The sequence below is a fragment of the Candidatus Pantoea bituminis genome (assembly GCF_018842675.1).
GTDB classification, from domain to species: domain Bacteria; phylum Pseudomonadota; class Gammaproteobacteria; order Enterobacterales; family Enterobacteriaceae; genus Pantoea; species Pantoea phytostimulans.
Genome location: NZ_JAGTWO010000004.1, coordinates 2,707,181 through 2,764,851, shown reverse-complemented (window position 1 = coordinate 2,764,851; position 57,671 = coordinate 2,707,181). Strand labels below are relative to the sequence as shown.

The 57,671-nt window shown below is 50.4% G+C and carries 49 protein-coding genes, 1 tRNA gene and 11 pseudogenes (2 of these 61 running past the window's edge); 26 read left to right on the top strand and 35 right to left on the bottom strand.

What is annotated here, in order from left to right:
- Together lpxH and ppiB are read right to left on the bottom strand one after the other, a co-directional pair.
- Positions 1-640: pseudogene (lpxH, locus tag KQP84_RS16865) on the bottom strand (UDP-2,3-diacylglucosamine diphosphatase) (it extends 76 nt beyond the left edge of the window).
- Entirely contained in the window at positions 640-1,134 is a 495-nt protein-coding gene (gene ppiB, locus KQP84_RS16860; RefSeq protein ID WP_215847394.1) for a peptidylprolyl isomerase B, read from the bottom strand. Before ppiB ends, lpxH begins: the two are co-directional and overlap by 1 nt.
- 217 nt (positions 1,135-1,351) lie before the next feature.
- Between ppiB and cysS the strand changes: the two genes are divergently transcribed.
- Together cysS and KQP84_RS16850 are read left to right on the top strand one after the other, a co-directional pair.
- On the top strand, positions 1,352-2,737 hold the full coding sequence (gene cysS, locus KQP84_RS16855; protein WP_215847393.1) for a cysteine--tRNA ligase: 1,386 nt from the start codon (positions 1,352-1,354) through the stop codon (positions 2,735-2,737).
- A gap of 49 nt (positions 2,738-2,786) precedes the next feature.
- The gene (locus tag KQP84_RS16850; protein WP_215847392.1) at positions 2,787-3,893 is read left to right on the top strand and encodes an AAA family ATPase; all 1,107 of its coding nucleotides are present in this window, start codon (positions 2,787-2,789) and stop codon (positions 3,891-3,893) included.
- A 26-nt stretch (positions 3,894-3,919) separates the two neighbouring features.
- Here KQP84_RS16850 and ybcJ read toward each other — a convergent pair whose 3' ends face one another.
- Both ybcJ and folD read right to left on the bottom strand, forming a co-directional pair.
- Entirely contained in the window at positions 3,920-4,132 is a 213-nt protein-coding gene (gene ybcJ / locus KQP84_RS16845) for a ribosome-associated protein YbcJ (RefSeq protein WP_215847391.1), read from the bottom strand.
- Positions 4,132-4,998, bottom strand: coding sequence for a bifunctional methylenetetrahydrofolate dehydrogenase/methenyltetrahydrofolate cyclohydrolase FolD (gene folD / locus KQP84_RS16840; RefSeq protein ID WP_215847390.1), 867 nt, complete (start codon positions 4,996-4,998; stop codon positions 4,132-4,134). Before folD ends, ybcJ begins: the two co-directional genes overlap by 1 nt.
- A gap of 180 nt (positions 4,999-5,178) precedes the next feature.
- On the opposite strand from folD, the gene KQP84_RS16835 reads away from it, so the two are divergent.
- Positions 5,179-5,255: transfer RNA gene (locus KQP84_RS16835), tRNA-Arg, on the top strand.
- A 15-nt stretch (positions 5,256-5,270) separates the two neighbouring features.
- Here KQP84_RS16835 and KQP84_RS16830 read toward each other — a convergent pair.
- A pseudogene (locus KQP84_RS16830) lies at positions 5,271-5,594 on the bottom strand (site-specific integrase); the annotation flags it as partial.
- Here KQP84_RS16830 and KQP84_RS16825 point away from each other — a divergent pair.
- A pseudogene (locus KQP84_RS16825) lies at positions 5,594-5,854 on the top strand (IS3 family transposase); the annotation flags it as partial. The pseudogenes KQP84_RS16830 and KQP84_RS16825 overlap by 1 nt on opposite strands.
- Before the next feature lie 266 nt (positions 5,855-6,120).
- Here the strand turns inward: KQP84_RS16825 and KQP84_RS16820 are convergent.
- Together KQP84_RS16820 and KQP84_RS25475 are read right to left on the bottom strand one after the other, a co-directional pair.
- Positions 6,121-7,044, bottom strand: a complete 924-nt coding sequence (locus KQP84_RS16820; protein ID WP_252515454.1) for an amidase family protein — start codon at positions 7,042-7,044, stop codon at positions 6,121-6,123.
- Entirely contained in the window at positions 7,029-7,430 is a 402-nt protein-coding gene (locus tag KQP84_RS25475; protein WP_252515299.1) for an amidase family protein, read from the bottom strand. Before KQP84_RS25475 ends, KQP84_RS16820 begins: the two co-directional genes overlap by 16 nt.
- A 526-nt stretch (positions 7,431-7,956) precedes the next feature.
- Here KQP84_RS25475 and KQP84_RS16815 point away from each other — a divergent pair.
- The 5 genes from KQP84_RS16815 (at position 7,957) to KQP84_RS16795 (ending at position 11,249) form a co-directional block, all read left to right on the top strand.
- On the top strand, positions 7,957-8,298 hold the full coding sequence (locus KQP84_RS16815) for an STY1065/STY2022 family phage-derived protein (RefSeq protein WP_215847389.1): 342 nt from the start codon (positions 7,957-7,959) through the stop codon (positions 8,296-8,298).
- A 1,393-nt stretch (positions 8,299-9,691) separates the two neighbouring features.
- Positions 9,692-9,967, top strand: coding sequence for a cupin domain-containing protein (locus KQP84_RS16810; protein WP_215847388.1), 276 nt, complete (start codon positions 9,692-9,694; stop codon positions 9,965-9,967).
- A gap of 108 nt (positions 9,968-10,075) precedes the next feature.
- Positions 10,076-10,237 (top strand): hypothetical protein, encoded by a 162-nt coding sequence (locus KQP84_RS16805; RefSeq protein ID WP_215847387.1) that lies wholly within the window; start codon positions 10,076-10,078, stop codon positions 10,235-10,237.
- A gap of 132 nt (positions 10,238-10,369) precedes the next feature.
- Positions 10,370-10,792, top strand: a complete 423-nt coding sequence (locus KQP84_RS16800) for a DUF4186 domain-containing protein (protein ID WP_215847386.1) — start codon at positions 10,370-10,372, stop codon at positions 10,790-10,792.
- A gap of 139 nt (positions 10,793-10,931) precedes the next feature.
- Positions 10,932-11,249, top strand: a complete 318-nt coding sequence (locus tag KQP84_RS16795; RefSeq protein WP_215847385.1) for a KPN_00521 family repetitive protein — start codon at positions 10,932-10,934, stop codon at positions 11,247-11,249.
- 82 nt (positions 11,250-11,331) lie between these two features.
- On the opposite strand, the gene KQP84_RS16790 is transcribed toward KQP84_RS16795, so the two are convergent.
- On the bottom strand, positions 11,332-12,486 hold the full coding sequence (locus KQP84_RS16790) for an AI-2E family transporter (protein ID WP_215847384.1): 1,155 nt from the start codon (positions 12,484-12,486) through the stop codon (positions 11,332-11,334).
- A gap of 363 nt (positions 12,487-12,849) precedes the next feature.
- Here KQP84_RS16790 and KQP84_RS16785 point away from each other — a divergent pair, with 363 nt between their 5' ends.
- A complete protein-coding gene (locus KQP84_RS16785; RefSeq protein WP_215848323.1) occupies positions 12,850-13,173 on the top strand; it encodes a hypothetical protein in 324 nt (107 codons plus the stop codon).
- A gap of 63 nt (positions 13,174-13,236) precedes the next feature.
- Here the strand turns inward: KQP84_RS16785 and KQP84_RS16780 are convergent.
- Positions 13,237-17,001 (bottom strand): annotated as a pseudogene (locus KQP84_RS16780) (glycosyltransferase).
- 595 nt (positions 17,002-17,596) lie between these two features.
- Between KQP84_RS16780 and KQP84_RS16775 the strand changes: the two are divergent.
- Positions 17,597-18,289, top strand: coding sequence for a YetF domain-containing protein (locus KQP84_RS16775; RefSeq protein WP_215847383.1), 693 nt, complete (start codon positions 17,597-17,599; stop codon positions 18,287-18,289).
- A gap of 23 nt (positions 18,290-18,312) precedes the next feature.
- Here the strand turns inward: KQP84_RS16775 and KQP84_RS16770 are convergent, their stop codons facing one another.
- The 3 genes from KQP84_RS16770 to KQP84_RS16760 all read right to left on the bottom strand — a co-directional run bounded on the left by KQP84_RS16770 (position 18,313) and on the right by KQP84_RS16760 (position 21,118).
- Positions 18,313-19,005, bottom strand: a complete 693-nt coding sequence (locus KQP84_RS16770; RefSeq protein ID WP_215847382.1) for a GNAT family N-acetyltransferase — start codon at positions 19,003-19,005, stop codon at positions 18,313-18,315.
- 141 nt (positions 19,006-19,146) lie between these two features.
- Complete coding sequence (locus tag KQP84_RS16765; RefSeq protein ID WP_215847381.1) at positions 19,147-20,340, bottom strand: zinc-dependent alcohol dehydrogenase; 1,194 nt, start codon at positions 20,338-20,340, stop codon at positions 19,147-19,149.
- 181 nt (positions 20,341-20,521) lie between these two features.
- Positions 20,522-21,118, bottom strand: a complete 597-nt coding sequence (locus KQP84_RS16760; RefSeq protein ID WP_215847380.1) for a hypothetical protein — start codon at positions 21,116-21,118, stop codon at positions 20,522-20,524.
- Between the two features lie 573 nt (positions 21,119-21,691).
- Between KQP84_RS16760 and KQP84_RS16755 the strand changes: the two are divergent.
- Positions 21,692-22,980 (top strand): annotated as a pseudogene (locus tag KQP84_RS16755) (HAAAP family serine/threonine permease).
- A gap of 53 nt (positions 22,981-23,033) precedes the next feature.
- On the opposite strand, the gene KQP84_RS16750 reads toward KQP84_RS16755, so the two are convergent.
- Positions 23,034-23,570, bottom strand: coding sequence for a 2-thiouracil desulfurase family protein (locus KQP84_RS16750; RefSeq protein WP_309140181.1), 537 nt, complete (start codon positions 23,568-23,570; stop codon positions 23,034-23,036).
- 850 nt (positions 23,571-24,420) lie between these two features.
- Here KQP84_RS16750 and KQP84_RS16745 point away from each other — a divergent pair.
- Positions 24,421-24,894, top strand: coding sequence for an RcnB family protein (locus tag KQP84_RS16745; RefSeq protein ID WP_215847379.1), 474 nt, complete (start codon positions 24,421-24,423; stop codon positions 24,892-24,894).
- 102 nt (positions 24,895-24,996) lie between these two features.
- Positions 24,997-25,835 (top strand): annotated as a pseudogene (locus tag KQP84_RS16740) (Cof-type HAD-IIB family hydrolase).
- A 283-nt stretch (positions 25,836-26,118) separates the two neighbouring features.
- Here the strand turns inward: KQP84_RS16740 and KQP84_RS16735 are convergent.
- Positions 26,119-27,264 (bottom strand): iron-containing alcohol dehydrogenase, encoded by a 1,146-nt coding sequence (locus KQP84_RS16735; RefSeq protein WP_215847378.1) that lies wholly within the window; start codon positions 27,262-27,264, stop codon positions 26,119-26,121.
- Between the two features lie 294 nt (positions 27,265-27,558).
- On the opposite strand from KQP84_RS16735, the gene gntT reads away from it, so the two are divergent.
- Positions 27,559-28,875: a gluconate transporter gene (gntT, locus tag KQP84_RS16730; protein ID WP_215847377.1), complete on the top strand. Its 1,317-nt coding sequence runs from the start codon at positions 27,559-27,561 to the stop codon at positions 28,873-28,875.
- 39 nt (positions 28,876-28,914) lie between these two features.
- On the opposite strand, the gene KQP84_RS16725 is transcribed toward gntT, so the two are convergent.
- Together KQP84_RS16725 and KQP84_RS16720 are read right to left on the bottom strand one after the other, a co-directional pair.
- On the bottom strand, positions 28,915-29,997 hold the full coding sequence (locus tag KQP84_RS16725) for a malate/lactate/ureidoglycolate dehydrogenase (protein ID WP_215847376.1): 1,083 nt from the start codon (positions 29,995-29,997) through the stop codon (positions 28,915-28,917).
- Between the two features lie 125 nt (positions 29,998-30,122).
- On the bottom strand, positions 30,123-30,368 hold the full coding sequence (locus KQP84_RS16720; RefSeq protein WP_215847375.1) for a hypothetical protein: 246 nt from the start codon (positions 30,366-30,368) through the stop codon (positions 30,123-30,125).
- Positions 30,369-30,626: 258 nt separating this feature from the next.
- Here KQP84_RS16720 and KQP84_RS26410 point away from each other — a divergent pair, with 258 nt between their 5' ends.
- The 4 genes from KQP84_RS26410 to KQP84_RS16705 all read left to right on the top strand — a co-directional run bounded on the left by KQP84_RS26410 (position 30,627) and on the right by KQP84_RS16705 (position 33,064).
- Positions 30,627-30,710, top strand: coding sequence for a small membrane protein YohP (locus KQP84_RS26410; RefSeq protein WP_085982494.1), 84 nt, complete (start codon positions 30,627-30,629; stop codon positions 30,708-30,710).
- A gap of 660 nt (positions 30,711-31,370) precedes the next feature.
- Positions 31,371-31,943: a lipid IV(A) palmitoyltransferase PagP gene (gene pagP / locus KQP84_RS16715; RefSeq protein ID WP_309140156.1), complete on the top strand. Its 573-nt coding sequence runs from the start codon at positions 31,371-31,373 to the stop codon at positions 31,941-31,943.
- Positions 31,944-32,094: 151 nt separating this feature from the next.
- The gene (gene cspE / locus KQP84_RS16710) at positions 32,095-32,304 is read left to right on the top strand and encodes a transcription antiterminator/RNA stability regulator CspE (RefSeq protein WP_006118399.1); all 210 of its coding nucleotides are present in this window, start codon (positions 32,095-32,097) and stop codon (positions 32,302-32,304) included.
- A 328-nt stretch (positions 32,305-32,632) separates the two neighbouring features.
- Positions 32,633-33,064, top strand: coding sequence for a GNAT family N-acetyltransferase (locus tag KQP84_RS16705; protein ID WP_215847374.1), 432 nt, complete (start codon positions 32,633-32,635; stop codon positions 33,062-33,064).
- Here KQP84_RS16705 and KQP84_RS16700 read toward each other — a convergent pair.
- Complete coding sequence (locus tag KQP84_RS16700) at positions 33,042-34,397, bottom strand: aminotransferase-like domain-containing protein (RefSeq protein ID WP_215847373.1); 1,356 nt, start codon at positions 34,395-34,397, stop codon at positions 33,042-33,044. The genes KQP84_RS16705 and KQP84_RS16700 overlap by 23 nt on opposite strands.
- A gap of 130 nt (positions 34,398-34,527) precedes the next feature.
- On the opposite strand from KQP84_RS16700, the pseudogene KQP84_RS16695 reads away from it, so the two are divergent.
- From KQP84_RS16695 to tatE, 6 genes and pseudogenes are all read left to right on the top strand, one after another.
- Positions 34,528-35,524: pseudogene (locus KQP84_RS16695) on the top strand (substrate-binding domain-containing protein).
- Complete coding sequence (locus tag KQP84_RS16690) at positions 35,493-36,287, top strand: deaminated glutathione amidase (RefSeq protein WP_215848320.1); 795 nt, start codon at positions 35,493-35,495, stop codon at positions 36,285-36,287. The pseudogene KQP84_RS16695 and the gene KQP84_RS16690 overlap by 32 nt, the downstream one beginning before the upstream one ends.
- 17 nt (positions 36,288-36,304) lie before the next feature.
- Positions 36,305-37,192, top strand: coding sequence for an ABC transporter substrate-binding protein (locus KQP84_RS16685; RefSeq protein ID WP_215847372.1), 888 nt, complete (start codon positions 36,305-36,307; stop codon positions 37,190-37,192).
- Complete coding sequence (locus KQP84_RS16680; protein WP_215847371.1) at positions 37,189-38,142, top strand: amino acid ABC transporter permease; 954 nt, start codon at positions 37,189-37,191, stop codon at positions 38,140-38,142. Before KQP84_RS16685 ends, KQP84_RS16680 begins: the two co-directional genes overlap by 4 nt.
- A complete protein-coding gene (locus tag KQP84_RS16675) occupies positions 38,139-38,909 on the top strand; it encodes an amino acid ABC transporter ATP-binding protein (RefSeq protein ID WP_215847370.1) in 771 nt (256 codons plus the stop codon). Before KQP84_RS16680 ends, KQP84_RS16675 begins: the two co-directional genes overlap by 4 nt.
- A 134-nt stretch (positions 38,910-39,043) precedes the next feature.
- A complete protein-coding gene (gene tatE, locus KQP84_RS16670) occupies positions 39,044-39,247 on the top strand; it encodes a twin-arginine translocase subunit TatE (RefSeq protein ID WP_215847369.1) in 204 nt (67 codons plus the stop codon).
- A gap of 84 nt (positions 39,248-39,331) precedes the next feature.
- Here tatE and KQP84_RS16665 read toward each other — a convergent pair whose 3' ends face one another.
- The 14 genes and pseudogenes from KQP84_RS16665 to leuS form a co-directional block, all read right to left on the bottom strand.
- A complete protein-coding gene (locus KQP84_RS16665) occupies positions 39,332-40,336 on the bottom strand; it encodes a hypothetical protein (RefSeq protein ID WP_215847368.1) in 1,005 nt (334 codons plus the stop codon).
- 137 nt (positions 40,337-40,473) lie between these two features.
- Positions 40,474-41,439 (bottom strand): lipoyl synthase, encoded by a 966-nt coding sequence (gene lipA / locus KQP84_RS16660; protein ID WP_215847367.1) that lies wholly within the window; start codon positions 41,437-41,439, stop codon positions 40,474-40,476.
- Between the two features lie 168 nt (positions 41,440-41,607).
- Positions 41,608-42,267, bottom strand: coding sequence for a lipoyl(octanoyl) transferase LipB (lipB, locus tag KQP84_RS16655; protein ID WP_215847366.1), 660 nt, complete (start codon positions 42,265-42,267; stop codon positions 41,608-41,610).
- Positions 42,268-42,348: 81 nt separating this feature from the next.
- A complete protein-coding gene (gene ybeD, locus KQP84_RS16650; protein ID WP_215847365.1) occupies positions 42,349-42,612 on the bottom strand; it encodes a DUF493 family protein YbeD in 264 nt (87 codons plus the stop codon).
- A gap of 97 nt (positions 42,613-42,709) precedes the next feature.
- Positions 42,710-43,920 (bottom strand): annotated as a pseudogene (gene dacA / locus KQP84_RS16645) (D-alanyl-D-alanine carboxypeptidase DacA).
- Positions 43,921-44,047: 127 nt separating this feature from the next.
- A complete protein-coding gene (gene rlpA, locus KQP84_RS16640; protein ID WP_215847364.1) occupies positions 44,048-45,136 on the bottom strand; it encodes an endolytic peptidoglycan transglycosylase RlpA in 1,089 nt (362 codons plus the stop codon).
- A gap of 10 nt (positions 45,137-45,146) precedes the next feature.
- Complete coding sequence (gene mrdB, locus KQP84_RS16635) at positions 45,147-46,259, bottom strand: peptidoglycan glycosyltransferase MrdB (protein ID WP_215848319.1); 1,113 nt, start codon at positions 46,257-46,259, stop codon at positions 45,147-45,149.
- 8 nt (positions 46,260-46,267) lie between these two features.
- Positions 46,268-48,171, bottom strand: a pseudogene (gene mrdA / locus KQP84_RS16630) (peptidoglycan DD-transpeptidase MrdA).
- A 34-nt stretch (positions 48,172-48,205) separates the two neighbouring features.
- Complete coding sequence (rlmH, locus tag KQP84_RS16625) at positions 48,206-48,676, bottom strand: 23S rRNA (pseudouridine(1915)-N(3))-methyltransferase RlmH (protein ID WP_215847363.1); 471 nt, start codon at positions 48,674-48,676, stop codon at positions 48,206-48,208.
- A gap of 3 nt (positions 48,677-48,679) precedes the next feature.
- A complete protein-coding gene (gene rsfS / locus KQP84_RS16620) occupies positions 48,680-48,997 on the bottom strand; it encodes a ribosome silencing factor (protein ID WP_215847362.1) in 318 nt (105 codons plus the stop codon).
- A 134-nt stretch (positions 48,998-49,131) separates the two neighbouring features.
- Positions 49,132-49,776: a nicotinate-nucleotide adenylyltransferase gene (gene nadD / locus KQP84_RS16615; protein ID WP_215847361.1), complete on the bottom strand. Its 645-nt coding sequence runs from the start codon at positions 49,774-49,776 to the stop codon at positions 49,132-49,134.
- The gene (gene holA, locus KQP84_RS16610; protein WP_215847360.1) at positions 49,769-50,800 is read right to left on the bottom strand and encodes a DNA polymerase III subunit delta; all 1,032 of its coding nucleotides are present in this window, start codon (positions 50,798-50,800) and stop codon (positions 49,769-49,771) included. The genes nadD and holA overlap by 8 nt, the downstream gene beginning before the upstream one ends.
- Positions 50,797-51,396, bottom strand: coding sequence for an LPS assembly lipoprotein LptE (gene lptE, locus KQP84_RS16605; RefSeq protein ID WP_215847359.1), 600 nt, complete (start codon positions 51,394-51,396; stop codon positions 50,797-50,799). Before lptE ends, holA begins: the two co-directional genes overlap by 4 nt.
- A gap of 14 nt (positions 51,397-51,410) precedes the next feature.
- Positions 51,411-53,992: pseudogene (gene leuS / locus KQP84_RS16600) on the bottom strand (leucine--tRNA ligase).
- A gap of 222 nt (positions 53,993-54,214) precedes the next feature.
- On the opposite strand from leuS, the gene KQP84_RS16595 reads away from it, so the two are divergent.
- Complete coding sequence (locus KQP84_RS16595) at positions 54,215-54,697, top strand: zinc ribbon-containing protein (protein ID WP_215847358.1); 483 nt, start codon at positions 54,215-54,217, stop codon at positions 54,695-54,697.
- Positions 54,698-54,743: 46 nt separating this feature from the next.
- Here KQP84_RS16595 and KQP84_RS16590 read toward each other — a convergent pair whose 3' ends face one another.
- The 4 genes and pseudogenes from KQP84_RS16590 to KQP84_RS16575 form a co-directional block, all read right to left on the bottom strand.
- A complete protein-coding gene (locus KQP84_RS16590; protein ID WP_215847357.1) occupies positions 54,744-55,469 on the bottom strand; it encodes an amino acid ABC transporter ATP-binding protein in 726 nt (241 codons plus the stop codon).
- The gene (gltK, locus tag KQP84_RS16585; protein ID WP_215847356.1) at positions 55,470-56,147 is read right to left on the bottom strand and encodes a glutamate/aspartate ABC transporter permease GltK; all 678 of its coding nucleotides are present in this window, start codon (positions 56,145-56,147) and stop codon (positions 55,470-55,472) included. It lies immediately after the preceding gene.
- Positions 56,147-56,886 (bottom strand): annotated as a pseudogene (locus tag KQP84_RS16580) (amino acid ABC transporter permease). Before KQP84_RS16580 ends, gltK begins: the two are co-directional and overlap by 1 nt.
- 155 nt (positions 56,887-57,041) lie before the next feature.
- Positions 57,042-57,671, bottom strand: the 3' portion of a protein-coding gene (locus tag KQP84_RS16575; protein ID WP_215847355.1) for an amino acid ABC transporter substrate-binding protein. Its footprint extends 267 nt past the window's final position; the window shows 630 of its 897 coding nt (coding positions 268-897); its start codon lies off the right edge, out of view — the gene reads right to left on this strand; the stop codon is at positions 57,042-57,044.

The following is a 57,671-nucleotide window of genomic DNA, read 5'->3' as shown; positions in this document are numbered from 1 at the left end:
AAAACGGCACGCTCAGCAGCTTTGCCTTGCAGCGTCAGGGCGTGAATAGCGGGGCGATGTGTATGTCCATGAATCAGCAGACGTACCTGCTGGCGTTGCATCGCGGCTTCAACAGCCTGCTGATTAACATCCATGATGGTCAACGACTTATGCTGATTAGCTTGTTTGCTGTCGGCACGCATGCGCGTTGCGATGCGTTTACGAATAAACAGTGGCAGCGCGAGAAACAGCGTCTGAATCCAGCGTTGATGCACCTTAGCGCGAAAGCGTTGATAGCCTTGATCGTCAGTACATAATGTATCGCCATGCATGATCAGTAATCGATGACCGTACAGTTCAAGAACCTGCTCTTCTGGGAGTAGCGTCATGCCGCTGGCGCGCGCAAAGCGTCGGCCAATCAGGAAATCGCGGTTACCATGAATAAAGTAAACCGGTACGGGTAGGGCGCGCAGTGCATTCGCGATTTTTTGATGCAGCGGATTGGGGTCGTCATCGCCAATCCAGGCTTCAAACAGATCGCCAAGGATATACAACGCGTCGCAATGCGGCGCTTCGCGCTGTAAAAATGCAGAAAACCGGCGGTAATCGCCGGTTCTTCCTGACACAGATGTAAATCTGCAATAAATAACGTGCGCGACATTACTCGCTAACGGTCACTTTCTGGATGACAACGTCATCTTTTGGTACATCCTGGTGCATGCCGCTGCGGCCCGTTGCTACCGCTTTGATTTTCTCAACCACGTCCATGCCTTCAACCACTTCAGCGAACACGCAGTAACCCCAGCCTTGCAGGCTTTCGTCACGGAAGTTCAGGAAGTCGTTATCAGCGACGTTAATGAAGAACTGGGCAGTCGCGGAGTGTGGAGCAGAAGTACGCGCCATCGCCAGAGTACCGCGGGTGTTCTTCAGGCCGTTGTTGGCTTCGTTACGAATCTCTTCTTTCGTCGCTTTCTGCTTCATGCCCGGCTCAAAACCGCCGCCCTGAACCATGAAACCGTTAATTACGCGATGGAAAATGGTGTTGTCGTAGAAACCTTCACGGCAATAATCCAGAAAGTTCTGTACGGTTGCCGGCGCTTTGTCATCGAAGGTTTTGATCACGATATCGCCATGGTTCGTCTGGAAAGTTACCATTTTTGTTGTCCTGTAAAGGTTGTCGTCAGTCACTCAGGCCGCATCATAGAATGGCGTGCCCATTTTTCTCGACGGTTCTTATATCATAATTTGCAATGACGCGTCAGCAGGGCGGCGCAGTTGGCTTGCTTTGCATCGCACGAGCGTTAAAAATACGGCACAATGTCTGAATACCCAAAATAAGTGCCAACCGCACACGTTAATACGGAAACGTTCAATGCTTAAGATCTATAACACCCTGAGTCGACAGAAAGAGGAATTCAAACCCATCCATGCCGGTAAGATCGGTATGTATGTATGCGGCATCACGGTGTACGACCTCTGTCACATTGGTCATGGTCGGACGTTTGTGGCATTTGACGTGGTAGCGCGCTATTTACGTTATACCGGTTATGATCTGAACTATGTGCGCAACATCACCGATATTGATGACAAGATCATCAAACGTGCTAACGAAAACGGTGAGAGTATTGAAACCCTGACCAACCGCATGATTGCAGAGATGCATAAGGATTTTGCGGCGTTGGGTATTCTTCCGCCCGATCAAGAACCACGCGCCACGCGTCATATTGCGGAAATTATTGAGCTGGTTGAGAAGCTGATTGCACGCGATCATGCCTACGTCGCGGACAACGGCGACGTGATGTTTGATGTCATGAGCGACACCGATTACGGCGCGCTTTCGCGACAGGATCTGGATCAACTGCAAGCCGGTGCGCGTGTTGAAGTGGCAGAAGTGAAACGTAATCCCATGGATTTCGTGTTGTGGAAAATGTCGAAAGCGGACGAACCGGCGTGGTCCTCGCCGTGGGGAAATGGTCGTCCGGGCTGGCACATTGAGTGTTCGGCCATGAACTGCAAGCAACTGGGCGAGCATTTTGATATCCACGGCGGCGGTTCTGATTTGATGTTCCCGCACCATGAAAATGAAATTGCTCAGTCAACCTGCGCGCATGACGGGCCTTACGTCAATTACTGGATGCATTCCGGTATGGTGATGGTAGACCGCGAAAAGATGTCCAAATCGCTGGGTAATTTCTTCACCGTGCGGGACGTGTTGCAGCATTACGATGCAGAAACGGTGCGTTACTTCCTGATGTCTGGCCACTACCGTAGTCAGCTTAATTACGGTGAAGATAACTTGAATCAGGCGCGTGCCGCCTTAGAGCGTCTTTATACTGCGCTGCGCCACACGGATAACAGCGTGGCGGCGAGCGGTGGCAATGATTTCGAGGCCCGTTTCCGTGCCGCGATGGATGATGATTTTAATACCCCTGAAGCTTATTCAGTGCTGTTCGACATGGCGCGTGAAGTGAATCGCCTGAAAGGTGAAGATGCAGCATCGGCGAATGGATTGGCGGCAAAACTGCGTGAAATTGCCAACGTTCTTGGCATTCTGCAGCAGGATCCTGAGCAATTCCTGCAAAGTGGCGCGCAGGTGAACGATGAAGAAGTGGCGGAAATTGAGCATTGGGTGAAAACCCGCGCCGAAGCCCGAGCGGCTAAAGATTGGGCGCAAGCCGATGTGGCGCGCGACAAGCTGATCGAACTCGGCGTAATAGTTGAAGACGGCCCGCAGGGATCAACCTGGCGACGCAAGTAAACTAAAGAGGGCGAGAAATCGCCCTTTTTTATTATGCGGATTTTTTATTATGTCGATTGAGCAGCTTCAGATTCGCGGCTTCCGTTCGGTAAGGGATTTGACCCTGCCATTACAGCAGTTAAACGTGGTGAGCGGCCCAAACGGGTGCGGCAAATCCAACCTCTATAAAGCGGTACGCCTGCTGCATGAAGCTGCCTGCGGGCAACTGGCCTTGGCATTAGCGGAAGAGGGTGGCATCCAAAAAGCGATGTGGGCCGGAGGTTTGCGGCAAGGCGATCGCCGGCACGATGCCAAACGGCTTTCTCTCGCGGTGCAAATGGATGATATGGATTATCAGCTGGAGGTTGGCTTTCCTGAGCCGCTTGCAACGAGCTTGTTTAACCTTGATCCACTGGTGAAGGAAGAACATCTGTGGATGAGTGGTCATCAACGGCGTCCTTCAGCCTGCCTTATGCAGCGTAAAAATCAGACTGCTTTTTTGCATAATATTGACGGTGAGCGCATCGCTTATCCGGCGGTGTTGCACCCGGAAGAGTCGCTGTTCGGGCAGCTAGGTGAACCGCATCGCTATCCTGAACTGTCACAACTGCGTGAGCGACTGCGCCAATGGCGTTTCTATCACGAGTTTGCTGTCTGGCCCGGTTCGCCTATTCGCGCACCACAAATTGGCGTGCGTGCGCCGGTGCTGGCGCATGATGGCAGCAATCTTGCAGCGGCATGGGCCACTATTGTTGAGCGTGGTCATCACGAATTGTTGTTTGAGGTGGTGGGTGAAGCGTTTCCCGACAGCGAGTTCCACGTCGATGTGCAGAATGGTCGGTTTCAAATGCTGATGTCGCGCAAAGGTATTTTGCGGCCGTTGGAGAGCGCTGAGTTTTCAGATGGCACACTGCGTTTTCTCTGTTTAGTCGTGGCGCTGCTGAGTCCGCGACCCCCTCAATTTATGGCGCTGAATGAGCCTGAAAACAGTTTGCATGAAGATTTATTACCCGCTCTGGCGCGGTTAATTGCTGAGGCCAGCCAGTTCAGTCAATTGTGGATTACCAGCCACTCGCCCAAACTGGCCACATTGATTCGTCAGCATACGGCGTTGAATCATATTGAGCTGGAGCAAATAGAGGGCGAGACGCGCGTGGTGGGAGAAGCGTGGATTTAAGGCGTCCCCGCAGGGACGCCAGAACATCATGCGGTCACGGTGATACGTTGACCTGCATATTCAACCGTTTGACCAGAAACGATTTTACAACGCTTACGGGTTTCAATCGCGCCGTCGACCCGCACTTCACCATCAGCAATCACGACCTTGGCCTTTGCGCCACTTTCAACCCAGCCTTCCAGCTTGAGCAAATCACAAAGATCAACGTGCGGGAATTTTCCCAGAGAAAAGTTCGCCATTATTTCACCTCATTGTCGTGAAATTCTTCACACGCCTGCAGCGTATTCTGAATCAACGTTGCTACTGTCATCGGGCCTACGCCGCCCGGTACTGGCGTGATATACGCTGCGCGCTCAGAAGCCGCTTCAAAATCAACATCGCCTACTACTTTCCCGCTTTCTAAACGGTTAATGCCGACATCAATAACAATCGCGCCCGGCTTGATCCAGTCGCCTGGAATGAAGCCCGGTTTTCCGACCGCCACCACCAGCAGATCGGCGTGCTCAACGTGATGACGCAAATCTTTGGTAAAACGATGGGTAACGGTGGTGGTACATCCCGCCAGCAGCAGTTCCATGCTCATCGGGCGACCAACAATATTTGATGCGCCAACGACCACGGCATTGAGGCCGTAAGTGTCAATGTTATAACGCTCAAGCAACGTGACGATGCCGCGCGGCGTACAAGGGCGCAGTTTTGGCGAACGCTGGCACAGACGACCGACGTTGTAAGGATGGAAACCATCAACGTCTTTGTCCGGTGTGATACTTTCCAGCACCTTGACGTTATCAATGCCCGCTGGCAGCGGCAGCTGTACCAAAATGCCATCGATTTCTGGGTCATTGTTGAGATCGTCAATCAGCTGCAGCAACCTGGCTTCGCTGGTGGTAGCGGGCAAATCGTAAGAGCGGGAGATGAATCCCACTTCCTCGCAGGCGCGGCGTTTGCTGCCGACATAAATCTGCGATGCAGGATTTTCACCTACCAGAACGACTGCCAAACCCGGTGCACGTTTTCCGGCTGCCAGACGTTGCTTCACTTTTTCCGCAACCTCAAGACGCACCTGCTGCGCAATCGTTTTACCGTCAATAATTTTTGCTGCCATCAGAGAGGAAATCCACTGTGTTGTGTTAAATCGGGGGAAGGTGCCTATTTTGTCAGAAGCGCGACGCGCTGTCAGGTTTTGAATTGCTGACATTGTCTTAAACTTCAGCAACCATGCTGATTGATAAGTCAAAAGCGTTGACTCATTCGGGTCGGCCCGTATAATCCTCGCCATCTCCATGCGCCCTTAGCTCAGTTGGATAGAGCACCGGCCTTCTAAGCCGTAGGTCACAGGTTCGAATCCTGTAGGGCGTACCAATACCTTTCAAGCACTTACGCAAGCTTCAATCCTACCTGATTTCTTCCTTGTGTCGTATTTGTGTCGTGATCACCTAAAAGTGAGTCAATTTTGCGCGCATGCTCCGTTAAATGGTTCAGTGCAAGGTGAGCATAACGACGCACCATTTCTATACTTTCCCAGCCACCCATCTCCTGCAATGCCGATAACGGAACGCCAGCCTGAATCAACCAGCTTGCCCATGTGTGCCGAAGGTCGTGAAAGCGGAAGTCATCAATGCCTGCCCGTTTTAATGCTGCCCGCCATGCGGTATTGGAATCTACGCGCATCTTTTTGACGCTTGCTGTTGTGGTTCCGTCATTGCCACGACAATGCGGTTGCGGAAAGCTTTTTCCCGCTACTGAAACGCGAACGGATAAAGAGAAAGATCTACGGAACGCGGGAAGAAGCCCGCAGTGATGTTTTTGATTACATCGAAATGTTTTATAACTGTAGACGTCGGCATGGTTCGAGTAATCAGATGCCACTTTCTGAATACGAAAACCAATATTATCAACGACATCAGAAATGTCTTGATGATCCGTGGCGATTCAAGAGAAACAAATATGCATTGCGTTAATCCTGATATCGGTTTCGATCAGGCATTATGGTTGGTGATGTATTCAGACTGAGCAGGTTAGCTACGCGTTAGAGCAGTCGCAGACCATTTACTGGTCATATTTGATGCGATTGAAAATCAACTGGCGATACCATGATAGCGCCATCCGGCTCACCAACGACCAACATATATTCATGGCACAAAATCGCCTTTTAATCACGGGGCCAATGAACAGATAACAGCTACGGACCACATTACTTTTAACGTGATGTCTGTTTTGTCCATACCTATATTTCATTGCTCAGGAGGACGCATTCACACCCCAACGCCAGAGAGAGCAAAGAAAATTCATCCGACTCCTTCCCCAGAATTTCCATTCCTACCGGCAGCCCCTTTTGCGTTCTGCCACACGGCATTGTTATGGCGGGCAAACCGCTGATGGCGGCCAGTTCAGGCGCACAGCCAGGGGGCATTTTATTGAGGCTTTCTGGCAGTCGGCGAACCGTGGGATAAAGAAAACCCTCGATACGATTCTGTTCTACAGCCAGCCCGAGTGCATGGGTTAATCGTCGCTGAAAGCGGCGTCCACTCAACCACAACGGGTTTTTCAGGCTTTGACATTCCAGCATTTTTTCAAGCAGCGGGATAAACTCAGCCAGACACTCACCGGAATCCACAATTTCCCGCAGCGTTGTCGGCACGGCTGTTTGTGCCGCCAGCCAGCTGTTTATGGCGACCGGGAATTCATACATGCTCAGGCAAGACTGTGATTCAACCTCCGCCAGAATGGGCAGAGCGATCTCTACGATGACTGCGCCTGCCTGGCGTAATCTCTCCAGCGCCTTGTTCCAGACTGTTCGCTCATCGCTATTTTCTGACTCCAGCGCGCGAATCACGCCTAATCGCACGCCTTTCAGCGATGTTGGCGATAATTCAGCAACCTCTTCACCGTGCAGAATGCCATGTAACAGCGCTGCATCCCGGACACTGTGGACCATGGGGCCAACGGTATCCTTGCTCACGGACAGCGGCGCAACGCCCGCGAGCTGCTGTCTCCGGAAAGCGGGACGCAGTCCGACCAACCCGGTGTAGCTGCATGGAATGCGAATCGAACCACCGGTATCAGTTCCCAGCGCACCATCTGCCATTCCGGCAATCACAGAAGCAGCACTGCCTCCGCTGGATCCGCCTGCGGTTAACGCCGGGCACAGTGGGTTACGGACATCGCCCCCAGAGAACTCCGGGAGCGAACATCAAAAGCAAACTCTGACATATTCGCCCTTGCCAGAATAATCGCCCCTGCTTTACGCAGACGCTGGATCACTAACGCATCCTTAGCCGCGATGACCGATTCCAGCGCCTTACACCCCAGCGTTAGCGGCAAAGATGCACAGGCAATATTATCTTTTACAATGAGGGGGATGCCATGCAGGGGCCCCAAGCTTTTCTTTTCGCGGCGTAATTGCTGACACTTTTCTGCTTGAGAAATGGCCTCCGGGTTTACCCCGAGAATCGCGTTAAGGTGCAGGTTCTGCTCGACTATCTCCAGTCGTCGGGCGATCTCTTCCCGGCAGTCAGACGGTGGTACAAGACGCATAGTTCGCATTGAGTGATGACCTATTTCAACTTAAACCTGCGGGCAAATTTCATGGCTGTTCTGCTCCCAGCCAGGTCCCGCAGGATACCTGTTCTTTCTACACTCTCATGGTTGCATACGTATGCAATCTAAAAAATCCTTTACCTCACAAAAACAAAATAATTATTTTAAAACCAAAACACCAATTACTCATTACCGGCACCATCCCCCAGCCAGACGGCTATATGTTTCATTGTCGACACTGGCTGGAAACAGGCTTATGTTATTAATTCTCAAAGAGACCAATAGCCTGCATCAATCAAAATCCCTTCATGAAGAAGATTATGGCTGAAACGATTTCAATGCGGCTTACAAAGTTCATTGTCTTTAGTTATTTGTTTCCCATTGCATCAGTTTCCCTTTGGCATTTATCCTGCTACATGTTTATGAGAACAAGTAAGTGAGCAAATTAAGCATCGAGGCTTTTTACGATACGGTTGTCAGATTTATTTACCTGCATTGAAAATTCAACGGAGTTTTGTTGGTCATGATTAAAAAAATAATCTGTTTAATTTCTTTAATGATGTTCACTGCTTCCGCCTTCTCGGCAACGCAATGTGGCCCTTTCTATTTAAAGGCTAATAAAAGTGGTTGGATTTATGTCAATGGTGAACGGTCAGAGACGCAGAAAATTACCTTTCTGAAAGAGAAAGATGACTATGACAACGTTAAGTTACAGTGGCGGGTAAAAAACGCTAAAGCGCCAGGTATGCTGGGAATGGAACAAATATATCGAGATGGCAAAGCGATTTTGAATGTAGAGGTGATTCGTACTCACCAAAGCCAGATACGTATACATGGCACATACGATTGCGAAAAAGTCGACTAAAACAAATATTTATAGAACCCGCTTCGGCGGGTTTTTTATTGGAGTCAATATGCCATTTCAGGTCAATTACAGGCTGGGACACCTTGTGAAAATCGACATGTTGATTTTTCTGATGTGTATCTGCTGTGTTCAGTAAGAGCCAATCCTGAAAAGTTGGCTGGGCATTACGAATCATTGCTGTTGAATTGTAACTCGGCGGCCATGGAAGTGAACCGGCAGACGTAACGCGGGTGGTTCTGTTATGTCTTGTCATTCTTACCCAACACGTTCATTAGCGAAACGGCAAAAAATTAGTGCCGACATAATAAAAAGTGCATTAGTAATACAATATAAGATTTTGCCCTCATGCCTATCTACCATTCAAGTGTTAGGCTGCATTGTTGCTGCTAATCCTCCTAAGCGGCAGGATGTAAATGGTCATCACGGTGAATACTGTGGGTAATCGAACATGAGCCGGTTTGGCCATTCAATGGCTTACCGGGAGGCACCCGGAGCAGCAGCTTTATCTCAGCCACATCCTCTGAATTCTTTTAAGTGAAGGAGAATTTACGGTGTGGTTGTTTTAATGTAATTCTGGCGTTAGCCCTTATGCTATTACCCACATATCGAACGCGCTTAATTCCCCTGACACAGCGAAATATTACGGTTTCAGTAGGATGATTTTTCGCCTCTGTAAAGTTACATTCCATTTGCATCTTATTGACGAGTTGTTAGAATAAGTCTTAAGAAAAGCGGTTGGTGCTGAAATCCACATTACGCATTCTGCTTTTACTTTAGAAATAGCCACCGGACAGGGTGGCTTTTTTTATGGCCTAAAAGACAGCGCTGTAAGCGCATTCTGGCGAGGTGAGAAAACGCTCAACGCGTTGTTAAAAAGTCGGAATTTAACCCACGATTTCGCCATCCGCGTTAATGTAATGCGGTTGTACTCATGCTCTAAACGTGCGCCAGCGGTCCTGCGTACCACGTCGTAAAGCAGGGAGATCATTTGCTACCAATGCGCGACTTCAGGACTATAAACATCAAGTCATCCGTCATCGGTGCTGCATTTTTTCACTGTCATGCCGCCGCCCATCAAAGCGTCCGTTGCCAACGGGAATGTGGACGGTTTTGATCTGAACTTCTTTTATTCTCTTTATTTGATTGGATCTAAATTGGCGACTCTGTCGCAGCAGCAGAAAGGCGGCGAACGCCTCTCGAGCAATGCCCAATGTTTTTTGGATTCAGCCGTTAAGTTGTGTACCAACTCGGTCAGAATGCCCGGCGTAGGGAGCAAAATCGTTAGGCGTGCTCAGCGGCAACAGAGCCAGCGGCAGCCCATTCTTCACCCCAGCGCAGTAGAGCAAAAGCATCATTGTCTATGCTTAAAGCAGGCCAATACTCAGGAGGCGAGATGACCGAGCAAGAATTCCGAAAATTATTAGCGGATAAAGGGTTTGATGAACCGGTTTGGGTTGAGCGAGCTCCCGAAACACAACTCGATAACCATGTGCATTCTTTTGAGGCGATGGCGCTGATTACTCATGGCGACATCACCATTTTTACGGAACACAGCGAAAAGACTTATCACGCAGGAGAGATTTTTCATCTGCAACCCAACGTGCCGCATCGCGAGGAATTTGGCGAGCAGGGCGTACGTTATCTGTCGGGAAGGAAAGAGAGTGATTAATCACTGCAGATAACGCGCTATTCTCACGCTTTCGTGAAGTGCCGCACGCCTTGCTGGGGTGGGAGGACTACAGTTAACAGACCAACCACAGCAATCACGGAGGTCACCATGTCTGAACGTCCCGATTATGAAGAACCGGTTCCTGATGATGCCGAATATCCGGCATATGAAGATGACGATGAAGAGTTACCTGAAGGCTCAGATGAAGGGATTGATCCGCTGGAAGATGAAGATGGAAATGACTTTCCCGATCCTGCTAAAAACATCTAAAAACTCAAAACCGCCTCCAGGCGGTTTTTTTAATTCGGACATCACTCGATTCTGCAGCCACTCAAAAACGTGAATAAAATCCAGTATACTTTTCACCGCTATTTTGCCTTTCCATTCGTTCACTGAGGTTTTATGACGCCACTCGACGATCTTTTTCAGCGTCTGTCGCGCTCTCCATTCAGGCAGCGCTTTGCATTGGGTAAAATTGAATATGATTATTGCCTAAATAAAGGCGAAGTTCAGGTACGCGAACATGCGGCTGACTTCATCAAACAAAGGTTGGCAGCAGCCGAACCAACTAATGACGGCAAGCAAACGCCGATGCGCGGTCATCCGGTATTTATTGCTCAACATGCTACCGGCACCTGCTGTCGCGGCTGTTTGCGCAAGTGGCACGCGATTCCTCAGCATCAGGCATTGACGACTGAGCAACAGGCGTATGCCGTTGAAGTCATCCTGCACTGGATTCATCAGCAAATGCAGAAGCCTGCGCCTGTAGCAAAAACACGCAAAGTGAAAAAACAGGACACCAACCCACAGCTCGATCTGCTTTAACGGTGAATTATGCTGTTTTTTGGTTGAATTTTCGGCGCTCAAGCCACTTTCTTCATTCCTGGTTTATTCTTAAATCTTTCTACAACCTCATATGCCAGGATAATGACCTGACACGGCACTTTTTATAAAAGAGGGAATTATGAAGAAAACAATGATTGCACTGTCTGCACTTTTACTGGCGTCCCCTGTTTTCGCCGCAACGACTACCGATAACACGGTTGCTGAAGCGCACAAAGGCGCCGATACAGCGAAAGAAAAACTGCATCAATCTCAGCACCAGGGCGAAGAGCTGAAACTCAAATCTAAAAATGCAGCGGAAGGCAAAAGCAACGCCACCAGCAGCAAGATTGAGGAAGGCGCGCAGAAAAACTGGAATAAGACCAAAGAAGGCACTGAGAAAGGCTGGGATAAAACCAAGCAGGGTGCAGAAGATTTGAAAAACAAAGCAACTAACTAATTGATTTAGTAAGTTGTTTAAAAGAAAAACCCACCAATGCGGTGGGTTTTTTTATGGTTGGCATATTCACAATCTGGAAGCATTACTCTTTAGCGGGGGTCTCCAGCTGCTTTTTGCTTTCTTCAACTGCGGTGTCCGACTGCTTTTTGCCTTCCTCGATAACCTCTTCATCAAGCTCTTCAATGTTCTGGCGGTTATCGCGCCCAGAGAGTAAATTCCAGCAGGCGATAAACAGCGCAGCAATCACCGGACCAATAACGAAGCCGTTGATGCCGTAAATTTCCATTCCGCCTAACGTGGCGATCAGAATCATATAGTCTGGCATTTTGGTGTCTTTGCCCACCAGCAGTGGGCGCAGAATGTTATCCACCAGGCCAACCACAATCACGAAGAAGCCCACCAGGAACAGACCTTTCCACAATGCACCTGTGGCAAAGAAGAAGATGGCGGCAGGTGCCCAAATAATCGCAGAACCCACGGCGGGGATCAGGGATAAAAAGGCCATCAACGCGCCCCATAACAGGCTGCCATCAATGTCGATGAACCAGAAGGCCAGTCCACCCAAAATACCCTGCACAATGCCTACGACTACCGTGCCTTTGACGGTTGCACGCGAGACAGCGGCAAATTTTCCTAACAAATGGTGTTTAACGTAGGTCGAAAGCGGCAGCGCTTCTAAAATCAGATGCACCAGATAAGAGCCATCTTTCAGTAGGAAGAACAGCAGGTAAAGCATCACGCCAAAGCCCACGGTAAAACTAAACGTGCCTTTACCGATGATAAATACGCTGCCCGCCGCATACTGGCCGCCTTTCAGGGCAAACTCAGAGAGTTTTTGCTGAATTTGCGCTGCATTATCCAGATTATGCTCCGTTAGATAATGCTTCGCCCACTGCGGTAAATGCTGCATTAACTCAGCAAAAACCGTTGGAAACTGGGTCGAATTACCCTGCAATTTGGTATACACCGTGTTGATTTCTACCGCTAACGAAGAGGCAATAATCATCAACGGCGTGAACACGATCAAACAGATACACAGCAAGGTCAGCAGCGAAGCCAGCCCGTTGCGGTCGCCCAGTTTGTTGCGCAGCAGTGATTTAAGCGGATGAAAGATTACCGCTAATACCGCAGCCCACAAAATGGGAGAAAAGTAAGGGGATAACACATCGAAGAAGGCGACTGTTACGATCGCCAAAATCAGCAGGAAAAACCCAATATTCAATCCTTTAAAGCGCATTGAAAAACCTCATATAAAACATTCCTTGGTCAACCTAAAGTCATTCCGATTACGGTATTTACAACCGATGAGGTCATCAATACATAACCGAAAATAAGAAAGGTTTTTGTTTTTTTACCGCAGCCAGCGCCAGCATGATCAGAGCCAATCCCCCAAAAGGGATAGCAAGCAGTGAAAAGTAGACATCTTCTCTCCTCAGATTCTGGGCCTTTTAACGACGCGCGTTGGTTTGCCTACCGCAACAGGCGGGACTGAAGCCTACATTAGCGTAGCGGGTTCGTTTGAAAAAGTAGATTAAGAATATTAATGAAAGCAGCGGAATCTGCCGATAAGAGAGTAACCGAGCAAAAAACGAGCAAGATAATGAAAGAACTGAGGCTAATCGTCGTCGCCATGATGCTGGTGGGCTGCGCGACCAAACAATATCCGCAAGCACCTGCGGTGACGACAGAAGAAACCACCGCCTTTGATTGCAAAGCCGTTGAACAGGAAATCGTTAAAGCCCACAGCGTACAGAGTGAAATCAGCGAAACGGGCCGTTTCGATGTGCTGACGGTGCTGGGGTTTATTGGTGACTTTGGTTTGGGAAATGGGTTGGCTAAACATTCAGCCACTAAAAAAGCGGATGTGCGGCTAAATCAGTTAGAAAATTTAAAAACCACTAAATGTTCCCCCGCCGTGGCCTAAAGCCAGGCAGTCGTCTATAAAAAAGCCAGCTCAGATGAACTGGCTCGATTTAAATGCCGTTATTTATACGCGAGTGCTTTGCGATGGCAGCTGCATTTTCACGTTTTCAGCTGCACGTTTTCCGGCAAGAAAAGCGTGGTCAGAATTGTAATATTCCCACTCGCTGTAGCGTCCCGACAGATGAATATCCTGAGTAAGCAGCCATTGGCGAATCAGGGCCACATTCGCCTGGCGAGCATGATCGTAAACCACATACGCATAAGGCATATCTACCTGAGTGGCAGAGATAATCGCATCTTCAGGACGAATCATGCCCACTTTGATGCAGTCTTCACGGCAGCGCTCAATCAGTGCGTCACCTTGCAGCATGAGTGGCTTCTCTTTGCTGTAGGTCATTTCACATGTCAGGCCAAATCCGCCGGGTGAATTGCAGTGCGGGCTGGCATTGCCTTGGACAAAAATACGATGGAACAGCGTGTCACCCGGATAGTAAATCCAGTGCTTTTCAGTCAGGTTGGCGCGATCAATGCCTAAATTCACACAGCGTACCGAGACGTATCGTAGTTTTTTGGCAGCAAGCTGCACATTTTCAGGGACTTCATCACCCATTATTTTGATCAATTCCGGCAACGGCATGGTACTGATCAACTGTTCATAACAATAATGACGCCCATCCGCCAGCATGGCGATATGCGCCTGCGGCAAGATTTTCACCAGCGCCGCATCGGTTTCCAGCGTACATTTCAGATGCGGTAAAAAGCCTGACATCAACGCCTGAAAACCGCCGTGCAACGGATAGCCAAAACGCGCATTCGGCCCAACCGGTTTCGCCAGCGGTTGGATTGCACCCTCTATGATTTGTGCCAAATCCGGTAATGGCACGCGACCGCCAAGCCAGGAGGTTTCCATCTCGGAAAGCGGCACCTTCCAGAGCTTTTTGTTGTAAGGCAGGGCAAAATGGCGGGCGATGCCTTTTCCCCAAGTGCGCATAATAAACTGCTCGAAATTCTCAGCGCTTTCTTCGCCTTCAACTGCACAGGAATCGCCATCGGGTATCGCGCCGTCAGCACAACAATCACGGCGCTGACGCGCCACATCCAGCGGCACAGTGCGCGCTTCCGTCTCACCGTAACGGGCATCAATGGCACCCAAAATACACTCTTTCACCACGTCGGCAGGCAAACCATACAGTGCTGACTGGAAAGGGTAACGCGTATAAACCCCGTCGTTGTAAACCCAGGCTTCGCGTTCTTGCCAATGTAAGTTATCGCCTAGCAGCATTTCATAAAGTTGCAGGACATAAGGATCTTGCGAAAACATAATGTGCCCGGCGTAATCGAAGGTAAAACCGTTGTCTTCAATTGAACGGCACCACCCACCGGGTGACGCATTTTTTCCAGCACAACAGCGCCTTCACCGTAATGATAACCCGCGCTCAGGCCGGTCGGCCCGGCACCAATAATCAGGCAGGGCACCGCTTCAGACTCTTCAGTGGGTGGTGTTAACCAGCGCACTGCCGAATCGTTTTCTGTGGGTTCACCGCTGCGCTGCGCGGCATCGTTCTCCTGTATCAGCGCCTGCTGCATCAGTGCGTGGATCTGCTCTGCGGTACGATCCCAAGAGGTGGCGGCTACCTTTGCCTGCATTTTTTTGCCAGCGTCAATCGCTCATCGGACGGGAGCTGCAACGCCGCTTCACAAGCCTGGATAAATTCCCTAGGGTTATGCGCCACCGCAACCAAATCGGCATAATGACGTGCCACGTCGACAATGGCGGTGCTGACAATCGGCAGTTGCGCCGCCATGTATTCCAGCACTTTGGTCGGTGAGATATAGCGAGTCGATGCATTGATGGCAAAGGGCATCAGGCAAACATCCCAACCCGCAAGGAACTGCGGCAGCGCCTGATAAGGCTGCTGACCAAGCCAGTGAATATTGGGTCGTTGTGGCAAATTGGCCGGATCAATTTTAACCACCGGGCCAACCATCACGATTTGCCATTCAGGATGGCTATCCGCCAGCGCGGCAATCAGCGGCAAATCGATACGCTCATCCAGCACGCCATAGTAGCCAAGGCGCAATGGCGGAACGTCATCATGCAAAGGATGATGATTGCTGCGATCCAGCGCTTGTTCAAAATGGATTGCATCAACGCTGCTGGGAAAACAGTGTACCTGCGGATGTTTGTCTTTTTTCGCTTCATACAAACTGGTGCCGCCGGTAAAAACTAAATCAGCGCGCGTTAATAATGCAGATTCGCGCTGCTGCAATTGGCGCGGAGCTTGATGAAAGGCGGAAAGTTCATCCATGCAGTCATAAATCACCAGCGCGGGCTTGAAGGGCGTCAACAACGGCAGTGCCATCGGCGTGTAAAACCACACCAGCGGGCGCTCATTCTCTTCCAGCAAACTTGCCAGCAGCAATTGCAACGGCGCGATTTGGCTATCGTGAAAACCGGGTGCCTCGATATCCGTATGCGGCTGGATTACGGTAATGTTTGCGGCGGGGGCGCTCTGTTTCAATCCTGCCGGGCCTGCCTGATACAGCGGTTCTTCAACAAATAACACGCGGTAATAGCGCGCCAGACGCGTCAGCAAATGCTGTGGCCGTTGAAAGACAAATCCCCACCGTAAATGACTGAATACGATTAAAACCGGTTGTTTCATAGTGTTCTCCTGATCGTGCTGGGTAGAGAAGGTAAGAGCTTGTAAGGCATGCTGTGCCTGGCGAAGGGCGCTGGCGTAAGGTTGCTGCAGTTGACGCGCAAAGGGATCGGGCCCGAGTCGGTCAAGATCCCAAAGTCCACTTCGGGTCCAGAAGCCAGGATCTTCCCACAGCGGTCGGTCGATGATGGGATAAAGGCAGATGCCGAGCAGCTCAACGCCTGACAACTGCGCCTGCGCGACCTGCGCGCTGACTTGTAAAATCCACGCACCGCGTCCGCTGCCGACGTGGCTGGTTTCCGCTAACAGCAAAGGGCGTCGATAGCGTTGATAAACATGCGATAGCATCTCATTCAGCGGTTTGCGCTGTGCATCACCCAAGTGCCAATAGAGCCTGCGGTTGCTGGTGTTTTCCCATTGATTGTCGTGGTAGTAATTGACGCCCACGAGATCCAAATAGCGTGGATCACCCCCAGTTCGGGATTGCGCTTGCCGCTCAACATGTCCCATGCCTGATATTGCGTCTCACACATGCTCTCCGCCTGTTGCTGGCTGGCCTCGCTTTCATCTTCAGGCACAATGTGAATCAGCGGATCGCAGTGCAAAATGCGCGCGCGCGGATCGGCCTGCCAGATCGCGTCACACGCTGCCAGCGTGGCGCGCACCAACTGTTGCTTGGCGGCATCGGCCCGATCCTCTTGAGGAATATCGGGCAATGCGAACAGACCAACCGAAATGCCCCAACTCAGAAAAGAGATTTCATTGATGGGGGAATAAACCGGCGCGTCGTCATACCAAGGCGCAAGAAAACCCGCCAGCGCTCCGCAGAAAGCGGCGAAGCGCGGAATAAAGTCAGCATCGAACAGGCTGACATTGGATGGCCAACCGTAATGACAAATTGTCCAGCTCAGTTGAATGCCGTGCTGTTTTGCCATCGCCATACGCTGCGCCACGGATGAAAAGTCATAGCTGTCATCGCGTTCACACAGTCGCCAACCGACACTTTCGCGTGCCGTGTTGATTGCAAAGGGCTTGAGTGCGGCGTAATCCTCTGCGCAGCGCGCCTGATGAGCATTGATATGGTTCATTGCCAATGCTTCACCGTGCGGATTAACGTGATCGGCACCTTCATAGCCGGCCTGCCAAAAACTGGAAAATGGCGTCATTGCATCTCCTGTACAGAAAAAGAGCAAAAACATCTTGCTGACATGTCGTCGGAGGACGAGTCAGGTAAGAAGAGAAATACGATGCAGACTGGCTGGCCTAACCCTTCTGATTTGTCAGACGATCCATGCGAAAAACGATGAACGTTTGTGCGGGCAAGAAAATGCATCCCAGGCAAACAGAAGATAGCGGGAGAAGCGCTAACGCTATCGAGGTTTTGATTTGTATAGGTTTCTCATACATTTCAAATGAAAAAGGAAACCTTACTGGAAAGTATAGGTAAGCACGATTTTTAAGCAAACTATTGAAGTAAAAAAGAAAAAGCAAAGCGGTAAAGTGGTTCCGGTCTTTAACAGGAAATCTCTTTGTAAACATTAGACTTTAAGAGGAAGGGGGCAAGATCTGTTTTTAACGGAAGAAGATCCTTTTCGGTTTAATACGATCTCAGGATTAATAGCACGCGCTCCGCTTTAAATGCCGTTCCCACTCTCTTTTGCAACTTTAAACCGGCTTGATTATGGTATGGCCTAAATAATCAGGCATGCAGGGAAAGGTGTCGCTCAGTGGGCTCACCTCTCATCACTCAGGATGTTTTATATGCTTTCATTCGACTGGCATCGATTTTTGCTCAACGACCAACCGGCTACGTTTTTGTTTGAAGTGGTGGTGCGCGTATTACTGGCTTATGTCGTGGTGTTTACCTTTCTTAAGGTATCGGGAAGAAGGGGCGTACGTCAGCTTTCACTGTTTGAGCTGGTAGTGATTTTGACGCTGGGATCGGCGTCCGGTGATGTCACTTTTTATGATGATGTGCCGGTATTGCCGGTGGTTTTAGTGTTTATCGTGATGCTGGCTTTATACCGCTTCACCACGTTTCTCACTGCGCGTAGCGTGCGCTTCTCTAAGTGGATACAGGGCGATGTTGTCACGCTGATCAAAGAGGGCCTGTATGTCCTTGAAAGTCTCGACAAGCTCAATATTTCTGAAGATGAGTTTTTTATGGAACTGCGTCAGGATGGGGTAGAACATCTCGGTCAGGTACGACTGGCGCTGATTGAGGTCGATGGGCAACTCAGCATTTATTTTTATGATGATGATGAAATGCGAGCAGGACTCAGCGTGTTGCCACCGGAACATCGGCAGGATTTTGCGCAGATCCCTTTCACGGCTTTGTACGCGTGCACCCATTGCGGGCAGACGGAAGAGATAGGAAAGGGGCAGAGTAGAACCTGTTCGCGCTGCAAAGAGACGTTATGGTCGGTTGCGCTAAAAACTCGCCGTCTGCATTAGTGAATAACGGCGAGGTTAGCGTGTTAGAAAAAGGTGACTAACTTTTTCTTTTGCTGGCCTTCGCCATCAAAATTACTCTCCTCCAGCCAGCCGGATAGCGCCTGATTGATACGCGGCCATTCACTGTCAATCATTGATAACCAGTCGGTATCCCGATTGCGCTGTTTGCGCGTCATCGTCTGGCGAAAGCGTCCCTCAAAAGTAAACCCTAACCTTTCAGCAGCACGACGCGAAGCCAGATTGGTCGAGTCACAGCGCCAGGCTACGCGGCGGTAGCCTAGAGAAAAGAGCGTCTTCAGCAGCAAATACAGGGCTTCTGTCCCGATAACATTGCGCTGCATCAGGGGCGACCAGGTCACATGACCTATCTCAAGCGCGCCGTTATCCACCTCAATATTGGCAAAGCACACCACGCCTACTGGGCGCTGCGTTGTTTTATCTACTACCGTAAAGGGCACTAATTCCAGATTATCGACTTTATCGATGACCCAAAACCTCAACTCTTCAACGGAGTTGGGTTTGTTAGTACTCAACCAGGTCCAGTCACGATCATCTTCCGCCAACGAAAAAGCCTGATACAGCGCTTCACTGTGCTCAGGGTCAAGCGGCGCCAAAAGGCAGTAATTCCCTACAATCGCCTGACGAAGAGGTTTTGCTACGGGTTGCCAGTCAGGCAGGGCCCACCCGATTTGCTGTCCATATTGATTGATGTTCACGCTGCCTGTTCCTGCAAAGTGTTGAAGAGAATAAACATAGGTTTTTGCAGCAGCAATGTACAGGCAGGTCGAAGCGTGGGCGTGAGGCAGGTCGAGAACTAAAAGGTAGGTGGGGCGACAAAATAAGCCGCCCCTTGGGAATTACAGCGTGGCTTGCGTGGCTGCCATGCCCGGCACCAGAATCACTTTGCGGCAATCCTCTTTGCGCTTCTCAAAAATCTCATAACCGCGTGCAGCGTCCTCCAGCGGCATGTGATGGGTAACGATCTCTTCCGGGGTCAAATGCCCTTGCTCGATTAAATTCAACAGATCTGGCAGGTAAGCATGGACATGCGTCTGGCCCATTTTAAAGGTAAGCCCTTTATCGAACGCATCACCAAACAGAAAGCCGTGAATGAATCCAGCGTAGACGCCCGGTACGCTGACAATGCCACCTCGACGTACTGCGGCAATGCACTGACGCAACGCTTTGCCGCTGCTGCCTTCCAGTTTTAAATTGGTGAGTACGGTTTCAGTCAAGCTGCCTTTAGCCTCAAAGCCAACGGCATCAATAACCGCATCGACACCCCGATTGCCGGCACTGTTTTCAATGATAAAGGCGGCAGGATCGTCGTTTTTGTCGAAGTTAATCGGGATTACACCGTAACGTTCCCGCGCAAATGTCAGTCGATAATCATTATGATCGACCATAAAAATCTGCTCGGCACCTTCCAGTCGGGCGCAAGCCGCACTCAATAAGCCGACTGGGCCTGCACCAAAAATCGCTACGCTTGAGCCTTTTTTGATTTCGGCATTTTTCACGGCTTGCCAGGCAGTAGGCAGGATATCGGAAAGGAACAGCACCTTTTCATCCGATAAAGTCTCCGGCACTTTAAACGGCCCGGCGTTGGCTTTAGGGACGCGGACATATTCGGCCTGGCCTCCCGGCACGCCACCATACAGTTTGCTGTAACCAAACAGCGCAGCGGGTGGCGTAATTTTTTTACGATTGATTATCGCGCCTCTGCCGCTGTTGGTGTTTTCGCACGCAGCATATTGATGCAGATGGCAGAAAAAGCATTCGCCACAGGCGATGACAAAAGGAATGACAACGCGATCGCCTTTGGCGACGGCCGTGACGCCGCTACCGGTTTCCACAACTTCCCCCATAAACTCATGGCCAAAGATATCGCCGTGATCGGTTCCGGGAATTTTGCCGCGGTATAGGTGCAGGTCTGAACCGCAGATTGCTGTGGCAGTCACGCGCAGAATAATGTCATCAGCGGCTTCAAGCCCGGGATCGGGCACATTATCAACGCTGACTTTATGTGGGCCATGGTAGGTTAATGCTTTCATCTGTTCGACTCCTTTGATCAGTGAATTGCCGTCTATTCAAGAGGAACACCGTTGCGGCAATATCAGAATGACTCAGGGTGGGGAATGTAGAATACATTTCCGCTAGGTTATTCAACCTGCATTGAAGTGTAGCCAGCTCGATTTAAGTAAGCCGAGCGGCCCAATGACATAAGCGTAGGATTTAAGCGGATTGGCTGTTTTTGTCGTCATTTACTGGCGTAGTGATCGCCGGAATCTGAGGGTTTGCGTGATGCCAGCCAAGCGTATCGGCAATGGCTCGTCGGTAAGGCGTATCGATTTGCGCCGGGACCTGCTCAATGTAACTTCGCGCATGGGCGCGTTTATCGCCAGACAGCTGCTGAAGGTAGTTGAGTACCTCCTCAACACTGGGAATGCGCCCTTCAGTAAAATCCACGCGCGCGGGCAGGCCAGTCCAGATCAGGGCTTCAATGCCCTTGCTGCGTGCCCATTTCTCTATTCCTCCCTCGGCTTTATCACCGATCAACATTATGCCTAAGCCATCCACCCGTTCGTCTGGAATGCCTTCGCGCTTGCGCAGTGATTTGCAGGCTAATGCAAGTGACGATGTCGACATCCAGGCCCAGAAGACGGGAATCGGAGCGGCATTCGGGCAGATCGCAGTGGCTAATTCACCGCCATCGCCGATGCGACAAAATTCAATCTGCATCAAGGGGCCGTCTGCTTGCCAGTTTCCTGCAAGTGGCAATACGTCAGGCTTCCAAATCAGCGATCCCCAACCCAGGCAAGCAATTTTCATGTTTTAACTCCTGTTAAGCCATTAAAAACAGTGCAAATCAATTCAACGGGACTGCTTAAAGTCTGGCAAAGATTACGTCACGACGGCAGGAAAATTTACAGGCAGTTAAACGTTCAGGGCACCTCTAACCAAGCGCGATAAGGTGTGCGCCAGCAGGTCGACAATCATCGCAACAATGGGAGTGCCAGTATTTTGGCCGGTTTAAATCACAACATGAACAGTTGGCAGCCACCCGCTAAGAAAGTGCACGTCGTGCAAAATTTGCCCGTTTCTACCGTGTTTAACGCTTAAGTTGCCGCTGAACTTGATGTTAAACCGTCAAGTAGTGTAAAAAGATGCCGCGCAATCGATTACGTTTTAAAGGGTGGAGACGCGTTTTACGGGGCTTCGTCCCTGTTGACCACCTGAACGCTAAGGCAGCGGATTTTCTTGAAGTTGCGCCCGTTGTCATTGATCTCACCGGCACATCGCGCTTGTGCTCATCCTTGTGAAGCAGGGCAGAGCAGCAAGTGGACGTTAATTTTGCAGTCGCAAAACGCAGCGGCGTTGATTGCACGTTTATTGGATCACCAGATGAAAAACACGCAAACCGGCACGCTGGGTGCCCTTGAGACGTCAACGGAAAAAGGTTGGCAGAAAACCGACACCATGTGGATGTTGGGATTGTACGGCACCGCGATTGGTGCCGGCGTGTTGTTCTTGCCAATCAACGCAGGCGTTGGTGGGTTGCTTCCGTTAATCATTATGGCGATTCTCGCCTTTCCCCTGACTTTTTTGCACACCGCGCGCTAACACGCTTTGTCCTTTCAGGCAAAAATCCTTCGGGCGACATCACTGAAGTGGTGGAAGAGCATTTCGGTACGGGCGCGGGAAATGTCATTACACTGCTCTATTTCTTTGCAATCTATCCCATTTTATTGATGTACAGCGTGGCCATTACCAATACGGTTGAGAGCCTGCTCGTTAACCAGTTGGGGTGGGTTGCACCGCCGCGTGTGCTGCTGTCGCTGGTGCTGATTATGGGCATGATGACCATTGTGCGCTTCGGTGAGCAGATGATCGTTAAGGCAATGAGCGTGTTGGTCTATCCCTTCGTGGCCGTTTTAATGTTAATGGCGTGCTATCTGATTCCTCACTGGCACGGTGCGGCGTTGCAAACGATGGAGGTGAATCAGAGCAGCGGAAACGGTTTATGGATGACGCTGTGGCTGGCAATTCCGGTGATGGTGTTTTCTTTTAATCATTCGCCCATCATCTCTTCTTTTGCCGTGGCGAAGCGTGAAGAGTATGGCGAGGAGGCGGAGAAAAAATGTTCACGCATTTTGGCGTATTCGCATCTGTTGATGGTTGTGACGGTAATGTTTTTTGTTTTCAGCTGTGTACTGAGCCTGTCGCCAGACGATTTGCATGCAGCAAAAGCGCAGAACATCACCATTCTTTCTTACCTTGCCAACCACTTCCACGTACCGGTTATTGCCTGGCTCGGCCCTATTATCGCGATAGTTGCCATTACTAAATCGTTCCTGGGGCACTATTTGGGCGCGCGTGAAGGCTTTAATGGGCTGGTGAACAAAGCGCTGCGCAGCCAGGGAAAATCGGTCGCGCCGAACACGCTGAATCGCCTGACTTCACTGTTTATGCTGCTTACCACCTGGCTGGTGGCGACACTTGATCCCAATATACTCAGCATGATTGAAACGCTTGGCGGGCCGATCATTGCGGTGATTCTGTTTCTGATGCCGATGTATGCCATCCAGAAAGTCCCGGCAATGCGCAAATACAGCGGTAAGATCAGCAATGTGTTTGTGGTACTGATTGGTCTGATCGCAATTTCAGCGATTTTCTTCTCACTGGTACGTTAAACGTTTAGCGCCGCTATGCGGCGCTTAATCCGGCGCATTTTTTTAACTTCTTTTTACTTCAATCGGATTGCAATACGCTGGTCTGCGAGTTGTTCAAGATGAGAAACCAATTCACCTGCCTGATGCTCGGCAAAAACAGTAATGCCGTGCTGACGAAGAAGTGTTGCCGCCACGCCAGCGCCGGGATGCTGCTGACCGCTGAAAGATCCATCGTAAATTCTCTGGCTTCCGCAGGTTGGGCTGCCATCGCTGAGTAGGGCAAAGCGGCAACCCGCATCCTGAGCCGTTTTTAGCGCCAGCCATGCCCCAAGTAAATAGGGTTGTGTGACATCGCTGCCATCGCTTTCTACAATCATCGCCCGCCCGGCTAATACATCCTCACCTGAGCCGCCAATAATTTCAGCCGGTAAACGTGGCGTTGCTAAACCGGCTGCCAGTTCGGGGCAGTGAACGACTAAACGATTTTCTCGCTGCCAGCGATCGAGGGTATCCAGCACCAGCGCTTTATCGCTGCCGTTGTAACGCACACGGAAGCCCATCAAACAGGCGCTGATCAAAATTTTCTCTTTAACGTTTCCTGAAGTCTTAATCAAAACCGTTCTCGCTAGCGTTGATTTATCTGCTGGTTACAGCGTTCAGTTATTAGCATGTGAGTGAGGGAACGAATAATGAGTAATGCTTAACTGAGATGCCTTAACAGCAGTACAGAACGGCTATACCGGGGAACCGGCATGTTTTATGAGATATAAGCTGTGAGACATGCGTTTTTTATTTATTCCTGTTTTTATATTTATCAGGGCAGTCTTGATTTAATTTTTATCGCTATCTGGTCAGAGCACAGACCTATTTCTGTTGAGTTACGAAAGTAATTTTTGTCCTTATTATGGATTTTATCTATTTTGGAAATGTTTATTTACGGCTGAGTTAATAAGTGAAAATTATTTTGTATAACATGACAATTTTTCACCCATTCGCTGTGCTGGAGATGCTATTCTTGCGCTGCGGCACTAGTGATGTGGTGTTGTGTGCTTCAGTTTTCCCTTAATAAAATGTAAGGGTTTTACCCCGTTTGGTTGGTGTGGATATTTAATCCCCGATCGTTTTCGATCGGGTTTTTATTCACCTTTACTCTCCCCCGCATTATGCCGTTATTTTCATTCTTCAAAGGTTACATTTCAGGCATTGGTTTTTTTAACGCTATTTCATCAGAAAGTTCTTATTTATTCTGGGTTATTTAAATGCCTGAAAGTCTGCTTTGCTAAATAAACTTTCAGCGCCATCTGTATCAAAAGTTATGACAATCGTTAAGGAATCGATAAGACAGCGTAATAGTGTGTAAGTTACCGATCTTTAAGACTTTTGGAGATGCTGCACACCCTCCATATGGATAATAGTCATCTCAACGGCGATACATCAGTCGTTGCCATTGGAGGTAGTACCATGAAAAAAACAACATTAACGTTTATCGCTTCACTTTTAGCATGCAGCACACTGTTTTCAAGCGCGTCTTGGGCTGATGGCCCGGGCGATCACCATGGGCAACCGTGGCAGCAACAGCAGGGCGGTGGCGACCGTCATGACGATCGCGGACGCGGGGCGGGTCATGATGATCATCACAACCAAGGCGGCCCTCGCGGCGATCATGACAATCGTGGCGGCTCTCACGCTGACTATCATGGCGATCGCGGTAATGATCGCGATCACTTCGCCTGGAACGGCCACGACTTCCGTCGCGGCCACTCAGTACCACACGAATATCGCGGCGACCATTATCGCGTGAATGACTGGCATGAACGCGGTTTACGTGAACCGCCACGCGGTGAACACTGGGCCTATATTGACGGTAACTATGTGCTGATCGCTGCGGCTACTGGTGTGATTACCTCACTGATCCTGAGCAACGCGTTCCATTAATTTCCCTCACGGATGGCTACGGCCATCCGTGCTTCTTTCCGCTTCCTTCTCACTAGGCTATTCTGACACTTCATTCTGAGGTTCCCTTTTTAAGGAGTCATGATGACGATGGTTAAAATGGTTGCGGTTGATATGGACGGCACCTTTCTTGATGATAAAAAACAGTACAACTCGCCTCGCTTTCTCGCCCTTTATCACCAGCTCAAAGCCCGCAACATAAAATTTGTCGTCGCCAGCGGCAATCAGTATTACCAGCTCAAATCTTTCTTTCCTGACATCGCCAGTGAAATTGCATTTGTGGCTGAAAATGGCGCATGGATCATCGATCGTGATGAGGAACTTTTTGCGGCGCCTTTTCTCGCAGCGACATTAACGCGGTGATCGATACGCTGCAAAACGGCCATTATCCGGGTTTGCGCTATCTGCTCTGCGGCCGCAACAGCGCTTATTATTTCGATGAAACCGATGAAAAATGGCTAGCGAAAATGCGTCATTACTGCCATCGGCTGAAAAAGATCGGCAGCCTCGATGAAGTACAAGATGACAAGCTGTTCAAATTTGCACTTAACCTCTCTGATGATTACGTCGAACCTTTGATGGCTGATATTACGCGCTTACATCAAGGCGCGGCGGCAGCGACCTCCAGCGGGCATGGCTCTGTTGATTTAATCGTTCCAGGTAACCATAAAGCGCACGGTCTTGATTTACTGGCGAAACGCTGGGGCATTTCGCATGACGAAGTGCTGGCTTTTGGCGATGGCGGCAACGACCTGGAAATGCTTAAGCAATCTGCATTCAGTTTTGCGATGGAAAATGCGCCGCAGCGGGTGAAAGAGAGCGCACGCTACCTGGCTCCGCACAACAACGAACAGGGCGTATTGCAGGTGATTGAGCACATGCTAGCGGGCGAGGCACCTTTTACACCTACATCTTCGCGTTGACTGGATTTATTCTTTGCTTTACCGATATTCAAAAAATGACATTATCGACTTTTAAATTATCATATCGGGATTAAACGCCGCGGTAGAAGCGATAGGCTCAAGCTGGTGGGGCGCGGCGCTTGGTCAGTGTGTGCAGTGGCGCAGCGCGATGGCGGCGAAGGAAATTAACGCGCGGATTGCCGGAAAATATTCAGGCGCCAGGTGATGAAGCTGGCGCAGGTGAGTTCAGTATTTAAAAGGGTGGATTATCACCGAGCAAGATTCAAGCCTGCCCAGCTTTGCTTCAAAGCATCGGCCATGCCTGCACAATCATGGATCGCATCTCATCTTTGCTGTAATCCACCAAGGAATTTTTGCTGTTGGCGCGCGCCAGAATCCACTCTACCTCCTGATGCGTTAGTGCAGGGCCATCTTGCCAAAATGGTGTGATCGCCTGCTGCTGCAGCCAGTTTTTCATGTAACGCGCTGGAGAATCTGTGGCTTCACTAAACAGCTGAGCATGAAGCTCTGCCATTAACTGTTGTTGCTCAATGTGGTGGCTTTCTGCCAAAACCTCAAGAAACGGAAACAGCAGCCGCCCACAGACTTCGCCATGATGAAAAGGCTTGAGTGCACCCAGCTCGCCGGCGATACCGTGAATCACGCCTAAACCGGCGCTGCTCAAGCTAACACCGCCTAACCATGAAGACATCATCATCGCTTCACGCGCTTTATCACCTTCTGCATCGTCACGATTTAATTGGGGCCACGCCTGAACAAACTGCTTTAAGCCCGTTAACGCCAGCTGGCGGGTAAACAGATTCCCTTTATTTGATAAATAGGCTTCAAACAGATGGGTAAAGGCATCAATGCCGCAAGTTGCCAGGACTTTATCGGGGGCATTTTTTAACAGATCGGGATCGAGAATCGCAACCTGAGGCACAAAGACCGGATGACGCAGTGAGGCTTTCACCTGAATATCGTGTTGATCGGTCACGACCGCATTCTGCGTCACTTCGCTGCCGGTTCCGGCTGTAGTCGGCACCGCAATCATCGGCAAGGTAACTGGCTGAACGGCGCTGTCGCCGACTTTCTCTAAATAACGCGCCGTCGGCAGCGGATGCTGCATCATCGCACTAAATGCCTTAGCGGCATCAAGCACGCTGCCGCCCCCGATGGCTACAACGCGATCGACATGGCCACGCCAACGTGTGACCCAGGCATCAATATCAGCGGGCGACGCTTCATTTCGCACAATTTCATAGCCGATGATGTGATCGTTCAACGTTGACTTTAGCCGGGCATAAGCTGGGCTTTGCAGAAATGATTGACCACAAAACAGCAGGGTCGGCTGCTGCTGTAGCGCTAACAGCGGCACCAGTTTATCAATGCTTCCACGGCCAAACAGAGTTCGTTGATTGCTATACAGCTCACTCAAATTCTCACTCACCTGCGCATCCTTTTAAGTTTTCGCTAAGATTTGAGTGTAACTAAAAGCGCGCCGCTGGCCTCTGCAAACTTTCTGATAACGCGTTGGCAAAAAGTTGATCACCTTCGCAAAACAGAAATTCACTATCGAGAGGGTGATGCTTTCATCGCGATGTTACCCTTAACATGTTATCGGTAACAGCGTTTGTCGAGGTGTTAAAACATCTTACAGACGTTAAGTTCTGTCACCCTTTGGGGACCACGATAACAAACCAGCACTGAGCCAGCTCGTCAGTGCGTATGGTGGAGAAAAATTATGCCATTACTTTACGTGGCGATCGGCGTTGCGTTACTGCTACTGCTTATGATCCGCTTCAAACTCAATGGTTTCATCGCGCTGATTCTGGTAGCGCTGGCGGTCGGTGTGATGCAGGGCATGCCGGTCAATAAAGTTATTACTTCAATTAAAACCGGTGTGGGCGGAACACTGGGCAGTTTGGCGCTGATCATGGGTTTTGGTGCCATGCTCGGTAAACTGCTGGCCGACTGTGGTGGCGCCCAGCGCATTGCAACGACGTTGATTAAGAAGTTTGGCGTCAAGTATATTCAATGGGCGCTGGTGCTGACCGGTTTCACTGTGGGTTTTGCGCTGTTTTACGAAGTTGGTTTCGTCCTGATGTTGCCATTGGTGTTCAGTGTCGCCGCATCGGCGCGCGTGCCGCTGCTGTACGTCGGTGTGCCAATGGCTGCTGCACTTTCTGTTACGCACGGCTTTTTGCCTCCACACCCTGGCCCAACCGCTATTGCGACCCTGTTTGACGCTGATATGGGTAAAACGCTGCTGTTCGGCACCTTGTTAGGGATCCCAACCGTTATTCTGGCGGGGCCGGTGTATGCGCGCTTCCTGAAGAAAATTGATAAACCCATCCCAGAAAGCTTTTACAACCCTAAAACCTTTACTGAAGCGGAGATGCCAAGTTTTGGCGTGAGCGTTTGGACTGCGCTGATTCCAGTGGTGTTGATGGCTTTGCGTGCGGTGGCGGAAATGCTACTGCCAAAAGGGCATGTACTGCTGCCTTACGCCGAATTCTTCGGCGATCCGGTCATGGCAACGCTGATCGCGGTATTGATCGCTATCTTCACCTTCGGCCTGAACCGCGGTCGTAGCATGGAAGAGGTGATGGATACGCTGACAGATTCGATCAAAATCATCGCAATGATGCTGTTGATCATCGGCGGCGGCGGGGCATTCAAGCAGGTATTGGTGGACAGCGGCGTAGATAAATATATCGCCAACATGATGAACCAAACCAACCTGTCACCTATTTTCATGGCCTGGTCGATAGCTGCGGTGTTACGTATTGCGTTGGGTTCTGCCACCGTGGCGGCAATTACTGCTGGCGGGATTGTGGCACCCTTGATTGTTAGCAGTGGCGCCAGCCCGGAGCTTATGGTGATTGCCGTCGGTTCCGGTAGCGTGATCTTCTCGCACGTAAACGACCCAGGATTCTGGCTGTTTAAAGAGTATTTTAACCTGACGATTGGCGAAACGATTCGTTCATGGTCAGCGCTGGAAACCATTATCTCCGTATGTGGTTTGATCGGCTGCTTACTGCTCTCTTACGCCCTATAAGCAAACACCGCCGTGACAACGTGTCGCGGCGGTTTTACTTTATACCGCCAACAAACGGAACGCGTTTAGCTCTTCATCTGGCATGCCAGCCTGTGCCGCTGCCTGACATATCTGCTGCCAGCTGGTGGCATCTAACGGAATGCCTAAACGATCGCGCGCTTCGCGATTCGCTTCTTCCCATTCACCTGGCACCTGAATATCCTCATCACCACTTTTAGGTGAGCGTTTTACCCATTCGATAAAAGCTTCGGCTTCTTCTTGCATCGCTGGCGCGTCAAAAGCAGCAGGATCAAGGATGATGGTGGTCATGCAGTTGAAGATGGCGTCACTGTTGCTCTGCACTGTGGCATCGTGAGTGGTGCGCCCACCCGATAACGCGCCACCGAGAATCTCGCACATTGCCGCTAATGCGTAACCCTTATGCAGGCCAAAAGGCAGTAAAGAGCCAAACGGCTGTTGATGCATCACACCTGGTTGCGTGGTGGCATGACCTTGGTGATCAATCAGATAACCTGGCGCGACCTCAATGCCTTTATTCCAGGCAACCCGCGTTTTGCCATAAGCAATACCGCTGGTAGCGAAATCAAGCAGCAGCGGTTTAGCATTTTGTCTTGGAAAAATGGCGCAAAATGGGTTAGTACCAAAACGGCGATCGCTGCCACCAAAGGGTGCCACCATGGGATCGCCCATAACGTTAACGAAGTGGAACGAGACCAAACCCGCTGCTGCACACTGTTCCGCCCAGTGACCAATACGACCAATATGATGTGAATGATGTAAACCGACCGCGGCAATCCCTAATTTCTGAGCACGTTCAATGCCCAATTTCATTGCTTCCCAAGCGGCAACCTGACCAAAGCCCTGATTGGCATGCAGCGTCAACACCGCACCAGCGTCTTTGGTTAGCGTTGGGCGCTGATTAAGCTGCAAATGACCTTGTGCCAACGACGCCATGTAGCTGGGGATCATACCTACGCCGTGGGAGTCATGTCCTGCCAGGTTCGCAGCAACTAAATGATCGGCAACCAAGCCAGCTTCTTCTGTTGTGCTGCCGGCATAAAGCCAAATCGCCTGAACAAACTGATGTAATCGACTGGCATTAATACGATGCAATTGACTCACGCTAATCTCCTTTTTATGAAGGGTTTTCATCCTGCAGTGAAAGGTAGGCCAGCGGCAAGTGTTGGTTAGATATCAAGGGGATTTTTAAGAGCAGGGCCGCAAAATGCGGCCCAAAGTTTTGAGGATTAATGGGGTTGTTCGAAACCGGCTTTCACCATCTGTTCGCGCAGTGCACGCGCTATTTCGCGGTTACCACCCGTGACAGGATAAATCACGTTATTTACCACATCATCTAAATAGGGTTCATCAAACTCTTGCAAGGTAAGTTGAGTACCGCCTTCATCATTGATAGCGAAAGAACCCTTGATGTGATCGCCGCTATTTTTAGCCTTAAGGCTATAGCGGCCCATGCTGGTATTAATCGTGCTCATAAGATCTCCTTGTTACTGATTTCAAATTCATCACAATTCTGGCCTGCCTTTGCCGCTTAAATTTTAGCTGGCCCTGCTTCGCTAAACGAAGCGGTGTGCCAGAAATAATGATTATCTTGCGACCTGTCTCGCAGAAAAAAATGGACACTAAGCGGCTTAACGGGGCAGAGTTGGTCTTTGAGAGCGAAGCAGCAAAGGTAAAATTTTCACCTATACTGTTTACAGGAAAGGCTTTTTTATTAGGTAAGGGAGAGGGAAATGAAAATAATTTTGTGGGTCATCGCCATCATTTTTATCGTTGGGCTGTTAACGCTGACAGGGGTGTTCAAACTCATTTTCTAATAAAGCGGGCACCTTACCGGGTGCCCGAATTTCCTCTCAATTGCCTGAATCTCTGTTTTGACGTACGGGTGAACAGGGCGAGAGGGGCTGTTACGCGTTACAGGTAACAAATCTTTTACCGCAAGATGTTTCTTACAGTATGCACAGCAGGCGCCGTGGAAAGGTTTCAAACTTGCTTTGCAATCAATAAAGGTAAACTTTGCGCTGCCACATGCAGTGCAGCGAATTTTCATCACCATGGCATCTTCGCCTCCTTCCTGGAATTGAATAAGACCAATCTTATCAAAAATACATCAAAAATAGTTAAGATTTTCTAATTTATAACACGTTGCGATCATTTCTTTTAGCGCATTGAATCTAAGAATATTTTCCTGTTTCGTAGCTGTTTTTTGAGCAATTCAAGCTCCGCAAAAATCCTTTTCATTGATAAGGATCATGTTTTTTAGCTGTTTGCGGATAATCTCGCCATCAATGGCCTGTTTTCGCATTTAATGTGACCAGATGCGAAAGTTGCTGGCGGTGCCTCACCTCTTTCTGCGGCACAATTTCTTAAAATCGACTTCATGTTTATCTCCAGTTTGGAGCGCCTCATTAAGATGCCCGCTTGGCTTCAACACTGGGTTTAGAACTCGCCATTTAAAAAATCGGCAGGAAAAAGCAGTGAACAGGTATTGTCTTCTCGTGATCTGGCCTCTTGTTCCAGCACTCATGCTCTCATTCTCACTTCAGGCCGCAACGTTGCTTCAGGGAGTGCAGTCAGGTTGGGAAACCTTAAATCATAATGTGCAACAGACCTGGCAGCAGCCAGACAGCGTGGATGTCTATGTGCCAGCGATAACCTGGCATAACCGCTGGACCTATGATGAGGAACATATTGATCGCTATAACGAACATCCGTGGGGTGCGGGTGGCGGCGTTTCTCGTTATGACGAAAAGGGGAACTGGCATGGCCTGTATCTCATGGCCTTTAAGGATTCTTTCAATAAATGGGAGCCGATTGGTGGATACGGTTGGGAAGCGACCTGGCGACCGTTAGAAAATCAGTCATTCCACTGGGGCGTAGGTTTTACTGTGGGAGCCACAGCGCGAGATAACTGGAATTACTACCCCGTTCCTGTGCTATTACCCTTGGGTTCAATAGGTTATGGCGCATTGAGTTTTCAAATGACTTACATTCCGGGCACTTATAACAATGGAAATGTCTATTTTGCCTGGCTACGTTGGGCATTTTAGGCAAGCGAAAGAAACATAAAGTGTGACGCATCTAAAGAATGTCGATATTTATCACTTTTCCATCAATTCAAGCTGGACAAATCTCTCTGCAATTGCTGTACTAGACGCCGACACAGTTTAGTGTCCATTTTTCATGTAAAGGTAATATTAGATGTCTAAGATCAAAGGTAACGTTAAGTGGTTTAATGAATCTAAAGGATTCGGTTTCATTACTCCTGAAGATGGCAGCAAAGATGTATTCGTACACTTCTCTGCAATCCAGAGCAACGGCTTCAAAACTCTGGCTGAAGGTCAGCGCGTTGAGTTTGAAATCACCGACGGCGCGAAAGGCCCATCTGCTGCTAACGTTATCAGTCTGTAAGTTAACAGTCAGAATTCTAAAAACCCGCCAATTGGCGGGTTTTTTTATGCCTGCCATTCCTCAATTGCCACGCTTTGATATTCCTCTGGCCCTCCTGCCCTCCACCGTAGCAATGCCCGAACTTGGTGACTGATTCACTCTTTTTCCACGAACCGGCATCAGGTGCGCTGAAGATGCAAATTTAATGGCTTACGGATGACGGCGCACATTCTGCGGTGTCAGTCACAAATAGTTCTCGTAACATAATCATAACAAGCGTTACTTGCAGATTTTTCATTCTCAACGCTATATAACAGAACGACAGGAATTACCCCATTCAGGAGAGAGAATGAATATACGTCAGGCACAGGCAAAGGACAGTTTCGCATTGAGCGCGTTGTTAGCGGAGCTAGGCTACGGCGGAACGGAGAGTTTTATCGACCAGCGCCTTGCTCAGCTCATCACGCATCCGAATGAAATGCTTTTAGTTGCAGAGCATGGCACGCAGGTGCTGGGCTTTTTGTCGATGCATTTTATTCCACAGCTGGCGTTGGCCGGTGATTTTGCGCGTATCAGTTATTTCTGCATTGCTGAAGGTGAGCGCAGTAAAGGTGTCGGTCAGCAGCTTATTCAGCACGCTGAAGCCATGGCGTCACAACGCGGTTGCGACCGCATGGAAGTGCATTGTCACGTATCACGACTAAAAGCTAATCAGTTTTATGCGCGAGAAGGCTACGAAGAATCGCCGAGTTATCATGTCAAAGGTTTACGCCCAAACTGATTTCATGTCCGGCAGCAATCACCAGCGCATTGGCGATCATTTCCAACTGTTGCTCGTTCATACAGGCAATACTGACGCGAATAAACTGCGTGTTGCCCAAGCGGCAGCGTTCGCCTGGCAGCACAGCGATACCGCGTGCCGCCAAGGTGATCATCGCAAATTGTTCTGAGAGTACGGGAATATAAATACTCAATCCATCCCGCGCTTCAAGTACTAATCCACGATTCGCTAAAGCCAGCAAGAGTTTCTCCCGCCGTTGGCGGTAAGTTTCCCGGGCGACATTAATGTGCTGTTGAGTCGCCGCGTCCTCCAGCATCCACGCAACGGCATCCTGCAAAATACGGCTGGTCCAGCTAACGCCAAAATTACGCCAGGCCTGAATGCGTTTGACCATATTTGATGTAGCAGAAAGCACCGCCAACCTTAAATCTGGCCCATACGCTTTGGAGAATGAGCGTACGTGTATCGTGCGGTCGGGAAAAACTTCCCCCAGGCTCCAGGCAGATTCCACGGAGAGATCGCCAATGCCGTCATCTTCGATAATCAGCGTCGAGCTGGTTGCTAATACATCTGCCAACGCCTGACGACGCCCGCGGCTGATATTGTGCCCTGTCGCTGAATGCGTGCGCGGTTGATAAATCACCATCACCGGCGACTTCTCTAGCAATGTTGTTAGCACCTCTGGCAACGGGCCTTCGCTGTCACAAGCAAGAGGCAGGATTTCAGCGCCAACGTTGTCGAGCATATCCAGCAATCGTGTCGCTGTCGGATCCTCAATGATGACCCGATCGCCAGGCGAAACCAGCGTTTGCACCACTAAATTCATCGCATCAAAACCACCATCGGTCGCTAAATAAGCTTCTGCCGGATAAGGCCAGCGAGGTTGAATCGCGCTGAGCAACTGCGGCGAAATGGCTTCACGATAGTAGCTGTTGAGCTGTGGAGAGTTAAGTGCCGCCTGTAAAGCGGACGATAAATCAGGCAACAAAGCGGTATCAGGCGACGCCATTGCCAGGTCAGCTTGAATGTTATCGCCATAGTTACCAATTTTCTCAAAGCGAATAGGGCGAGGCGTTACGTTATTTCCGCTCACCCAAACGCCACTTCGGCCTTTACCTGCCAGCACTTTCTGCTTCTTTAACTGCGCCCAGGCAGCTGAAACGGTTGCTGGGCTTACGCCTAACACTTCCGCTAAGTCGCGTACCGACGGCATCTGCATGCCAATCGCAATTTGGCCGTCACGTATTAGCGTGGAGGCAGCCAGCGCAATGCCTTTTACGGAAGCATCATTAATTTGGCTACTTAGCCAGTGTAGATCTACGGTTTGCGTCATAAGAAAATAATTTGTTCAGTAACAAATAAAAGATTGTTCAGGATAGTGTTCCAGATCTAGTATCAAATTCAAGCACTATTTGGTGATTAAATCATCGCAGCTCAACTGCATTGGCAGAGACGGGGAAAAAATGGAAAGGCTTACCATCAGACTAGCGGTACGTGACTGGGACTATTTTACGCCGCTGGCACTTGGCGACATCAAGCCGGAAGGCTTTGATTTAAAAATTGACCGCGTCGGGACGCTGGTGAATGACATTGCAACCAGCCCTGATTACGACGCAGGCGAAGTCTCCTTTAGCCGTTACGCGCAAGGCCGGGCGAAAGGTGATCACTCGCTGCTTGGCCTGCCGCACTTTTTGATGCGTGGCTTTCGCCAGCGCTGCATTATCACCACCACCGCAAGTCCGCTCACTTCGCCAGCACAGCTAAAAGGAAAGAGAATTGGTGTTACGGGTTGGCAAGATTCAGGTAACACCTGGACGCGCACAGTGCTGCGTGAAGCGGGAGTGGAAATTGATGATGCTTATTGGTTTGCCGGTCGATTAACTGCCGACCATCCGATTGTTGACCGTTTGGCAGGGTTTGGCCGTCCGGGCCGTATCGAACCTGCGCCAGAAGAGCGCCCACTGATTGAGTTACTGAAAGCGGGTGAGCTGGATGCTGTGTTTACCCCTTCATGCCAGAAGGTTTTTCCTGGCAGAATCGGGCTTACGTCAACTGCAAACCGATTTTTATCAGGCCGAGCTTGATTACTTTAATCGTGTTGGATATGTGCCAGGCATCCATATTTTGGCAATGAAACCCGCGCTGGCGGAGCAGCATCCTTGGCTGCCTCAGGCGTTGAGTGACCTCATTACCCGTTCCTATCACGTCTGGATGCAAAAGCGCGAAAAGTATGCCGACACCACGCCGTGGTTACTGGACGATTTGCGACGTACCGCGCAGGAATTGCCAGCCAACTGGAATGAAAACGGTTTTACCGTTAACAAGAAGATGATCACGGACTTTGCCAATGAGCTGTATCAACAAGGTCTGACCAAAACATTGCTGACGCCGGAGCTTCTATTCCCGGTGGCAGGTAAGGGGAATGATGATGAAAGTCGCGATGGGGCAATTTGCCGTTAGCCGTGAATGGCAGGATAACGCGGATATTTGCCTTGATTTAATGAGCCGGTCCTTAGCGGGTGGCGCGCATCTACTGGTACTGCCTGAAGGCGTATTGGCGCGTGATATCGCCGATCCCGATTTAGTTCTGAAAGCTGCGCAGCCGCTGGATGGCCCATTTTTAACCCAACTCTTGGCAGCCAGTAAAGGTAACGACCTCACCACGATGATGAGTGTCCATGTGCCAACGCAAGAGCAAAAGGCGCTCAACGTCCTGATCGCCATTCGCAATGGTGAAATCATTGCTGCTTACGAAAAGCTGCATCTTTATGACGCCTTTGCCATGCAAGAATCACAGCGCGTTAATCCCGGCCATGTCATTCCACCCTTAGTCGAGGTGGCGGGTATGAAGGTGGGATTAATGACCTGTTATGACGTGCGTTTCCCGGAGCTGGCGCGCCGTCTGGTGCTGGATGGTGCCGATGTGCTGGTGCTGCCTGCCGCCTGGGTCAAAGGGCCGCTGAAAGAGATGCACTGGGAATTACTCACTACTGCGCGGGCACTGGAAAACACCTGCTACATGGTCGCGGTGGGAGAATGTGGACCACGCAATATTGGCAATAGCCTGGTGATTGATCCGCTCGGCGTTGCGATTGCAAAAGCGCCGGAATCCACCGCGTTGGTGTTTGCCGATCTCGATCCGCAGCGGATCGCCTACGCTCGCAGCGTTTTACCGGTCCTTGAAAATCGTCGTTTTGCACGACCAGAACTAAAAACACACTGACAGCATTGGGGAAAATAATGAAAAAGATAGCGACCGCACTCACGCTGGCTTTAGGTATGACTGCAACTTTAGCCCATGCTGCTGATGCCATTGCGGTTCAAAAAGTGGATCAGGCACTGCACGATCGTCTGCCAGAAGAGATCAAAACAGCCGGGAAAATGATTTCAGTTAACAACGGCTCTTTTCCTCCGTATGAAATCGTCAATGGCCCACACTCAATGGATGGCGCATCCGCTGACTTAACCACAGCGCTCAGCCAGCTGCTGGGCGTTAAAATTGAACATGCAACGGTCAGTGGTTTATCAGGCGTATTGGCTGGGATTAATTCGGGACGCTATCAGTTAGCAATCGGTCCGGTAGGCGATTATCCAGACCGCCAGCAAAAAGTCGACTTTATCGATTACGTGCAAGAGTTTGTGGTTTTTGGCGTTCAAAAAGGCAATCCGTCAAAAATTAATAGTCTGGACGACACCTGCGGCAAGCGGATTGCGGTTATGGCTGCCGGCTCTGCCGAACAAGTTATTCGTAAGCAATCTGCCGCTTGTACCGCTGCCGGTAAACCGGCGGTCACTGTGCAATCCTTTACCGACCAACCCTCCTCTATTTTGGCGGTACGTTCTAAGCGCTCTGATGCCTTTTTCTCTTCACAAGCGCCGCTGACTTATTTTGTTGAACAGGCGAATGGTCAGCTTGAACTCGCAGGCACAGGTCAGAAAAATGGTTTTGGCGATATCTTCCAGGGCACCGTTGTGCCGAAAAACTCTCAGCTGGGTAAAGTTGTACTGGATGGTTACAAAGCGCTGTATCAAAACGGCACTTATGCAGCAATCATGAAAAAGTGGAAGTTGGACGGCAACATGATTACTGAACCGGGCGTTAATCTGGCGAAAGGGGCGGCTAAATGAGTTTACACACCAACGATTCACGAGCCATGGACAAGGCCAACGTGCAACAGCGCGATGTGGCTTTTGCCCACAGTGCACCCTCATATGGACGCTGGGTCTCCTGGATTGTGGTGCTGGTTATTGGCTCGAACCTGATGTGGCTGGTAGTGACCAATCCCAATTTCGAATGGAAAGTGGTGCTGCAATGGTTCACGGAAGGCACAGTATTGAAAGGGTTGCAGGTGACGCTCGGACTCACGGTGGTGTCGATGATTCTCGGCACCCTGTTGGGTTTAATTCTGGCGGTCTGGCGTTTGTCAGAGAATAAATTACTGAGCGGTCTTTCCGGTCTCTATATCTGGTTCTTCCGGGGTACGCCGCTGTTGGTGCAACTCATTTTTTGGTACAACCTGTCGACGCTGTTCCCGACCTTATCGATTACTGTGCCTTGGACCGACATCACTTTTGCCAGCTGGAATACCAATGATCTCATCACACCGCTGACGGCAGCAATTGCGGGACTGGCGTTGAATGAAGCGGCTTATATGGCGGAAGTGATTCGTGCTGGCCTGCTCTCGGTCGACAACGGTCAGGTAGAAACCACTCAGGCCTTTGGGATGAGTCGAGCGCGTGCACTGCGCCGCATTATTATTCCACAGGCGATGCGTTCCATCATTCCACCTACTGGCAACCAGCTCATCAGTATGATCAAAGCCACTTCGTTGGTGAGCGTTATCGCGATGGGCGATCTGCTTTATTCCGTGCAGGCCGTCTACAACCGCACCTTCGAAATTATTCCAATGCTGATGGTGGCGGTAATTTGGTATCTGCTCATCACCTCAATTCTCAATGTGGGACAGTCCGCGATTGAACGCTACTACGCGCGTGGTACGAAACGCGTGGCGGTTACGGCCAAACGTGCCGCTACGCCATTTGCCAATACGTCGTTGGTGCGTAAGGAGGACGTATGAAAACAGCTGAACCTTTAGTCAGCGCGCGAAACGTGCAGAAAAGTTATGGCGACAATGAAGTGCTCAAAGGCATCGACCTTGATGTCTATCCCGGTGAAGTGGTGGTTATTCTTGGCCCATCAGGGTCGGGGAAATCTACTTTTTTACGCTGCATTAATCATCTGGAAGATATGAACGGCGGCTCGATTATGGTCGGCGATCAGCAGATTGGTTATGAGCTAAAACGCAGCGTGTTGCATCGTTTGTCACCACGAAAAATTGCCCAGCAACGGCAGAAAATTGGCATGGTGTTTCAGCAGTTCAATCTCTACCCCCATATGACAGTGCTGCAAAACATCATTGAAGCGCCGATTGGTGTGCATAAATTTTCCCGTCAGGCAGCGTTAGCGCATGCTAAAGAGCTGCTGGCAACGGTGGGGTTGAGCGACAAAGCGGATGCCTGGCCGCGACACCTTTCTGGTGGGCAGCAACAGCGTGTCGCGATTGCTCGCGCATTAGCGATTAAGCCGACCTTAATGCTATTTGATGAACCGACTTCGGCGCTGGATCCTGAATTAGTGGGTGAAGTGCTGGCCACAATGCGCACGCTGGCCGATCAAGGCTTAACCATGATTGTGGTCACGCACGAAATTGGTTTTGCACGCGAAGCAGCCGATCGCGTGGTGTTCATGGATGGCGGGGTGGTGGTGGAGCAAGGAACACCGGATGAGGTCATTGCGAATCCGCAGCATCCACGAACGCAGGCTTTTTTAAGCCGCTTTATTTAATCGTTTATGATCAGGGTAGATTCACTAGTTTTCGCGCAAAGCGATCTTACTCTGTTACAGATTGCAGTTGAGGTGATTGAGAAACTGCGCCTAAATAAGATTCACCGTTTTTCGCTAAGGTTTAAAAGTTAATTATGGAAGGTATCAGTATTGCCAAACTGCTGATCATCGGTGCGCTTATCGTACTGCTCTTTGGCACCAATAAGTTACGTTCACTGGGTGGCGATCTGGGATCCGCAATCAAAGGCTTCAAAAAAGCCATGAAAGATGATGACTCCAGCGCAACTAAGAACACAGCTGAAGAAATTCCAGCAGAACGCGTATCACATAAAGAGTAAATCAACGTCAGTTGACAATAAATGTTACTTTTTATTTCTGATGGAAGAGAGAAAACCAGACTTAATCAGTCTGGTTTTTGTTTTTTAATGCAGGCTGACCACTGAGTTGAGTTCGAGATCAACGTCAACCGGCCTAACCCGATCCCAGGCAAAACCGACCTCACTTAGCGTTAGCGGTAGCGTGTCGACAATCTCCGAAAGATCAATTTCCAAATCCTCATCAGGTAATGTAAAGCCCTGCTCGATCTCAGATTGCAGTAAAATAAATTCATTTTCTGGAATTATTAAATCTTCCGAAAACAGGCCGTTTACCGCTTCAAACATGTATTGACCGCTCACCGGCGCAAGCGTTGATGTTGAGCTCTGCAGTGCGTTTAGTTGATATAATCCTTCTCCCCAATTTTCAGGTTGCTCGGAAATCCAGTGAACTTGTGCATCTGTTACGGTACTTCCCTCCAATATGCTGTTGAGATAGATGTCCATTAATGCATCAGCTTCTGAACTGCCATCAAACGTCAGGTTTGGCTGTGTTATCTCATCATCAGATTGATCCTTCGCATTATCCTTAACTGTTTGCTGATAACGTTCTGTGTTTTGTATTGGCTGACTGTAGACATCGCTTAGCGGTGTGGGGACTTCCAGCAAACTGGACCCGATGAGGTTAAGCGTTTCAGGCTCAAAAGCGGCAAGCGACGAATGAGGCTCAATTTCAGCAGCAGAGCAACTCTTCCATTCTGACTGTGAAACTGATGCTGAATTTGATAAGGCGTGGGCGTTGACGAATTCAGCGGTAGGATAAAGTGATAAAGGGAGTGTCGTCGCGGCAGGCGCTAATGGAGAAGTCTGCGTCTTGAGGCTTAGCTCAACAGCATAGCGCTGTTCAATATGAAGCGCAGTAGCCAGCGCTGCCATGCCGCAACTCGCGTGAGCTGTAAGGTTAGGGTTAGTTGTATTAACAGGCGCAGTTCGAATTTTTATGGCATCAAGATTTTCGTCTGAACCGCCAGACAACATATCGCTAGCCAGGTGATCAGTATCGTCCGGTATGAACCAATCGGGAAACGCTGAAGGGGTGGAAAGAGGTTCCATAATCTGACCTATAAAAGCAGCTGAGGATTAAAATGACAAAATGGCTTATAGCCTCAGCGGATAAAGCGACAGATTAGTTGAAGAGATTAAGGGCAGGGGATAATCAGGCCGTACCAGGTGGCACGACCTGTATAGCGTTACTTAACTTCCAGGCCTTTAGCCTGCATATCGGCATGATAAGAAGAACGAACAAAAGGACCACAGGCGGCATGCGTAAAGCCCATCGCCATCGCTTCTTCTTTCATTTCATCAAATTCTGCCGGGCTGACATAACGTTGAACCGGCAAATGGTGGCGACTAGGCTGCAAATATTGACCCAGCGTAAGCATAGTCACGCCATGGCGACGCAAGTCGCGCATCACTTCCACAATTTCAGCGTTGGTCTCGCCTAACCCGACCATCAATCCTGATTTGGTCGGAACAGATGGATGCGCTTCTTTAAAACGCTCCAGCAGTTTGAGCGACCAGTCGTAGTTAGCACCAGGACGCACCTGACGGTAAACGCGCGGTACGTTTTCCAGATTGTGGTTAAATACATCTGGCGGCGTAGCAGTCAGAATTTCCAGCGCACGATCCATGCGGCCACGGAAGTCAGGCACCAGAGTTTCGATTTTGATGGTAGGACTTTTTTCACGAATAGCGCTGATGCAATCGGCAAAATGTTGAGCGCCACCATCACGCAAATCGTCGCGGTCAACGGAAGTGATCACCACATAACGCAGCGCCATGTCAGCAATGGTTTGTGCCAGCTTACCGGGTTCATTAGCATCAGGCGCGTTAGGGCGGCCATGAGCAACATCGCAGAATGGGCAGCGACGGGTACAGATGGCACCAAGGATCATAAAGGTTGCCGTACCGTGGTTAAAACATTCGGCGAGGTTAGGGCATGACGCCTCTTCGCAGACCGAGTGTAAACCGTTTTTACGCATTGCCGCTTTAATGCCCTGGATACGACTGGAATCCGCAGGCAACTTGATTTTCATCCATTCCGGCTTACGCAACATCTCTTGCCGTTCGGTGGTCACAGTCTTAACTGGGATCAACGCCATTTTATCTGCGTCACGATATTTGACGCCGCGTTCCATCTGAATTGGTTTACTCATAAAATCTGCAGGTTCCGGTCGGATTGCGATTTGAAAGCTTTCTCACACATCGAGAAGGGCGCTTTCAACTTTATTTGAAAAAAGTGCAAAAATTATATCATCTGATTGGCCGGGAAGCAGCCATCCTGAGCGTTGAAACGTTACATATTTGTAAATACGCATTCACAGTTAACGCATTACTGGGTTTGGCTCAGTCTGCCACTCAACGTTTTCATAATTCAACAGGCGGGCAAATGCCGCTACTAGCAAAGGTTGAACCTCGATAACGCTTACGTCAGGATTAAAATGTTGCAGTTGCGTCATGCTCATTCCTGCATAACCGCAAGGATTGATACGCAAAAAAGGCGATAAATCCATGGCGACATTAAGCGCCAGACCATGGAATGAGCAGCCTTTGCGAATGCGTAAACCCAGCGAGCAGATTTTTTCATCACCAACATAGACGCCAGGGGCGTCGGCGCGCGCGCGCGCTTCAACGCCAAAGTGCATGAGTGTTGCAATCACTGTTTCTTCCAGGGCCGTAACCAGTTGGCGGACGCCAATTTTACGTCGCTTGATGTCAATCAGCACATACATCACCTGTTGGCCGGGACCGTGATAGGTGACCTGACCGCCGCGATCGCTTTGTACTACAGGAATATCGCCTGGCATTAAAACATGTTCCGCTTTGCCTGCCTGACCTTGCGTGAAAACCGGATCATGCTCCACCAGCCAAATCTCGTCGCGGCTGCTGCCGTCACGTTGATCGGTATAGTGATGCATAGCTTCAGAAGTGGATTGCCAGTTGCAAAGACCTAACTGGCGAACAAGAAGAGTTTCGACTGACAAAACGCGGGTCCGCTAAAGGGGGAAAGGCTGAGTATAACGTCGGCAAACGGTAAGACCAACACCCTTTGCCGACGTTATCATTTACAGCACCATACGAACGATTTCGATCTTGCCCAGCTCTTCGTACAGCTTTTCCACCTGCTCAATGTGCGTGGCGGTAATAGTAATATTGACGGAGTGATAGTTGCCCTTGCTGCTCGGCTTCACTTCGGGAGAATAGTCGCCGGGCGCATGGCGCTGCACCACTTCAACCACTTGATCAACCAGCTCCGGTTGTGCCAAGCCCATTACTTTATAGGTAAATGGGGTAGGAAATTCGAGCAGTTCATTCAGTTTGGTTTTCATATTGACTCCGGTGCATAAAAAGGCTCCCGCCTGAGCGGGAGCATCATAATAACGTGATATGGGGGCGCTGTGGCGACTTTTCAATCGCCCGCAGAGATTAGCCGAACCAGTGATGGAACATCAGTTTGATGTAGTCGACGATACGGCTGAAGAATCCACCTTCAGTGATTTCGTTTAACACCACCAGCGGGCGCTGATCGATGGTTTTACCGTCCAGCTGGAAGTTAATGCTACCCACAACCTGATTTTTCTGCAGCGGTGCGTGCAGCTCAGTATTGTTCAGCACATAGCTGGCTTTCAGATCTTTCATCCGTCCACGTGGAATGGTCAGGTAGGCATCTTTATCTACGCCCAGCTGAACACGATCGCTGTTACCAAACCACACCGGCTCGGAAGCAAACTCTTTACCTGCTTTTAGTGGCGCGACGGTTTCAAAGAAACGGAAGCCCCATGTCAGCAATTTTTGCTTTCGGTTTCACGACCTTTATAGGTATGTCCACCCATTACGGCAGAGATCAAACGCATCTGGCCTTCGGTAGCAGAAGCGACAAGGTTATAGCCCGCTGCGTTGGTATGACCGGTTTTGATCCCATCAACATTCAGGTTAGTGTCCCAAAGCAGACCATTACGGTTCATCTGACGGATATTGTTGAAGGTAAATTCTTTTTCTTTATAAACCGCGTATTCATCTGGCACATCGCGGATCAGTGCTTGACCAATCTTCGCCATATCGCGTGCTGAACTGTATTGACCTTCCGCATCCAAACCGTGAACCGTCTGGAAATGGGTGTTTGTCAGGCCAATGGCTTTTACATAGTTGTTCATCAGGTTAACGAACGCATCCTGGCTGCCGGCAACGTAATCGGCCATCGCCACACAAGCATCGTTACCTGATTGCAGCACAATGCCGCGCGTCAGCTGTGAAACCGGAACACGATCGCCAGGCTTCAGGAACATCAACGAAGAGCCTTTAAACACGGGGTTGCCGGTCGCCCAGGCATCCTGACCCACAGTAACAATATCGTCCTGATGGATTTTGCCAGATTTAACCGCTTGTCCAATCACATAGCTGGTCATCATTTTGGTCAGACTGGCGGGATCGCGACGCGCATCAGCATTCTTTTCGGCCAACACCTTACCTGAATGGTAATCGATGAGCACATAAGCTTCGGCATCAATGTCCGGTACGCCCGGAATCATAGTCTTGAGATTAACATCATCAGCAATAGCGGCATGGCTGAGAGAGAAAGCGATCAGTGATCCCACTGTCAGGCGTTTCAGCAAACGAGATGATTTCAGCGTGTTCATGTATAGGACTACAACATCCGTGGTTTTAAGGTTTAAAAAGATAACTCATCATAACAAATGCCTGATTTACAGGCATCTGGCTTAATGAATGGGTTGTTAGCAGACGTTACGACTAAGGTGATTTACATCACATTTCGTGACGCGCGCTGGTAATGAACGACGTAATTTGTGCCTCAGTATTTAATCGCTGTTGTAACGCAGCTGCTTCAGCGCGAGTTTTAAACCCGCCAAGTTGCACACGATAAACGTTGCCTGAAGTTTCAACGGCGCCGGGCACGCCAAAGCGCTGGCTTAAGCTTTTTTGCATTTGCTGCGCCCGAGCGGGATCGTTTAATGCACCGACCTGTACAACATAGCCGACCACCGGATGCGCGCTGTTACTGGATGAGGCAGGGCTGGCAGCAGACGCTGCGGCAGCGGTCGCGATTACTGGAGCGGGCTGCGGCTCGCTGCCCTCCAGTACGCCATTGGCTAGCGGTTGAGGGGCGCCAAGAAAGCCGCTGCTTTGAACCGGTGCGCCCATATTATCGCTGCTTTGCAATGTGCTGTTGCTGATAGCCTCAACGTTTTGCGGAGCGGGTTCTGATTGCGCTGCGCTGCCGCCGTTCATCACCGATCCGCCGCTCAAATCAGGGCGAGCAGGAAGGGAGTAGCTTTGCTTAGCAACAACAGTACCGATGGTGCCGGGTCCCGAAAGGGTGCCATCTGGTGCCACGTTAATGTAGTCAACGCGTACGCGAGAATTGTTGGAAATGTTGAGGCGATCTCCTGCGGCACGCGACAAGTCAATAACGCGGCCTGGCGTATAGGGACCACGATCGTTAACGCGTACCACGATTTGACGACCATTGGCGATATTGGTCACACGAACATAGCTTGGCAGCGGCAGGGTTGGATGGGCTGCCGTTAAGGCATCGGGATCGTAGCTTTCGCCCGTTGCCGTGCGGTTGCCTTTTGCTTCATCACCGTACCAGGCCGCTATACCAATCTCGCTGAAATTCTGAGGATTTTGGTTGATGCGGTAGGTTTTGCCATTGACGCTGTAATCCTGGTTGGTGCCGGGATTGACGGGCTCATAACGCGGTTCCACACCAGGAATTTCAACCACCGGGCCATTATAAGCCGGTTGCGGCGGCGCACTATTTTGCGGTTCCGGGGTGGAACAGGCAGCCAAAATCATTGATGCCAGTGCAACGCCAAGCCAATCCTTACGCATCTGCAGCCTCTTAAACACTTTTAGATAACATTTTTCGGTGAGTATGGATCGACATCACAATGCCGAATCCCGCCATAAGTACGATCAGCGCAGAGCCGCCATAACTGACCAACGGCAACGGAACGCCAACCACCGGTAAGATACCACTAACCATGCCAATGTTAACGAAAACATAAACGAATAAAATCAGCATTAAACCACCCGCCATCACGCGGCCAAACGTGGTTTGCGCACGTGCTGCGATAATCAAACCGCGCATGATCAACAACAAATAAAGCGCCAGCAAAGCCAGCACGCCAACAAGGCCTAACTCTTCTGCCAGCACCGCAAAGATGAAGTCAGTATGACGTTCGGGTAAGAATTCGAGTTGTGATTGCGTACCTTCCAGCCAGCCTTTGCCACGCAGGCCACCAGAACCAATGGCGATTTTGGACTGGATTATATGATAGCCGGCTCCCAGCGGGTCACTCTCGGGATCAAGCAACATCATCACGCGGTCGCGCTGATAGTCATGCATCAGGAAGAACCACAAAATAGGTATGAAAGCAGCCACCAGCAATACTGCTACGCCAATTAATTTCCAGCTCATACCGGATAAGAACAGAACAAATAAACCTGAGGCCGCCACCAGAATTGAGGTGCCAAGGTCAGGCTGTGCCGCGACCAATAGCGTAGGCACAAAGATTAGAATCAAGGCGATGCCGGTATTTTTCAGTGTAGGCGGGCAGACGTCGCGGTTGATAAAACGCGCCACCATCAGCGGTACAGCAATTTTGGCGATTTCCGAGGGCTGAAAACGCACCACGCCCAGATCCAGCCAGCGTTGCGCACCTTTACTGATTTGACCAAAAGCATCGACTGCTATCAGTAAGATGACGCAAATAATATAGAGATAAGGCGCCCAGCCTTCATAAACCCGCGGTGGAACCTGCGCCAGGACGATCATGATTACCAGGCCCATGACAATCTGGCCAATTTTACGCTCCATCATGCCAGGATCTTGCCCGCTGGCACTCCAGATAACGATGGCGCTGTAGGTCAGCAGACCTAAAATAACTAACATAAACAATGGATCGATATGGATACGCGTCCAGATCGATCTTTTTTGCGGACTATCGTTCATGGACATGATTATTCACCTTCATAGCCGGGCGGCGTGGGCGCTGCGTCCGGCAGGACAGTATTGTTATCACCTAACATAATGTGATCCAGAATCTGGCGCATCACGGTACCGACCGCCGGGCCAGCGCCGCCGTTTTCCAGAATGATCGTCACGGCAACACGTGGTTTGTCGTAGGGTGCAAAGGCTGTCATCAATTTGTGATCACGTAAGCGTTCGGCAATTTTATGCGCGTTATACGTTTCGTTCTCTTTCAAACCGAACACCTGCGCCGTACCTGATTTGGCCGCGATTTTGTAAGGTGCATCCGCGAAGCTTTTGTGTGCAGTACCGTTTGGGCGATTGGCAACGCCATACATGCCGTCTTTAGCAATTTCCCAATAACCCGAATGGATATCACCAATAGGGGCCGAGGGTGCCTGACGGTAAGGCACTATCGTACGGCCTTCGCGTGTGGCGCGCAGCATATGCGGCACTTTAATCTCGCCATCGTTAATCAGGATCATCATCGCTTTATTCATCTGCAAGGGCGTGGCCGTCCAGTATCCCTGACCAATACCAACAGGAATGGTATCGCCTTGATACCACGGTTTTTAAAGCGCTTCTGTTTCCATTCGCGCGTCGGCATGTTGCCCGCGCTTTCCTGTGGAAGGTCAATACCGGTGCGATGGCCATAACCAAATTTATTCATCCATTCGGAAAGGCGGTCAATACCCATGTCATAAGCGACCTGATAGAAAAAGGTATCGGCGGATTCTTCCAACGATTTGGTCACATTGAGGCGGCCATGCCCCCATTTTTTCCAGTCGCGATAACGCTTTTCAGAACCGGGAAGTTGCCACCAACCTGGATCGAACAGGCTGGTATTACGATTGATCACACCGGCACTTAAGGCAGAGACGGCGACATAGGGTTTAACGGTTGACGCTGGCGGGTAAGCCGCTTGTATCGCACGGTTGTAGAGCGGACGGTTTTCATCGGCCAACAAGGCGCGATAATCTTTTGACGAGATGCCATCAACAAACAGGTTCGGGTCATAGCTTGGCGTTGATACCATTGCCAATATTTCTCCGGTACGCGGATCGCTAACCACGACCGCCGCGCGGCTTCCCGCCAGCAGCGTTTCAATATACTGCTGCAGTTTAAGATCGATGGTGAGATAGATGTCGCGGCCCGCCTGTGGCGACTCCTCATGCAGCTGACGAATCACGCGGCCGCGGTTGTTTACTTCAACTTCTTCATAACCTGTCTTACCGTGCAGCAGATCTTCATAGAAGTTTTCGATGCCCAACTTGCCGATATCATGAGTCGCTGCGTAGTTTGGCCATTTACCTTCTTTATCAAGGCGAGCGACATCGCGATCGTTGATCTTCGACACGTAACCCACAACGTGCGTCAGCGTCTGACCAAAAGGATAGTAGCGACGTTGGTAGCCTTTAACTTCGACGCCGGGAAAGCGATATTGATTAACAGCAAAGCGGGCAACCTGAATATCATTCAGGCCGGTTTTAACCGGAATTGAGGTAAAGCGTCGTGAGCGCTTGCGCTCTTTTTCAAAGGCTTCAAGATCTTCGTCGCTGAGATCGAGCACCGGACGTAAATTTTCTAACGTCTGTTTAAGATCATCGACCTTTTCTGGCACTAACTCAGCCTGATAAATAGTGCGGTTCGACGCCAGCGGCGTGCCGTTGCGGTCATAGATGATGCCGCGACTGGGCGCAACCGGCACCAGTTTGATGCGGTTTTCGTTTGAGCGGGTACGGTAATCGTCGAAACGTAAAATCTGCAGGTGGTACAGGTTGACCACCAGCACGGAGGAAAGCACTAAAATACCGACGAAAGCGATCAACGCCCGGCGGACAAAGAGTTTCTGTTCGGCGCTATAATCGCGAAAGGCGTTGCTTTGTAATTTCATCCGCTACTTGTAAGGTCTGATGTGGGCTTATCGGTCATTCACGATGATAAGGGTGATTTGCCGTAATGCTCCATGCACGATAAAGACTTTCAGCAACCAGCACGCGCACCAGCGGATGGGGTAGCGTCAATGCTGAAAGCGACCAACTCTGCTCGGCCGCAGCTTTGCAGGCGGGCGCTAAACCTTCCGGGCCGCCAATCAGCAGGCTGACATCACGTCCATCCTGCTTCCAGCGCTCCAGCTGCTGCGCTAATTGTGGCGTTTCCCACGGATGTCCGGGGATATCCAGCGTAACAATGCGATTGCCTTTGCCGACCGCCGCCAACATCGCTTCACCTTCTTTTTCAAGAATGCGTTTGATGTCAGCATTTTTCCCACGCTTACCCGCCTGAACCTCAATCAATTCCAGCGGCATATCTTTGGGAAAGCGACGCAGATATTCCATGAAACCGGTCTGCACCCAGTCGGGCATTTTGGTGCCAACGGCAACGAGCTGCAGTTTCACGCGTTAGCTCCAGAGTTTTTCCAGTTCATACAACTGGCGACTCTCTTCCTGCATGATGTGCACAATAACTTCACCCAGATCAACAATGACCCAATCGGAAGCATTTTTACCTTCAACCGACAGCGGCGCCATACCCGCTGCGCGAGATTCCTGCGCAACGTGCTCGGCAATCGAAGAGACATGACGTGTCGAGGTGCCGGTGCAGATAATCATGCAATCGGTGATGCTGGATTTACCTTGCACATCAAGTGCAATGATGTCCTGGCCTTTAATATCATCGATTTTATCGATAACGAACTCTTGGAGTGCTTTACCTTGCAAAAGGTTCCCCTCAAAACTGGTGATGGTGGACCGGCTGAAAGCCCGGATAGTGCTCAGAATAAATGATGCACAGACTAAATGATGTACGGAATGACGCAGCCAAAAATCAAGCGGCGCAGTATAGCATGGGGAAATCAGTCGCGATATAAGCCAGCGCGGTCGATATAGGCAATAACGGCGGCAGGCAGAAGATCATCACAAGCGAGATTCTGATGGCGGCGCTGACGGATTTCAGTAGCGGAAATATTATACAACGGCGTTTCAGCCAGCCAGATACACCCTGCTGCCCGTTGATGCAGTTGCTGAACATCCTGCGTGATATGGTCATCAAGCCACGCCTGCATCTCGGGCGAATCCATTTCGGTGGCATAGCCAGGGCGTTTACAGACCAGCAGGTGACACAATGACAACAAATCTTGCCAGCGATGCCATTTTGCCAGCGTAAGCAAAGAATCCTGGCCAATAATAAAACCCAGCGGCTGCTGTTGGCCACGCTCAGCGCGCAGGGTTTCTAGCGTCGCGACGGTCCACGATGGCGTTTCGCGTTGCAGTTCGCGCGTATCAATCTCAAACAGCGGAAGCGTTTCGGTAGCGCAACGCAGCATATCAACGCGCTGTGCGGCACTCGCTTCTGGCTGAGGACGATGTGGCGGCACGTTATTGGGTAACAAGGTAATGCGTTTTAATCCAACTTGTTGCGCCAACGCTTCAACAGGGCGCAAATGGCCAAAGTGAATCGGGTCAAAGGTGCCACCAAACAGCGCGTGTAGTTCAGACATGAGCAAAACTCGTTGGAAAGGCGCGGCTGGAAATCAATAACGACAACGTTTCGAGCTGTGGCCAAACAGGCTGACCATAATCTTGCTTTAAGGTTATCTCGATCTGTGCCAGCAAATGAATGGCGCGCTGTAAACGGACAGCATCCAGTCTTTGTAGTGCTTCGGTAAACAAAGCGCGACGATTTTGCCAGATGCGTTGTTGATCCATCAGCGTGCGCAGCGGCTGTTGCGTCTGATGGCGCTGCAAGTGCAGTAATGTCAGCAGATCGCGTTGCAGCGTGCGCATTAAAATTACCGCTTCGCTATCTTCTTTTTCTAACTGATGAAGAATATGCAGGGCGCGGCGGCTTTTACCCGCCAGCAAAGCATCCACCCAGTGAAAAGGGGTAAAATGTGCGGCATCGCTTACGGCTTCTTCAACGCGCGGCAAAGTGAGTTTGCCGTCGGGCCACTGCAGCGATAAACGCTCCAGCGCTTGTGCCAGCGCCAGCAAATTACCTTCATAGCAGTAACACAGCAGCTGCACGGCCGCGTCATCGATGTTTAACTGCATCGCTTTAGCACGGTTAACAACCCAACGTGGCAGCTGCGCCTGCTCTGGCGTCTGACAGGGTACTAACACAGCGTGCGCCGACAACGCTTTGAACCAGGCGCTGTTTTCCTGTGCTTTGGTCAGTTTTGCCAGACGGCAAATCAACAGAATATCGGCATGCAGCAGGCCAGACAGCTTGAGCAGTTGCTCTGCCATCGCCGCATTGGGGCCATTTTCGGGAAAGTGTAGCGTCAGGGTTTGGCGTTGTGCGAACAGGCTGAGCGACTGGCAGCTGACAAACAAACTGTCCCAGTCGGTGTGAGCATCCAGCGTGAAGCTGAAATGCTCTTCAAAGCCTTGCGCATTCGCGGTGACGCGGATGGCATCGGCACTCTCCTGCAACAACAAAGGTTCGTTACCGGCTAACAAATAACAGGCGCGCAGCCCCTCACGAAGCTGCGCGCTGAGTTGTTCAGGATAAATCCTGATCATTGCAAACTGGTAGCAGAGGAAGAGGGCACTTCCGCTGAATCTTCACCCGGCACCGGAATGGACGATTCAGGTAATGTCTCTTTGTTGTTGATTTGCGCAGCATGCACGGTAAGCAGCTTACGCACCAACTGCTCTGCAGCACGTTGACGCATCTCCTGAACGATCAAGTCCTGCTCGGCATCTTTTGCCAGCGCCGCATTCGGGTTATCAAAGAAGGAGCGATAAACCGTGGTGCTGATGGGATAGATGCCTTTGCCCGGCAACAGGACCTGCGCAGTTACCGTCATCACCAACTGATATTCTGCGGTGGTGCCGCTGATAAATACCGAAGCGGTGTCACGACCTTGCCTTTCTCCGCCAAGACGCAGCGTGGGGATATCGATGCGGTTCTGCTTAGTGTCCTGAACAATATTGACGTTATTAAGGCGCAGCTGCTGACGCACTGTACGTGTCAGCGGACCATAAGGATCGCCAGAGTTAACAATCAGCGTTTTCAACTCAGACGGCACCTGCGTGGTGCCGCGTGGATGAAAACCACAGCCAGCGGTGATCAACACCGCCAGCGTGACAAACAGCCTGATAATCGGATGTCGCACAGTTCCTCCTGAACTTAACCTACGACCAGGTTAAGCAGTTTGCCCGGTACATAAATCACTTTACGAATAGTCACGCCGTCAAGGTACTTCGCCACCAAATGTTCTTGCGCAGCGCGTGCCTGAACTTGCTCCTGAGTTGAATCGGCTGGAACGGTGATTTTACCACGCACTTTACCGTTTACCTGGACCACGACTAACAGTGAATCTTCAACCATTGCCGCTTCATCGGCTACTGGCCAAACTGCATCATCAATCGAGCCTTCGCCACCCAGCGTTTGCCACAGAACGTAGCACGCATGCGGAGTGAAAGGATAAAGCAGACGTGTAACCGCCAACAGCGCTTCGTGCATCAGGGCGCGATCTTGTTCGCTCTCCTGCGGCGCGCGCGCCAGTTTGTTCATCAATTCCATGATAGCCGCGATCGCCGTGTTAAACGTCTGACGGCGACCAATGTCATCGGCGACCTTGGCGATGGTTTTATGCAGATCGCGACGCAGCGCTTTCTGATCATCGTCCAGGCTGGCCACATCCAGCGCCACAGTGGCACCTTTTTGCGTGTGATCAAACACCAGTTTCCACACACGCTTCAGGAAGCGGTTAGCACCTTCGACGCCTGATTCCTGCCATTCCAGTGTCATTTCTGCTGGCGAAGCAAACATCATGAACAGACGCACGGTATCCGCACCATAGCGCTCAACCATCAGCTGGGGATCAATGCCGTTGTTTTTTGACTTCGACATTTTGCTCATGCCAGCGTAAATCACTTCGCGGCCCTGATTGTCAACAGCCTGAGTAATGCGGCCTTTCTCATCACGCTCAACGGTGACATCAACCGGAGAAACCCAGTTGCGCTCGCCATTGACGCCCAAATAGTAGAACGCATCTGCCAGTACCATGCCTTGACACAGCAGGCGTTTAGCCGGTTCGTTCGAGTTAACCAAGCCAGCATCGCGCAGCAATTTGTGGAAGAAGCGGAAATACATCAGGTGCATGATGGCGTGTTCGATACCACCCACATACTGATCAACCGGCAGCCAGTAGTTTGCAGCAGCCGGGTCCAGCATGCCTTCGTTGTAGTTAGCGCAGGTATAACGTGCGTAGTACCACGACGATTCCATGAAGGTGTCAAACGTGTCGGTTTCGCGCAGCGCAGGTTGGCCGTTTACCGTGGTTTTTGCCCACTCTGGGTCGGCTTTGATTGGGCTGGTGATGCCATCCATGACGACATCTTCCGGCAAAATCACGGGCAGCTGATCTTCTGGCGTTGGCATCACGGTGCCATCTTCCAGCGTCACCATTGGGATTGGCGCACCCCAGTAACGTTGACGAGAAACGCCCCAGTCACGCAGACGATAGTTTACTTTGCGTACGCCAACGCCTTTCGCTGCTAACGCTTCAGCAATGGCATTGAAACCGGCAGCATGATCCAGACCGCTAAATTCACCGGAATTGAACAGCGTGCCTTTTTCAGTCATCGCTGCCGCGCTTACGTCAGGCTCGCTGCCATCAAGGTTCAGGATAACCGGCTTGATTTGCAAATCGTACTTGGTCGCAAATTCCCAGTCGCGCTGATCGTGACCCGGAACGGCCATGACCGCACCGGTGCCGTATTCCATCAGCACGAAGTTAGCGACCCATACTGGAAGGGACTCACCCGTCAGCGGATGGATAACAGACAGGCCGGTAGCCATGCCTTTTTCTCCATGGTCGCCATATCGGCTTCAGCCACTTTGGTGTTGCGACATTCGGCGATAAAGTCAGCCAGAGCCGGGTTATTTACTGAGGCTTGAGTGGCTAAAGGGTGACCTGCGGCAACCGCTACGTAAGTCGCACCGATAAAGGTGTCTGGACGCGTGGTGTAGACGGTGACTTTTTCTTCACTGTTAGCCACGTCAAAAGTGATTTCTACACCTTCCGAACGGCCAATCCAGTTACGCTGCATGGTTTTGACCTGCTCAGGCCAATCTTCCAGCGTATCCAAATCGTTCAGTAATTCTTCAGCGTAGTCGGTGATCTTCACGAACCACTGCGGAATTTCTTTGCGCTCAACTTTGGTGTCACAGCGCCAGCAGCAGCCATCAATAACCTGCTCGTTTGCCAGCACTGTTTGGTCGTTCGGGCACCAGTTCACCGCCGACGTTTTTTTATAAACCAGACCTTTTTCGTACAGCTTGGTGAAGAACCACTGTTCCCAGCGATAATATTCTGGCTGGCAGGTCGCTAGCTCACGGCTCCAGTCATAACCAAAGCCCAGCAGTTTTAACTGGTTTTTCATGTAGGCGATGTTGTCGTAAGTCCACGGCGCAGGTGCGGTGTTATTTTTTACCGCTGCACCTTCTGCAGGCAGACCAAACGCATCCCAGCCAATCGGCTGTAACACGTTTTTGCCGAGCATACGCTGATAACGCGCGATTACGTCGCCGATGGTGTAGTTACGAACGTGACCCATGTGTAGGCGGCCAGAAGGATAGGGCAACATGGAGAGGCAATAATATTTCTCTTTACCTTCCTGCTCAGTCACTTTAAACGTTTCGTTTTCATCCCAGTGCTGCTGCACGCGGGATTCAATCTCTTCCGGGCGGTATTGCTCTTGCATGGCTGCCTGTGGTCCTTAATGAATAACACTTTGCTTACTTTAAGATCCGCATAGCATACCCATAAGGCCGCGTATCAACAACACTTCCCACTTTCGCTGGCGCGATTTCTGCTTAAAGCGCCTGAGCCTTCACCCTTTTGTCATTCGCCTCTCAGACGACACGGCAAATATGCCAAAACGTCTAAACTTAGTGCAGGCATTGAGCGCATAAAGGAGAATTAAATGAACAAAGTGGCTCAGGAATATCGCGAGTCGTTAGCGGTTTTGACCGAGCGCCTTCGCCATGGCGATCGTAACGTTGATACGCTGATTGCTGAACGGCGTAGTCAGTTGCTTGCCAGCAGTGACCTCAGCGTTGGTGAAGTCGATCAGGCGCTTTCGTCGGTTCGGCGAGATTTAGAAGAGTTTGCACGCAGCTATGCTGAAGTTGAGGAGCCGTTAGGTGATTCAGTGTTTATGCGAGTGATTCGTGAAAGCGTGTGGAAAGAGTTGGCTGACATCACCGATAAGAGCCAGCTGGAGTGGCGGGAGGTGTTTCAGGATCTGCATCACCATGGCGTATATCAAAGTGGTGAAGTGGTGGGGTTAGGAAATCTGGTATGTGAAAAGTGCCAGTTTACTCGCGCTATTTACACACCCGAAACCTTGTCACGTTGCCCGGAATGCGGGCACGATCAGTTTCAACGCCAGCCGTTTGAACCTTAATTTAAATGTTTGATAAAACAGGCGGGCCTCGCAGCCCGCCTGTTTTTTAGTGCAGGATTTTAGCGAGGAAGTCTTTAGCGCGATCGGATTGCGGATTGTTAAAGAAGTCATCTTTATTAGTGTCTTCGATAATTTTACCTTCATCCATAAAGATCACGCGGTTAGCCACTTTACGCGCAAAGCCCATTTCGTGGGTTACCACCATCATTGTCATGCCTTCCTGTGCCAGTTCGACCATCACGTCCAGCACTTCATTGATCATTTCAGGATCGAGCGCTGAGGTCGGTTCGTCAAACAGCATGGCAATGGGATCCATGCAGAGCGCGCGGGCAATCGCCACACGCTGCTGTTGGCCGCCAGAAAGCTGGCCTGGAAATTTTTGTGCATGTGCTGCCAATCCGACGCGAGTCAACAGCTTTAGGCCTTTCTCACGCGCTGCGGCTTTGTCACGTTTCAAGACTTTGACTTGCGCCAGCACCAAATTATCGATAATGCTGAGGTGCGGAAAGAGTTCGAAGTTCTGAAACACCATGCCGATCTGGCTGCGTAACTTGGCCAGGTTAGTTTTCTTGTTGTTTACTTCGGTTCCGCTAACCGTGATGTTGCCTTGCTGAATCGGCTCCAGCCCATTGACGGTTTTGATCAAGGTTGATTTACCAGAACCGGACGGTCCGCAGACCACTACCACTTCACCGGTTTTCACTTCGGTTGAGCAGTCGGTCAGCACCTGAAAGTGACCATACCACTTAGAAACATTTTTCAGGTTAATCATTTAAACCGTCCTTTTTCTTTTTAGATAACTGACCAACAACGACGCGCTCAGGCTGATAACGAAGTAAACCAGACCGGCAAACAGAACCATTTCAACCTGGGTACCGTCACGCTCACCAATGGTAGAAGCGGTACGGAAGAAGTCAGCCAGGCTCAAGACATAGACCAACGACGTATCCTGAAACAGCACGATACCTTGCGTCAGCAGCAGCGGTACCATGGCGCGGAACGCCTGCGGCAGGATGATAAGTTTCATCGACTGCCATTGCGTCATGCCCAGCGCCAACGCCGCATTACCCTGACCGCGTGAGATACTAATGATCCCGGCACGGATAATTTCTGAATAATAAGCGGCTTCGAACAGTGAAAAAGCCACCATTGCCGAAATCAGGCGAATATCGGTTTTCGGCGATATCCCCAGAACCTGCTGTAAGAAGCTCGGCACCACCAGATAAAACCACAGCAGCACCATCACCAACGGCACTGAACGGAACAGGTTGACGTAAAGTTTGGCGAACCAGCTGATGGGCTTGAAAGTAGATAAACGCATTACTGCCAGCAAGGTGCCCCAGATAATGCCGAAGATCACCGCGGTGAGGGTGATTTTGAACGTGATAACCAAACCGTTTAGCAGGTAGGGCAGGCTGGGAGCAATGGAGCTCCAGTCAAATTCGTACATTATTTCCCTCCTACATTGCCAGGCAGACGCACTTTGCGCTCTACAAAACTCATCAACAGCATGATCACCAGGTTAATCGCCACGTAGGCCAGCGTAATAGCCGTAAAGGATTCATAAGCGTGTGCGGAATAGTCGAGCAGTTTGCCCGCCTGTGCAGCCATATCTACCAAGCCAATAGTCGAAGCGATAGCGGAGTTTTTCACCAGGTTAAGCATTTCCGATGTCATCGGCGGCACAATCACGCGATACGCATTCGGTAGTAACACATAACGATAGGTTTGCGGCAGGGTTAGCCCCATCGCCAAACCGGCATTTTTTGTCCGCTTGGCAGCGACTGAATCGCCGCTCGTACCTGCTCGCAGACGCGGGCCGCGGTAAACAGGCCAAGACAGATCGTAGAGGAGATGAAAAATTGAATGTTGGGATCCAGCTCGGCTTTAAACCACATCCCTAAGTTTTCACCCACCAGTTCCGGTGCCACCAAGTACCAGAAGAAAAACTGAACGATGAGCGGGATATTACGAAACAGTTCCACGTAGCACGTACCAATGGTCGACAACAGACGATTGGGTACAGTGCGCAGAATGCCGAAAAATGATCCTACACAGAAGGCGATAATCCAGGCACAACAGGAGACGGCGATCGTCACCTGAAAACCGGACCACAGCCAGCCAAGGTAGGTCGTGTTACCGAACGGGGCCTGTTCGAGAAAAATGCCCCAGTTCCAATCGATACCCATAACGAGCTCCGGTAAAAAAGGGTAGCTAAGCTACCCTGAAGATTGATGAACGGCTTTTACTGCCTGTTTCAGGGGAACGACCTGTTACAGGTTTGTCTGTCCATGCCGCGGTTTCAGCAATCGAGAGGGCAGCGCGGCTGCCCTTGTTATCATTGTTAATTCAGTGCCTTGTCATTAGGCTCTTTAAACAGGGCTTTCATGTCATCAGACAACGCAAAGTTCATGTTCAAATTCTTTGGTGGGATCGGCTGCTTGAACCAGGTATCAAACCATTTTTCTGCCTGACCAGAAGACTGCGCTTTAACGATAGTGTCATCCACCAAGGTTTTGAACTGTGGATCTTCTTTACGCAGCATGCAGCCATAAGCTTCTTTCGATTGCGGCGTGCCTAAAATTTCCCAGTTATCAGGTTTCTTCGCTTTTGCACGTTCGCCTGCCAGTAGTGCATCGTCCATCATGAAGGCCACAGCGCGACCGGTTTCCAGCGTGCGGAAAGAATCACCGTGATCTTTAGCGCTGATAATGCGCATTTCCATTTTCTTCTCATCGTTCAGCTTATGCAGCAGAACTTCTGAAGTCGTACCGGATGTCACGACCACAGTTTTGCCTTTGAGGTCGGTGAAATCTTTAATCGGACCGCCTTTTTTCACCAGCAGGCGCGTGCCGATCACAAAAATGGTATCGGAGAAGGCGGCCTGTTTCTGACGCTCAAGGTTGTTGGTGGTTGATCCACACTCAAAATCGTAAGTTCCGTTCTGTAACAGAGGGATACGGTTTTGTGAAGT

Bases quoted from the DNA above. Each gene is read 5' to 3' on its own strand.
- ppiB (WP_215847394.1), bottom strand. From the start codon at position 1,134: ATGGTAACTTTCCAGACGAACCATGGCGATATCGTGATCAAAACCTTC.
- cysS (WP_215847393.1), top strand. From the start codon at position 1,352: ATGCTTAAGATCTATAACACCCTGAGTCGACAGAAAGAGGAATTCAAA.
- KQP84_RS16850 (WP_215847392.1), top strand. From the start codon at position 2,787: ATGTCGATTGAGCAGCTTCAGATTCGCGGCTTCCGTTCGGTAAGGGAT.
- ybcJ (WP_215847391.1), bottom strand. From the start codon at position 4,132: ATGGCGAACTTTTCTCTGGGAAAATTCCCGCACGTTGATCTTTGTGAT.
- folD (WP_215847390.1), bottom strand. From the start codon at position 4,998: ATGGCAGCAAAAATTATTGACGGTAAAACGATTGCGCAGCAGGTGCGT.
- KQP84_RS25475 (WP_252515299.1), bottom strand. From the start codon at position 7,430: ATGCGTCTTGTACCACCGTCTGACTGCCGGGAAGAGATCGCCCGACGA.
- KQP84_RS16815 (WP_215847389.1), top strand. From the start codon at position 7,957: ATGATTAAAAAAATAATCTGTTTAATTTCTTTAATGATGTTCACTGCT.
- KQP84_RS16810 (WP_215847388.1), top strand. From the start codon at position 9,692: ATGACCGAGCAAGAATTCCGAAAATTATTAGCGGATAAAGGGTTTGAT.
- KQP84_RS16805 (WP_215847387.1), top strand. From the start codon at position 10,076: ATGTCTGAACGTCCCGATTATGAAGAACCGGTTCCTGATGATGCCGAA.
- KQP84_RS16800 (WP_215847386.1), top strand. From the start codon at position 10,370: ATGACGCCACTCGACGATCTTTTTCAGCGTCTGTCGCGCTCTCCATTC.
- KQP84_RS16795 (WP_215847385.1), top strand. From the start codon at position 10,932: ATGAAGAAAACAATGATTGCACTGTCTGCACTTTTACTGGCGTCCCCT.
- KQP84_RS16790 (WP_215847384.1), bottom strand. From the start codon at position 12,486: ATGCGCTTTAAAGGATTGAATATTGGGTTTTTCCTGCTGATTTTGGCG.
- KQP84_RS16785 (WP_215848323.1), top strand. From the start codon at position 12,850: ATGAAAGAACTGAGGCTAATCGTCGTCGCCATGATGCTGGTGGGCTGC.
- KQP84_RS16775 (WP_215847383.1), top strand. From the start codon at position 17,597: ATGCTTTCATTCGACTGGCATCGATTTTTGCTCAACGACCAACCGGCT.
- KQP84_RS16765 (WP_215847381.1), bottom strand. From the start codon at position 20,340: ATGAAAGCATTAACCTACCATGGCCCACATAAAGTCAGCGTTGATAAT.
- KQP84_RS16760 (WP_215847380.1), bottom strand. From the start codon at position 21,118: ATGAAAATTGCTTGCCTGGGTTGGGGATCGCTGATTTGGAAGCCTGAC.
- KQP84_RS16745 (WP_215847379.1), top strand. From the start codon at position 24,421: ATGAAAAAAACAACATTAACGTTTATCGCTTCACTTTTAGCATGCAGC.
- gntT (WP_215847377.1), top strand. From the start codon at position 27,559: ATGCCATTACTTTACGTGGCGATCGGCGTTGCGTTACTGCTACTGCTT.
- KQP84_RS16720 (WP_215847375.1), bottom strand. From the start codon at position 30,368: ATGAGCACGATTAATACCAGCATGGGCCGCTATAGCCTTAAGGCTAAA.
- KQP84_RS26410 (WP_085982494.1), top strand. From the start codon at position 30,627: ATGAAAATAATTTTGTGGGTCATCGCCATCATTTTTATCGTTGGGCTG.
- cspE (WP_006118399.1), top strand. From the start codon at position 32,095: ATGTCTAAGATCAAAGGTAACGTTAAGTGGTTTAATGAATCTAAAGGA.
- KQP84_RS16705 (WP_215847374.1), top strand. From the start codon at position 32,633: ATGAATATACGTCAGGCACAGGCAAAGGACAGTTTCGCATTGAGCGCG.
- KQP84_RS16700 (WP_215847373.1), bottom strand. From the start codon at position 34,397: ATGACGCAAACCGTAGATCTACACTGGCTAAGTAGCCAAATTAATGAT.
- KQP84_RS16690 (WP_215848320.1), top strand. From the start codon at position 35,493: ATGAAAGTCGCGATGGGGCAATTTGCCGTTAGCCGTGAATGGCAGGAT.
- KQP84_RS16685 (WP_215847372.1), top strand. From the start codon at position 36,305: ATGAAAAAGATAGCGACCGCACTCACGCTGGCTTTAGGTATGACTGCA.
- KQP84_RS16680 (WP_215847371.1), top strand. From the start codon at position 37,189: ATGAGTTTACACACCAACGATTCACGAGCCATGGACAAGGCCAACGTG.
- KQP84_RS16675 (WP_215847370.1), top strand. From the start codon at position 38,139: ATGAAAACAGCTGAACCTTTAGTCAGCGCGCGAAACGTGCAGAAAAGT.
- tatE (WP_215847369.1), top strand. From the start codon at position 39,044: ATGGAAGGTATCAGTATTGCCAAACTGCTGATCATCGGTGCGCTTATC.
- KQP84_RS16665 (WP_215847368.1), bottom strand. From the start codon at position 40,336: ATGGAACCTCTTTCCACCCCTTCAGCGTTTCCCGATTGGTTCATACCG.
- lipA (WP_215847367.1), bottom strand. From the start codon at position 41,439: ATGAGTAAACCAATTCAGATGGAACGCGGCGTCAAATATCGTGACGCA.
- ybeD (WP_215847365.1), bottom strand. From the start codon at position 42,612: ATGAAAACCAAACTGAATGAACTGCTCGAATTTCCTACCCCATTTACC.
- rlpA (WP_215847364.1), bottom strand. From the start codon at position 45,136: ATGCGTAAGGATTGGCTTGGCGTTGCACTGGCATCAATGATTTTGGCT.
- mrdB (WP_215848319.1), bottom strand. From the start codon at position 46,259: ATGAACGATAGTCCGCAAAAAAGATCGATCTGGACGCGTATCCATATC.
- nadD (WP_215847361.1), bottom strand. From the start codon at position 49,776: ATGTCTGAACTACACGCGCTGTTTGGTGGCACCTTTGACCCGATTCAC.
- holA (WP_215847360.1), bottom strand. From the start codon at position 50,800: ATGATCAGGATTTATCCTGAACAACTCAGCGCGCAGCTTCGTGAGGGG.
- KQP84_RS16595 (WP_215847358.1), top strand. From the start codon at position 54,215: ATGAACAAAGTGGCTCAGGAATATCGCGAGTCGTTAGCGGTTTTGACC.
- KQP84_RS16590 (WP_215847357.1), bottom strand. From the start codon at position 55,469: ATGATTAACCTGAAAAATGTTTCTAAGTGGTATGGTCACTTTCAGGTG.
- gltK (WP_215847356.1), bottom strand. From the start codon at position 56,147: ATGTACGAATTTGACTGGAGCTCCATTGCTCCCAGCCTGCCCTACCTG.